49 protein-coding genes and 1 riboswitch (2 of these 50 cut by a window edge) are annotated in these 57,109 nt (G+C 66.4%); of the genes, 13 read left to right on the top strand and 36 right to left on the bottom strand.

Going from position 1 to position 57,109, the window contains the following annotated elements; translation table 11 throughout:
• The 4 genes in view from ABRP17_RS09570 to ABRP17_RS09555 are tightly spaced (at most 16 nt apart) and all read right to left on the bottom strand, a layout consistent with a single transcriptional unit that may run on beyond the window.
• Nucleotides 1-894, bottom strand: partial view of an enoyl-CoA hydratase/isomerase family protein gene (locus tag ABRP17_RS09570; RefSeq protein WP_349985809.1) — the 5' portion only. The gene continues 288 nt to the left of window position 1, outside the view; only the first 894 of its 1,182 coding nucleotides appear in the window; the start codon lies at nt 892-894; its stop codon lies off the left edge, out of view.
• Complete coding sequence (locus tag ABRP17_RS09565) at nt 891-1,688, bottom strand: enoyl-CoA hydratase (protein ID WP_192096335.1); 798 nt, start codon at nt 1,686-1,688, stop codon at nt 891-893. The genes ABRP17_RS09570 and ABRP17_RS09565 overlap by 4 nt, the downstream gene beginning before the upstream one ends.
• Nucleotides 1,685-2,851, bottom strand: coding sequence for an acyl-CoA dehydrogenase family protein (locus ABRP17_RS09560; protein ID WP_349985808.1), 1,167 nt, complete (start codon nt 2,849-2,851; stop codon nt 1,685-1,687). Before ABRP17_RS09560 ends, ABRP17_RS09565 begins: the two co-directional genes overlap by 4 nt.
• A gap of 16 nt (nt 2,852-2,867) precedes the next feature.
• Nucleotides 2,868-4,373 carry a CoA-acylating methylmalonate-semialdehyde dehydrogenase gene (locus ABRP17_RS09555; protein WP_188325756.1) on the bottom strand — a complete coding sequence of 502 codons (1,506 nt, stop codon included), beginning with the start codon at nt 4,371-4,373 and terminating at the stop codon, nt 2,868-2,870.
• A gap of 113 nt (nt 4,374-4,486) precedes the next feature.
• Here ABRP17_RS09555 and ABRP17_RS09550 point away from each other — a divergent pair, with 113 nt between their 5' ends.
• The gene (locus ABRP17_RS09550) at nt 4,487-5,854 is read left to right on the top strand and encodes a short-chain fatty acyl-CoA regulator family protein (protein WP_349985806.1); all 1,368 of its coding nucleotides are present in this window, start codon (nt 4,487-4,489) and stop codon (nt 5,852-5,854) included.
• A 168-nt stretch (nt 5,855-6,022) separates the two neighbouring features.
• On the opposite strand, the gene ABRP17_RS09545 is transcribed toward ABRP17_RS09550, so the two are convergent.
• The 12 genes from ABRP17_RS09545 to ABRP17_RS09490 form a co-directional block, all read right to left on the bottom strand.
• A complete protein-coding gene (locus tag ABRP17_RS09545; RefSeq protein WP_349985804.1) occupies nt 6,023-7,915 on the bottom strand; it encodes an RpoH suppressor in 1,893 nt (630 codons plus the stop codon).
• Between the two features lie 227 nt (nt 7,916-8,142).
• Nucleotides 8,143-8,643, bottom strand: a complete 501-nt coding sequence (locus ABRP17_RS09540) for a lipocalin family protein (RefSeq protein ID WP_372487000.1) — start codon at nt 8,641-8,643, stop codon at nt 8,143-8,145.
• Between the two features lie 44 nt (nt 8,644-8,687).
• Nucleotides 8,688-9,761 carry a class I SAM-dependent methyltransferase gene (locus ABRP17_RS09535; RefSeq protein WP_349985803.1) on the bottom strand — a complete coding sequence of 358 codons (1,074 nt, stop codon included), beginning with the start codon at nt 9,759-9,761 and terminating at the stop codon, nt 8,688-8,690.
• On the bottom strand, nt 9,758-10,552 hold the full coding sequence (locus ABRP17_RS09530) for a DUF1295 domain-containing protein (protein WP_188325751.1): 795 nt from the start codon (nt 10,550-10,552) through the stop codon (nt 9,758-9,760). The genes ABRP17_RS09535 and ABRP17_RS09530 overlap by 4 nt, the downstream gene beginning before the upstream one ends.
• Nucleotides 10,549-11,103, bottom strand: a complete 555-nt coding sequence (locus tag ABRP17_RS09525; RefSeq protein WP_349985802.1) for a DUF2878 domain-containing protein — start codon at nt 11,101-11,103, stop codon at nt 10,549-10,551. Before ABRP17_RS09525 ends, ABRP17_RS09530 begins: the two co-directional genes overlap by 4 nt.
• Nucleotide 11,104: 1 nt before the next feature.
• The gene (locus ABRP17_RS09520) at nt 11,105-12,358 is read right to left on the bottom strand and encodes a cyclopropane-fatty-acyl-phospholipid synthase family protein (protein ID WP_192082135.1); all 1,254 of its coding nucleotides are present in this window, start codon (nt 12,356-12,358) and stop codon (nt 11,105-11,107) included.
• Nucleotides 12,355-13,122 (bottom strand): DUF1365 domain-containing protein, encoded by a 768-nt coding sequence (locus ABRP17_RS09515; protein WP_188325748.1) that lies wholly within the window; start codon nt 13,120-13,122, stop codon nt 12,355-12,357. The genes ABRP17_RS09520 and ABRP17_RS09515 overlap by 4 nt, the downstream gene beginning before the upstream one ends.
• On the bottom strand, nt 13,119-14,399 hold the full coding sequence (locus ABRP17_RS09510) for an NAD(P)/FAD-dependent oxidoreductase (RefSeq protein ID WP_192082137.1): 1,281 nt from the start codon (nt 14,397-14,399) through the stop codon (nt 13,119-13,121). The genes ABRP17_RS09515 and ABRP17_RS09510 overlap by 4 nt, the downstream gene beginning before the upstream one ends.
• Nucleotide 14,400: 1 nt before the next feature.
• Nucleotides 14,401-15,363, bottom strand: a complete 963-nt coding sequence (locus tag ABRP17_RS09505) for an acyl-CoA desaturase (protein WP_188325746.1) — start codon at nt 15,361-15,363, stop codon at nt 14,401-14,403.
• Nucleotides 15,364-15,448: 85 nt separating this feature from the next.
• Nucleotides 15,449-16,222, bottom strand: coding sequence for an anti-sigma factor domain-containing protein (locus ABRP17_RS09500; RefSeq protein ID WP_192082139.1), 774 nt, complete (start codon nt 16,220-16,222; stop codon nt 15,449-15,451).
• On the bottom strand, nt 16,219-16,779 hold the full coding sequence (locus tag ABRP17_RS09495; RefSeq protein ID WP_372486998.1) for a sigma-70 family RNA polymerase sigma factor: 561 nt from the start codon (nt 16,777-16,779) through the stop codon (nt 16,219-16,221). Before ABRP17_RS09495 ends, ABRP17_RS09500 begins: the two co-directional genes overlap by 4 nt.
• A gap of 76 nt (nt 16,780-16,855) precedes the next feature.
• A complete protein-coding gene (locus tag ABRP17_RS09490; RefSeq protein ID WP_349985801.1) occupies nt 16,856-17,653 on the bottom strand; it encodes a hypothetical protein in 798 nt (265 codons plus the stop codon).
• A gap of 75 nt (nt 17,654-17,728) precedes the next feature.
• Nucleotides 17,729-17,960, top strand: a riboswitch (cobalamin riboswitch).
• A gap of 218 nt (nt 17,961-18,178) precedes the next feature.
• Here ABRP17_RS09490 and metE point away from each other — a divergent pair.
• Together metE and pncA are read left to right on the top strand one after the other, a co-directional pair.
• Nucleotides 18,179-20,482, top strand: coding sequence for a 5-methyltetrahydropteroyltriglutamate--homocysteine S-methyltransferase (gene metE, locus ABRP17_RS09485; protein WP_349985800.1), 2,304 nt, complete (start codon nt 18,179-18,181; stop codon nt 20,480-20,482).
• 117 nt (nt 20,483-20,599) lie between these two features.
• Nucleotides 20,600-21,226, top strand: coding sequence for a bifunctional nicotinamidase/pyrazinamidase (pncA, locus tag ABRP17_RS09480; RefSeq protein WP_349985799.1), 627 nt, complete (start codon nt 20,600-20,602; stop codon nt 21,224-21,226).
• A 94-nt stretch (nt 21,227-21,320) separates the two neighbouring features.
• On the opposite strand, the gene purU is transcribed toward pncA, so the two are convergent.
• The 3 genes from purU to ABRP17_RS09465 all read right to left on the bottom strand — a co-directional run bounded on the left by purU (nt 21,321) and on the right by ABRP17_RS09465 (nt 23,465).
• Nucleotides 21,321-22,172 carry a formyltetrahydrofolate deformylase gene (gene purU, locus ABRP17_RS09475; RefSeq protein ID WP_349985798.1) on the bottom strand — a complete coding sequence of 284 codons (852 nt, stop codon included), beginning with the start codon at nt 22,170-22,172 and terminating at the stop codon, nt 21,321-21,323.
• Nucleotides 22,173-22,230: 58 nt separating this feature from the next.
• A complete protein-coding gene (locus ABRP17_RS09470) occupies nt 22,231-23,127 on the bottom strand; it encodes a hypothetical protein (protein WP_349985797.1) in 897 nt (298 codons plus the stop codon).
• Between the two features lie 71 nt (nt 23,128-23,198).
• Entirely contained in the window at nt 23,199-23,465 is a 267-nt protein-coding gene (locus ABRP17_RS09465; RefSeq protein WP_188325739.1) for a DUF2798 domain-containing protein, read from the bottom strand.
• A 121-nt stretch (nt 23,466-23,586) separates the two neighbouring features.
• Between ABRP17_RS09465 and ABRP17_RS09460 the strand changes: the two genes are divergently transcribed.
• Nucleotides 23,587-24,507, top strand: a complete 921-nt coding sequence (locus ABRP17_RS09460) for a LysR family transcriptional regulator (RefSeq protein WP_349985796.1) — start codon at nt 23,587-23,589, stop codon at nt 24,505-24,507.
• A 147-nt stretch (nt 24,508-24,654) separates the two neighbouring features.
• Here the strand turns inward: ABRP17_RS09460 and ABRP17_RS09455 are convergent, their stop codons facing one another.
• The 3 genes from ABRP17_RS09455 to ABRP17_RS09445 form a co-directional block, all read right to left on the bottom strand.
• On the bottom strand, nt 24,655-25,755 hold the full coding sequence (locus tag ABRP17_RS09455; protein WP_188325737.1) for an NADH:flavin oxidoreductase/NADH oxidase: 1,101 nt from the start codon (nt 25,753-25,755) through the stop codon (nt 24,655-24,657).
• A gap of 519 nt (nt 25,756-26,274) precedes the next feature.
• The gene (locus tag ABRP17_RS09450; protein WP_349985795.1) at nt 26,275-27,096 is read right to left on the bottom strand and encodes an NAD-dependent protein deacetylase; all 822 of its coding nucleotides are present in this window, start codon (nt 27,094-27,096) and stop codon (nt 26,275-26,277) included.
• Between the two features lie 44 nt (nt 27,097-27,140).
• On the bottom strand, nt 27,141-27,554 hold the full coding sequence (locus ABRP17_RS09445; protein WP_188325735.1) for an acyl-CoA thioesterase: 414 nt from the start codon (nt 27,552-27,554) through the stop codon (nt 27,141-27,143).
• A gap of 119 nt (nt 27,555-27,673) precedes the next feature.
• Here ABRP17_RS09445 and ABRP17_RS09440 point away from each other — a divergent pair, with 119 nt between their 5' ends.
• A complete protein-coding gene (locus tag ABRP17_RS09440; RefSeq protein WP_349985794.1) occupies nt 27,674-28,909 on the top strand; it encodes an FAD-dependent oxidoreductase in 1,236 nt (411 codons plus the stop codon).
• Between the two features lie 63 nt (nt 28,910-28,972).
• Here ABRP17_RS09440 and ABRP17_RS09435 read toward each other — a convergent pair whose 3' ends face one another.
• The 4 genes from ABRP17_RS09435 to ABRP17_RS09420 form a co-directional block, all read right to left on the bottom strand.
• The gene (locus ABRP17_RS09435; protein WP_188325733.1) at nt 28,973-29,992 is read right to left on the bottom strand and encodes a ribonucleotide-diphosphate reductase subunit beta; all 1,020 of its coding nucleotides are present in this window, start codon (nt 29,990-29,992) and stop codon (nt 28,973-28,975) included.
• Between the two features lie 65 nt (nt 29,993-30,057).
• A complete protein-coding gene (locus ABRP17_RS09430; protein WP_188325732.1) occupies nt 30,058-32,454 on the bottom strand; it encodes a ribonucleoside-diphosphate reductase subunit alpha in 2,397 nt (798 codons plus the stop codon).
• Nucleotides 32,455-33,074: 620 nt separating this feature from the next.
• Nucleotides 33,075-34,175, bottom strand: coding sequence for a cell division protein ZapE (gene zapE / locus ABRP17_RS09425; protein WP_192082483.1), 1,101 nt, complete (start codon nt 34,173-34,175; stop codon nt 33,075-33,077).
• On the bottom strand, nt 34,172-34,846 hold the full coding sequence (locus tag ABRP17_RS09420; RefSeq protein WP_349986599.1) for an alpha/beta fold hydrolase: 675 nt from the start codon (nt 34,844-34,846) through the stop codon (nt 34,172-34,174). Before ABRP17_RS09420 ends, zapE begins: the two co-directional genes overlap by 4 nt.
• 45 nt (nt 34,847-34,891) lie before the next feature.
• On the opposite strand from ABRP17_RS09420, the gene ABRP17_RS09415 reads away from it, so the two are divergent.
• Nucleotides 34,892-35,746, top strand: a complete 855-nt coding sequence (locus tag ABRP17_RS09415; RefSeq protein WP_349986614.1) for an EamA/RhaT family transporter — start codon at nt 34,892-34,894, stop codon at nt 35,744-35,746.
• A gap of 108 nt (nt 35,747-35,854) precedes the next feature.
• On the opposite strand, the gene ABRP17_RS09410 is transcribed toward ABRP17_RS09415, so the two are convergent.
• From ABRP17_RS09410 to ABRP17_RS09400, 3 genes are all read right to left on the bottom strand, one after another.
• Nucleotides 35,855-37,318: an ExeM/NucH family extracellular endonuclease gene (locus ABRP17_RS09410; RefSeq protein WP_349986600.1), complete on the bottom strand. Its 1,464-nt coding sequence runs from the start codon at nt 37,316-37,318 to the stop codon at nt 35,855-35,857.
• Between the two features lie 117 nt (nt 37,319-37,435).
• The gene (locus tag ABRP17_RS09405) at nt 37,436-37,954 is read right to left on the bottom strand and encodes a cytochrome c5 family protein (protein ID WP_188325728.1); all 519 of its coding nucleotides are present in this window, start codon (nt 37,952-37,954) and stop codon (nt 37,436-37,438) included.
• Between the two features lie 251 nt (nt 37,955-38,205).
• Nucleotides 38,206-38,844, bottom strand: coding sequence for a TetR/AcrR family transcriptional regulator (locus tag ABRP17_RS09400; protein ID WP_349986601.1), 639 nt, complete (start codon nt 38,842-38,844; stop codon nt 38,206-38,208).
• A 143-nt stretch (nt 38,845-38,987) separates the two neighbouring features.
• Between ABRP17_RS09400 and ABRP17_RS09395 the strand changes: the two genes are divergently transcribed.
• Genes ABRP17_RS09395 through ABRP17_RS09385 form a run of 3 tightly spaced genes read left to right on the top strand, consistent with a single transcriptional unit; the run spans nt 38,988 to nt 43,780 of the window.
• Entirely contained in the window at nt 38,988-40,151 is a 1,164-nt protein-coding gene (locus ABRP17_RS09395; RefSeq protein WP_188325726.1) for an isovaleryl-CoA dehydrogenase, read from the top strand.
• 9 nt (nt 40,152-40,160) lie between these two features.
• Complete coding sequence (locus ABRP17_RS09390; protein WP_349986603.1) at nt 40,161-41,771, top strand: carboxyl transferase domain-containing protein; 1,611 nt, start codon at nt 40,161-40,163, stop codon at nt 41,769-41,771.
• Between the two features lie 26 nt (nt 41,772-41,797).
• Nucleotides 41,798-43,780 (top strand): acetyl/propionyl/methylcrotonyl-CoA carboxylase subunit alpha, encoded by a 1,983-nt coding sequence (locus ABRP17_RS09385; RefSeq protein WP_349986615.1) that lies wholly within the window; start codon nt 41,798-41,800, stop codon nt 43,778-43,780.
• Nucleotides 43,781-43,783: 3 nt separating this feature from the next.
• On the opposite strand, the gene ABRP17_RS09380 is transcribed toward ABRP17_RS09385, so the two are convergent.
• Entirely contained in the window at nt 43,784-44,941 is a 1,158-nt protein-coding gene (locus tag ABRP17_RS09380; protein ID WP_349986604.1) for a putative peptide maturation dehydrogenase, read from the bottom strand.
• A 131-nt stretch (nt 44,942-45,072) separates the two neighbouring features.
• On the opposite strand from ABRP17_RS09380, the gene ABRP17_RS09375 reads away from it, so the two are divergent.
• A complete protein-coding gene (locus ABRP17_RS09375; protein WP_192082471.1) occupies nt 45,073-45,372 on the top strand; it encodes an NHLP-related RiPP peptide in 300 nt (99 codons plus the stop codon).
• 7 nt (nt 45,373-45,379) lie between these two features.
• Here the strand turns inward: ABRP17_RS09375 and ABRP17_RS09370 are convergent, their stop codons facing one another.
• The 4 genes from ABRP17_RS09370 to aceB form a co-directional block, all read right to left on the bottom strand.
• Nucleotides 45,380-47,875, bottom strand: a complete 2,496-nt coding sequence (locus ABRP17_RS09370) for a putative peptide modification system cyclase (protein ID WP_349986606.1) — start codon at nt 47,873-47,875, stop codon at nt 45,380-45,382.
• A gap of 13 nt (nt 47,876-47,888) precedes the next feature.
• Nucleotides 47,889-48,932: a GGDEF domain-containing protein gene (locus ABRP17_RS09365; protein ID WP_349986607.1), complete on the bottom strand. Its 1,044-nt coding sequence runs from the start codon at nt 48,930-48,932 to the stop codon at nt 47,889-47,891.
• Between the two features lie 182 nt (nt 48,933-49,114).
• Complete coding sequence (gene aceA / locus ABRP17_RS09360) at nt 49,115-50,407, bottom strand: isocitrate lyase (RefSeq protein ID WP_349986608.1); 1,293 nt, start codon at nt 50,405-50,407, stop codon at nt 49,115-49,117.
• A gap of 57 nt (nt 50,408-50,464) precedes the next feature.
• A complete protein-coding gene (gene aceB / locus ABRP17_RS09355; RefSeq protein ID WP_349986609.1) occupies nt 50,465-52,102 on the bottom strand; it encodes a malate synthase A in 1,638 nt (545 codons plus the stop codon).
• A gap of 109 nt (nt 52,103-52,211) precedes the next feature.
• Here aceB and ABRP17_RS09350 point away from each other — a divergent pair, with 109 nt between their 5' ends.
• Both ABRP17_RS09350 and ABRP17_RS09345 read left to right on the top strand, forming a co-directional pair.
• Nucleotides 52,212-53,177 carry a LysR family transcriptional regulator gene (locus ABRP17_RS09350; RefSeq protein WP_192096373.1) on the top strand — a complete coding sequence of 322 codons (966 nt, stop codon included), beginning with the start codon at nt 52,212-52,214 and terminating at the stop codon, nt 53,175-53,177.
• Nucleotides 53,178-53,413: 236 nt separating this feature from the next.
• Nucleotides 53,414-54,328, top strand: coding sequence for a LysR substrate-binding domain-containing protein (locus ABRP17_RS09345; RefSeq protein WP_349986610.1), 915 nt, complete (start codon nt 53,414-53,416; stop codon nt 54,326-54,328).
• Nucleotides 54,329-54,430: 102 nt separating this feature from the next.
• Here the strand turns inward: ABRP17_RS09345 and ABRP17_RS09340 are convergent, their stop codons facing one another.
• Together ABRP17_RS09340 and lepB are read right to left on the bottom strand one after the other, a co-directional pair.
• Entirely contained in the window at nt 54,431-55,684 is a 1,254-nt protein-coding gene (locus tag ABRP17_RS09340; protein WP_349986611.1) for an MFS transporter, read from the bottom strand.
• 324 nt (nt 55,685-56,008) lie between these two features.
• Nucleotides 56,009-56,635, bottom strand: a complete 627-nt coding sequence (gene lepB, locus ABRP17_RS09335) for a signal peptidase I (RefSeq protein WP_349986612.1) — start codon at nt 56,633-56,635, stop codon at nt 56,009-56,011.
• Between the two features lie 264 nt (nt 56,636-56,899).
• On the opposite strand from lepB, the gene ABRP17_RS09330 reads away from it, so the two are divergent.
• Nucleotides 56,900-57,109, top strand: partial view of a 3-dehydroquinate dehydratase gene (locus ABRP17_RS09330; protein ID WP_349986613.1) — the start only. It continues 237 nt past the right edge of the window; 210 of the gene's 447 nt are visible here — the first part of the coding sequence; it begins with the start codon at nt 56,900-56,902; the stop codon falls past the right edge of the window.

The raw sequence follows: 57,109 nt of genomic DNA, 5'->3' as shown, positions 1-57,109 counted from the left end.
ACCGGGTGCACCGGAAGCAAGCGTCTTCTGCGCGTTCTGCAGCCACGCGTCGTCGGTCTGCAGGGCCCGGATGCGTTCGATGATCGCCGGCAGTTCATCGCCGGCGCACAGCGTCTCCAGCAGGTCCGCATGGGCCTGCAGCGGGCCCGTGGGTGCGTCGCTGGCGAAGGCTTGCAGCAGCGTGTCCAAGCGGCCGTGGTTGCCCTCGCTGTCGCGGCGCCAGTCCGCCTGCAGCAACGCGTCGAAGACTTCGGCGCGCTGCGATTCGGCGATGTGCAGATCTGCCAGATCGGCATGGATCGCATCACCCGGGCCAAGCAGCGCGCCGGTCAGCGCCAGGAACAGTCCCCCCTTGCCCGGCACGCGCTGCAGCAGCCAGCTCCCGCCGACGTCCGGGAACAGGCCGACGGTGATCTCCGGGAACGCCAGTTTCGAGCGCTCGCTGACCACGCGATGGCTGGCGCCGGACATCAGGCCGATGCCGCCGCCCATGACGATGCCGTGGCCCCAGCACAGGATCGGCTTGGGGTAGGTATGGATCAGGAAATCTACGCGGTATTCGACATCGAAGAACTCGGCGGCATGCGTGTTCTGGTGGATGTCCACCTGCCCTGCCGCGCGGTAGGCCTGCATGCTCTGGTACAGGCTGTGCAGGTCGCCGCCGGCGCAGAATGCTTTCTCGCCAGCGCCCTGCAGCACGACCATGGCCACGCCGTCATCGTCGGCCCACGCACGCAGCTTTTCCAACAGCAGGTGGGCCATCGGCAGCGAGAAGCCATTCAACGTGCGCGGTGCGTTGAGCGTGGCGATACCGATGCGCGTGCCGTTGGCCGCGGTGCGTTCTTCAAACAGCACCGGCGCTTCGTCAACCACGATGTCGGTTTCCCGGCTCATGCGTTCTTCCACTGCGCGCTGCGCTTTTCCAGGAAGGCGCTGACACCCTCTACCTGGTCGGCAGTATCGAACAGGTCCACGAACGCTTCGCGCTCTGCGACCAGCGCCGATGCATGCGTACCGGTGCGGGTGGACTGCACCAGCGTCTTGCAGGCGGCGATGCTGGTCGGGCTCTGCTTGCCGGCCTTCTTCGCCCACTCCAGCGCCAGCGCTTTACCTTCGCCCTTGCCGGCTTTCTGCTCGGCCAGACCGATCCGCACGGCGGTATCGGCGTCGATGCGCTCACCGAGAAGGATCATCCGCTTGGCCCAGCCTTCGCCGACCAGGCGCGGCAGGTTCTGCGTGCCGCCAGCGCACGGCAACAGGCCGACGGTGGCCTCCGGCAGCGCCACCTGGGCGTGTTCTTCGATGATGCGCAGGTCGCACGCCAACGCACATTCCAGGCCGCCGCCCATGGCATAGCCGTTGATGGCCGCGATGGACACGCCGCGGAACGCGGAGAGCGCCTCGAATGCCTCACCGAAGCGGCGCGCGGCTTCCCGCGCAGCGGCTTTGTCGCCGGACGCAAACTGGTTGAGGTCGGCGCCGGCGGAGAAGAACTTCTCGCCCTCGCCACTGATCACCAGCGCATAGACATCACGGTCCGCGTTCAACGCGCCCACCAGGTCGCGCAGGGCCGACAGGCTGTGCACGGTCCAGGTATGCGCGGGCGGATTGTGCAGGGTGATGACCGCAACGTGGCCATCGGCCTCGACCTTCAGGCCGGCATGTTCATGGGTGCGCCAATCGTTCATCGCAGTTCCTCTTCGGTATTGAGCAGGTGGCGGGCAACGATCACCCGCATGATCTCGTTGGTGCCTTCCAAGATCTGGTGCACACGGCAGTCACGCAGCAGGCGCTCGATCGGGTACTCGCGGATATAACCGTAACCGCCGTGGATCTGCAGCGCTTCGTTGCACACGGTAAAGCCCGCATCGGTAGCGAAGCGCTTGGCCATCGCACACCACACATTGGCATCGCTGGCGCCCGCATCGAGCTTGCGGGCCGCGGTGTGCACCATCTGCCGTGCGGCGACCAGCTCGATGGCCATGTCGGCCAACTTGAACTGCAGCGCCTGGAACTCGGCCAGCGCCTTGCCGAACTGGCGCCGCTCGCCCATGTAGCGTCGTGCCGCATCCAGCGCACCCTGCGCGGCGCCCAGCGAACATGCGGCGATGTTGATGCGCCCGCCGTCCAGGCCTTTCATGGCCAGCTTGAAGCCGCCGCCCTCTTCGCCCAGCAGGTGGCCGACCGGCACGCGTACGTTGTCGAAGGTGATGCCACGGGTCGGCTGGCTGTTCCAGCCCATCTTCTCTTCCTTGCGGCCGTAGCTGATGCCCGGCAGGTCGGCCGGCACCGCGATGGCGCTGACGCCTTTCGCGCCGGGGCCGCCGGTTCGTGCCATCACCACCAGCAGCTCGGTCGCGCCAGCGCCGGAAATGAAGGCCTTCGCGCCATTGAGCACATAGTCGTCGCCATCGCGCACGGCCGTGGTCTTCAACGATGCCGCATCCGAGCCCGCTCCCGGTTCGGTCAGGCAATAGGAGGCCAGCTTGGTGCCGGCCGACAGATCCGCGCCCCACGCGGCGCGCAGGCTTTCCTGGCCCCAGGTGGAGACCATCCACGAGGCCATGTTGTGGATGCTGACATAGGCCGCCGTGGAGGGATCCACGTTGGCGAGTTCCTCGATGACGACGGCGGCGTCCAGACGGCTCAGGCCGCTGCCACCGACCTCGGGATCCATGTACAAGCCACAGAAACCGAGTTCCCCTGCCTTGGCGATTGCCTCGCGCGGGAAGATGCCCTCCGCATCCCACCGCGCTGCGTGTGGCGCCAATTCTGCCTGGGCGAAGTCACGCGCTGCCTCTCGATAGGCTTGCTGCGCTTCGTCGAGTTCCGTCGTCATCGAGTTACTCATGTCTGCAACTCCGTGGTTACTTCAGGCTGATGGTGGTGTTGACGCCGTGGCTCAGCGTCTCGTCATCGAACCAACGTGCCGTGATGGTCTTGGTCTGCGTGTAGAACATCACCACCTGCTTGCCATATGGACCGAGGTCACCCAGCTTGGATGCGCGCGATCCGGTGAAGGAGAACAGCGGCACCGGCACCGGGATCGGCACGTTGATGCCGACCTGGCCGACGTCGATGTCTTCCTGGAAGCGACGCGCGGCGGCGCCGGACTGGGTGAACACCGCCGTGCCGTTGCCATTGGGGTTGCTGTTGACCAGCGCGATGGCGTCTTCCAGCGTTTCCGCTTCCAGGATCACCAGCACCGGCCCGAAGATTTCTTCCTGGTAGATGCGCATGTCGGTGGTGACGCCGGAGAAGATGGTCGGCCCGACGAAGTTGCCCTTCTCGAAGCCGTCGACCTGCGGATTGCGGCCGTCCAGGTCCAGCGTTGCGCCCTGCTCCACGCCCGAAGCGATCAAGCCTTCCACGCGTTCGCGGGCACTGCAGGAAATGACCGGGCCGACATCGGTGCCCGTCACCGAGCCAGCGCTGACCTTGAGCGTCTTCGCCTTCGCCACCAGGTCCGGCACCCAAGCGCGTGCATCACCCACCAGCACCAGCGTGGAGGCGGCCATGCAGCGCTGACCGGCCGCACCAAAGGCGGCGCCAACCATCGCGTTGAGGGTCTGCTCCTTGTTGGCATCAGGCAGCACGACCGCATGGTTCTTCGCGCCCATCATGCACTGCACGCGCTTGCCGGCCAGCGAGGCGCGGTTGTACACGTGGGTGCCGACGCGGGTGGAGCCCACGAACGAGATCGCCTTGATGTCCGGGTGGTCACAGATCGCGTTGACCACTTCTTCGCCGCCGTGGACGACGTTCAGCACACCCTTCGGGATGCCGGCTTCGAGCGCCAGTTCGACCAGGCGCATGGTGACCATCGGATCCTGTTCGGACGGCTTGAGCACGAAGGTGTTGCCGGTGGCGATGGCCATCGGGAACATCCATAGCGGAATCATCGCCGGGAAGTTGAACGGCGTGATGCCCGCGCACACACCCAAGGGCTGCATCAAGGTGTAGGTGTCCACGCCATTGGCCACGTTGTTGGCCAGCTCGCCCAGCTGCAGGTTGCCGATCGCTGCGGCGTGCTCGACCACTTCCAGGCCGCGGAACACATCGCCTTCGGCGTCCGGCACGGTCTTGCCCTGCTCGGCGCTGAGGGTATGCGCCAGCTCGCTCATGTTCTCGCGGATCAGCTGCTGGTACTTCAGGAAAATGCGCGCACGGGTGCCGATGGGCGTCTTGCGCCAGGTCTTGAAGGCTTCCTTGGCGGCAGCGACGGCATCGTCGACTTCGCTGGTGGTGGCGAACGGCACCTGGGCCAGCACGTCCTGCGTGGCCGGATTGACGACGTCCTGCCACTGCGCGGTGGACGACTCGATGAACTGGCCATCGATCAACAGACGGATACGGGGCGCTGCAACAGTCATGGCGGTTCCATCGGAGTGCTGAAGATGCTTGGCATTATTCACAAGCCACTGCTCGATTTCTGGGCTGTCTGCGCTTAATCTGGCCAACCGGCCTGCTGATTATTGTTAATCTTGTGAATGACCTTGTGCCCCAGCGTCATCTCGGTCTGCGCCTGGCCAAGCTGCGGGAGCAGCGTGGCTACACCCAGGCGCAACTGGCGCAGGGGCTGGGCGTTTCCGCCAGCTATCTCAACCAGATCGAGCGCAACAAGCGGCCGCTGACCCCGGCCGTGCAGCAGCGTCTGCGCGCCGTGCTGGGCGAACTGGGCGACCTGTTCGACGCCGGGGGACCGGCGGCGCTGCAGGATGCGCTGGGGCAGACGCTGCGTGACCTCGGCCTGGCCGATGTCAGTGCCACCGAACTGCGGGCCATGGCCGGCAACCTGCCGCAGGTCAGCCAGGCCTTGCTGGACCTGCACCGCCGCCATTTGGCGCTGCGCGAGCATGCAGCAGCACTGGAGTTCCAGCTGGGCGAGCCCGGCGCTGGACTGAGCCTGCCCGCGGGCGACCAGGTGCGCGACTTCTTCAACCGCATGCACAACCACATTCCGGAGCTGGATGAGCTGGCCGAGCAGTTGTTCGCCGAGTGGGGGCTGACTGTCGGCCACATGGCGCCGCGGCTACGCCAGTTGCTGGCCGACCGTCACGGCGTGATGGTGGAAGTGGCACCGCTGCAGGCTGGCCGCGAGAAGCGCCTGCTGGATGCCCAGGCGCGCACGCTGTGGCTGCCGGATTACCTGGAACCGGGCCAGCAGGCCTTCCAGATGGCCGCCGAGCTGGCCCTGCGCGGGCACGGCGAGGCCGTGGATGCGGTCATCGAACGTGCCGGCTTCCGCGATGACGCGCGTATCGCCCAGGCCCGCATCGGCTTGTCCAACTACTTTGCCGGCGCGCTGGTGATGCCCTACGGCCCGTTCCTGCGCGCAGCCGAGCACAGCGGCTACGACATCGAACTGCTGGCGCACCAGTTCGGCGTGGGGTTCGAAGCGGTCTGCCACCGGCTGAGCACGCTGGCGCGGCGCAGTGCACCGGGCCTGCCGTTTTTCTTCATCCGCGTGGACCGTGCCGGCAACGTGTCCAAACGCCACTCGGCCACCGACTTCCACTTTTCGCAGGTAGGCGGTTCGTGCCCGCTGTGGATCGTGTACGAGGCGTTCAACCAGCCCGGACGCATCCTCACCCAGACCGCCCGCATGCCGGATGGGCGGCGCCATTTCTGGCTGGCCCGGCAGGTGAGCAGCGGCCCGGTCGGCCATGGCCAGCCACGCAAGACCTTTGCCGTGGCGCTGGGCTGCGATCTGCAGCATGCAGAGCGGCTGGTCTACACCCGGGGGCTGGATATCCAGAGTCCGGGGAACTCGGTATCCATCGGACCCGGCTGCCGGGTATGCCCGCGCGAGGACTGCATGCAGCGCGCGTTCGCGCAGCTGCCGGGGCGCTGAGGCAGGGGGGCGGCGGCGGCTGGCGGCGGATGACGGGGGATGGCGGGAATGGCGAGGTCGGGGGTAGAGCCGACTTCAGTCGGCTGCATTTCGCCTGATGCAAAGGCAGCCGACTGAAGTCGGCGCTACCCGTCGGCTATACCCGTCGGCTCTACCCTGACCGTCTGCTCAATAGATCGGCGTGACCTTCATCTGCGGCAGGGGGCGTGGTGCGCCCTCGGTGAGGTCCGGGCCGCAGTCTTCCCACGTGGTGCCCTGCTCCACCATGCGCGCATACAGCGCCTGCGACGCGCGCTGCCTTTCCTGCGAGCCCAGTGGATACGACGGTGGCAGAGGCTGCCCGGTCGCCACGCTGGCATACACCGCCCGGTAGGCGACCACCTGCTGGCTGGCATCATCGGTGCGTGAAACTTCCAGCGTGTAACGCTGGTAGGCCGAGGCAAGGTTGCGCCAACGCACCCAGTAGTGGTTTTCAAAAGAGAACGCACAGAAGCGCTCCCCGGCAAGCGTGCCTTTCTCCGCGATTCGGCTCAGCACGTCCTGTGGCATGTCCAGGTTCATGCCGCCCTCGTCCCCCTCCAGCGCCACGTTGACGATGCGGTCGCGGTAGCCGGGTGCCCGCGCCTGCAGCAGGTCGCGCCAGTTCTGCATGGTGGATATCACCGCGAAAAGGAACCGCAGCACTTCGTTGGCGGCGAGCGGCGCACTGATGTCGCGGTAGCTGCGTTGCCAGCCCTCGCGATTGCCGGCGGGCAATACCACGGCGCGTTCCAGCGCGCCCTGCGGATCCTCAGGGTCCACGGTTGACACGGCGCCGCCCGGATACACCAGGTTGATGGCGAAGGTGGGCCAGCGCGGCAGCGCCGCGTCGAACAAGTGGATCGGGAAGTTGCTGCCGATGCCGCCATCGGAGAACCAGCAGCGCCGGAAACGCGGCGCCTCCGCTGCAGCAGGTGCCGTCGACGCCGCCTGCCCGCCTTGGGTCAGCCCTTCCATGCTGTCTGCCACGTTCTTGCCACCCCGACCGGGCTCGACGCGTTGCAGCGGAGGCCGCGCGGCCGACCATGCCGGCTCATGCAGGGGCACCGCGCTGATCAGCAGCGGGAAGCTCAGGCTCATCCGCGTGGCGACCAGCACCGGCAGTTGATCTCCTGCGGGCAGCCGATGGTAGTCCCGCCCGTCGAAGGTCTCGGGTATCCCGGCGTGTTGCACCAGCCAGTCCACCACGCTGGACGGAAACAGGAGATCGAACTCCTCGCGCAGGAACCAGAACGTCGCATCGCTGAATGGCAGCGTGCGCGGCTCGTTGTGCGAGACACAGGTACTGATCATCTGCAGGGTCACGGCATGCGCATCCTGCGGCTCGCCCGCGTAACGTGGCGCCGAATGCAGGTCGGCGAAGGTCAGCGGCTGGTCCAGCGGGCGCCCGGACAACGCCTGCAGGCTGGCATGCAGCCAGTCTGTGAGTGCGGGTCGCTGCGGGTCCTCGCTGCGGCCGTTGCACAGCCCCAGCAGATTGCCGCGCGCCACACGCGCTACGCGCAGCAACGCCGCCGCTACGCCGGCTCCATAAGCGCACAGCAGCGAGGGCAGCAGCGTGGCCAGCACGCCAAGGCCGCCGCCGGCCCACGCGCCGATGCCGAGCAGCAGGGTCAGCGATACCAGCACCTCCACTGGCGCGATGGTGAACACCGCGGCCAACAGGCAGACGATCTTTCGCGGCCAGCCGGCGTGGCTGGCCAGTACCACCAGCAGCCGGTAGGCCGCACGCCCGCCACGCGCAGGCTGGAAGAGGCGGTAGATGAATCCGCGCGTGGACAGCTGCGCGGATACGGCGGACAACCCCTCGAAACCTGCCTGCGCGTCCATCGCCTCGCCGGCGTGGCGGCGGCGGTCACCGAGCGCGGCAGCCGCCGCTACGGCTGCGGCAATGGCGCCTGCGGAGGTGCCACCGATGCTCTTGAACCGATACGCTTTGGCCAGCGACAGCACCGCGTTCGGGTAGACGATCCCGCTGGTGATGCCCCCCTTCATGACCAGATCGCAGTACTTGGCTGCCATGGGCCGACCCTCCGCTGGATACGGCTCCGATTATGGCAAGTGTGCCTCTCACGGCATGAGATGGGTGGCGCAGTTTGTGGGGTGTGATGGGGTGTGGGCGGTTTGGGTATGGTGGGTGGGTTGGGATGGGGTGGTAGAGCCGACTTCAGTCGGCTTCGGGGCAGCCGACTGAAGTCGGCTCTACCTGGGCTTCGAAGACAGCCGACTGAAGTCGGCTCTACCGCCGTTCAGCGGTTTGATTGCGGGACGCGGCGGATCTTGCTGGTGTCGTAGCCCATCGCGGCGATGCGCTCGATCGCTTGCTGGTAGTCGCTGTCGCTGACCTGCGGGGTGCGCGCCATGTACCACACGTAGTCACGCTTGCTGCGCGCCACGATGGTCTGCTGGTAATCCGCGTCCAGCCACGAGATCACATACTCGGCCTGGATCGGCCAGATGAACTGCATGCCCCACACGGCGCCGTTGCCTTCTTTCTCCACCCGGCCGACCGGGTGCATCGTCTTCACCGGGGCCTGGAAACTGCCCTTGCGGTAGGTGAAGGTCGTCTGGATGCGGCCATCCGGACGCAGTGCGTACGTTTCCACCGAATCAAAGGCCTTGCGCTCGATGAAGGTGGGAATCTGCGCGATGACGTACCAGTCGCCCATGAAACGTGGCACATCGACCTGCGGTGCACGCGGCAGCGGCCGCTCGGGGCTGGACGAACAGGCACTGGCGGACAGTGCCATCGCAACGACGGGAAGCAGGCTGTACAGACGCATGGCGTTCTCCTTCAGCGGGGACGGAACAGATAATGGGCGACCTGCCACTGCTGGCCGTTTTCATAGCCGAACAGCTCGGCACACGCCATCCAGAACATCCGCCAGCGCTGGAACCACAGCGCGGCAGCGGCATCGCCGTAGGTCTGCCGCAGCACGGGCATCAGCGCATCGCGCTGGCTGTCCTGGTTGGCAAGCCAATGGTTGGCGGTGCGCTCGTAGTGCGTGCCGTCCAGCAGCCAACGCTGCTGCAGCAGCAGGTCGTGCTGGAAATGCAGCAGGGTATCGGCGGCGGGCATCAGGCCACCGGTGAAGAAATGCCGCCCCATCCAGTTGTCATCCCCCTGGGTCTCGAAGGGATACATCAGCGTGCGGTGCACGAAGATATGCACGAACAGCGCGCCGTCGCTGCGCAGCCAACCGGCGATGCGGCCCAGCAGGCGGTCGTAGTTGCGCATGTGCTCGAACATCTCGATGGAGATCGCGCGATCAAATGCATGCTCCGGCAGCTCCAGGTGGTTCACATCGCGCGTCAGCACCGTGACATTGCCCAACCGGCGCGCCTTGCACTGCGCTTCGATATGCATCCGCTGGCCGTTGGAGTTGGACACGGCGGTGATGCGCGCGTTCGGATAACGTTCGGCCATCCACAACGTCAACGACCCCCAGCCGCAGCCCAGCTCCAGGATGTCCTGACCGTCTGCCAGACCCGCACGCTCGGCATACAGTTCCAGCATGGCTTCCTCGGCCTGGTCGAGCGTTTCATGACCGGTGCGGTAATAGCAGCTGCTGTATTTCAGGCGCTTGCCCAGGCAGGCCTCGAAGAACGCGGCGGGTACCTCGTAGTGCTGGCGGTTGGCGGCGTCCACATGCAGTGCCAGTGGGCTGCCGGCCAGCTCGGCGATACGCTCGGAGAAGCGCGCGGACTGCGCATCGGTACCGCCTTCCTGCTCTTCGCGCAGGCGCTGTGCGCACTGCTGGCGGATGCCCAGGCGCAGCAGCGCATCAGGCAGCAGGCCACGTTCTGCCAGGCCGGTCAGCCCCGGCGCGTAGTCGGCCGTAGGCAGACTCTGGATATCGGTGCTCATGGGCGGAACTCCTTGGATGCAGCAGATTTACGGGGAAACCACGGGAAGATCATCGAGGTGGTGCGCTGGTACTCGCGGTAGTCATCACCGCGGCTGCGCAGCGCCTGTTTTTCAGTGAAGGGCACACCGCTCAACCAGCGCAGGAAGACGTACATGACCAGCGGACCGGACCACGACAACCACCAGAGCGGCGAACCCACCGCAAGCAGCACGTAGGTGAACCAGTGCAGCCACTCGAAGAAATAGTTGGGATGCCGTGAGTAGCGCCACAGGCCATCGCGGCAGGTACGGCCCTTGTTCTCCGGCTTGGCGCGGAAGCGGGCCAGCTGGCGGTCGGCCAAGCCTTCGCCGCCGACGCTCGCCAACCACACCACCGCCGCCGCGATCACCCAACCCACGCCGTCAGTGCGCGGGTTGAGCGCCACGGCGATGAAGGGCAGCGCGAACAGCACCACCAGCAGCGCCTGCGCCTGGAAGAAGCCGAAAATTTTGCCCTGGTGCCCGTTCCAGTGCTCGCGCAGGTAGCGGTAGCGGCCGTCTTCATCCTCGCTGCGCACGCGCTGCCACAGGTGGAGCGCCAAGCGGGCTCCCCACAGCCCGCCCAGCACGCCCAGCGCCATCCGCGGCAGCAACGCGCCTTCCCCCAGCAGCGCCAGCAGCAGCGCGGCGGCCGCCACACTCTTTGCCCACAGCACATCCACGACACCGATATTCTCGTTGCGACGTTGCCACCACCAACCCCAGCTCATCACCACGGCCGCATACAACCATACCCACCACAACAGCTTCATCGACCCTCTCCTGATTGCAGCCGGGCGCTGCGTTGATACGGCCGCTGCCATCGCCGCGCACAGGCGGCCAAGGCAGGCAGTGCCAGCGACCAGCCCATGCCGAGCACGGCGATGCCCCGCCATGGCGGCGCGGCGAAGGCCACTGAAGAAAATCCCCGCGCAGCAGACAGATACGCCAGCGGGGCCAGCAGCAGGCCGACCAAGGCGGCCAGCCTCCACTGTCGCTGCAGGGCAGCGAAAGAGACCGTCAAGGTCATCGCGAACGATGCCCACAACGCGAGAATCCACACAGGGGCGAGCCACACGGCCGGGGTTCCGGCGGCGTACACCACCAGCCCGCTGGCACCGGCCACACCGTCGACCAGCAGCCCGCAGACGATCGCCACCGCCATCAGCTTCAGCTCGATGCTCGGATGTTCCGACAGCAGCAACTGGCTGACGATGTAGGCCGTGGCGGCCAGCACGGCCGGCCAGTACTGGCCGCGGCCGGCCCCGGCCACCGCGCAGAACCAGACCAGCTGGTTGCCGACCACGTTGCCCCAGAAATGCATGTCAGTGCGTTCCGCTCAGCGCAACGGGACGGTAGCCCGGGCGTGCCATCAGAAGATGCGACACGCCGATCGACCGCTCCAGGAAACCGCCTTCGCAATACGCCAGGTAGAACTCCCACATGCGGATGAAGTTCTCGTCGAACCCCTGCGCACGCACTGCCGGCAACTGCGCCATGAAGCGCGTGCGCCATGTGCGCAACGTCAGTGCATAGGAATAGCCGAAGTCGTGCTGGCCGATCAGCTGCAGGTCGCTGCTATGCGTCTTCGCCGCCAGGATGGCGTTGATGGACGGGATAAAGCTGCCGGGAAACACGAAGCGCTTGATGTAGTCCACGCTGCGTCGTGCCTGCTGGTAGCGCTCGTCTTCGATGGTGATCGCCTGCAGCAGGGCCAGGCCCTCTGGTTTCAGCAGGCGGGTCAGCGTAGCGAAGTAGGTCGGCAGGTACTGCGCGCCGATCGCCTCGATCATCTCGATGGACACCAGCTTGTCGTACTGCCCCTCCAGGTCGCGGTAGTCCTTCAGCAGCAGCGTCACGCGATCACTGAGCCCGGCCGCTTCGATCCTCTGGCTGGCCAGTGCGTGCTGTTCCACCGATATGGTGGTGGTGGTGACATGGCAGCCGATATGGCGTGCGGCATACAGCGCGAAGCCACCCCAGCCGGTGCCGATCTCCACCACGCGGTCGGTCGGCTTCAACTGCAGCTGCTCGCAGATGCGGGCCAGCTTGCGTTGCGAGGCCTGCTCCAGGGTATCGCCGTCTTCATACAGCGCCGAGGAATACATCAGGTCGTCGGACAGGAACAACGAAAAGAACGGGTTACCCAGGTCGTAATGCGCCGCGATGTTGCGTCGGCTGCCCTCGCGCGTATTGCGGCGCAGGTACGCCCAGGCTTTCAGCATCCAACCCCCCATCCGCGCCGGACCGCGCTCCACCCCGTCGAGCAGGTCGCGGTTGCGAACCAACAACTGCACCAGCGCGACCAGGTCGTTGCAGCGCCACTGGCCGCGGATGTAACTGTCGCCGGCGCCGACGCTGCCCTGCGTCGCCACGGCGCGGTAGAACGCAGGATCGTCGACCGTCACGGTCACGGTGGGCCCGCTGCCCGCCACGCCGAGCTGCACTTCGCCCAGCGCGTCACGCACCTGCAGGCAGCCGCCCTGCAGCGGTGCCAGCTTGGCCAGCAGCTGCCGGCGCAGGAATGCGTCCAGGCGACCGGGTTGGGGCAGGGCGATGCGGTGGCTCATGTCGTTCATTGGTTTTTGCCTGCAAGCGAAGGGTGGTCATGTACGGGATTGCGTTTGAGCCAGAGCCGCACTGCCTGCCAGTGGATCGCGCCCACCACCTGCAGGGTCATCAGCGGATGCCGGGCCAGCACGCTCGCCAACCCGGGGCCGTCCAGCGCACGCCGCTGCATCGATTGCGTTGCATCGAACTGGCGCTGTCCTTCGCGCCAGACCTGCATGTGCACGCGCAGGTCGTCGCCGGGTACGGTAAAGCGCCAGTCGTAGCGACAGTCCATCTGCATGAAGGGCGAGACATGGAACTGCTTGTCGAAGCGCCAGCGCAGCGCACGGCCACGCGTCTCCGCATCGGCTACCGGCAGCACATAGGCGTGGCGCTCTTTCCAGGGCGTATTGGTGATTTCGGCGACGATGCAGTCCAGGGTCTCGCCATCGGCGGCGTGGCAGTAATAGAAACTCACGGGGTTGAACACATGGCCCGCATGCCGCAGGTGGGCAAGCAGGCGTACCGGGCCGACCGGACGATGGCCCAGCACCGCTTCAGCGCGGTCACGCACCGCCTCGGCCAGTGGCTGATCCGGGTCGCCCAGGTAGTCACTGCGGCGGAACTCGGCCAGGTTGCGGCGACCCACCGACCACAACCAGCGTCGGTCGAATACGGTGTCCACTTCGTCCAGATCCAGCAGAAGCTGCGCGATCGGGTAGCGGAACGCATGCGCATGCGGCAGGTGCCGACGGTGCACGACGTGTCCGCGGTAGATCGCGCTGTTGCTCATACCGTGCTTGCCTCGCGCTGCGGCCAGTGCGTTTCGGCACTGACGGCATGCAGGGCGTCCACCACGCGGCGTGCGCTGCGGATGCCATCCTCGTGGAAACCCCAACCCCAGTAGGCGCCGGCAAACCAGGTGTGGCGGCGCCCCTGCACCTCATGCCAGCGGCGCTGTGCGCGCACCATGGCGTGATCGTGCACCGGATGCGCGTACCGCAGGCGGCGCAGCACCTTCGACGGATCGATGGCCTCACTGCGATTGAGGGTCACCACCAGGGGTGTCGGCGTATCCAGCCCCTGCAGCAGGTTCATGCAGTAGCTCACCGTGCAGGCCTGCGCCGGGTCGCGCGGCACGTGGGCGTTCCAGGCGGCCCACGCCTTCCGGTTGCGCGGCAGCAGGCTGGCATCGGTGTGCAATACGACCTCGTTTTGCTGGTAGCGGATGGCGCCCAGCACACCGCGTTCCACCGCGTCAGGGTCCTGCAGCAGCGCCAGTGCCTGGTCGCTGTGGCAGGCCATCACGACGTGGTCGAAGCCTTCGGCACCGGCCGCACTGTGGATCAGTACGCCATCGGCCAGCCGTTCCACCGCCAGCACGGGGCACTCCAGCCGCTCGCGCACCTGCCAGCGGCGGCGCAGCGCATCCACATACCGTGCCGATCCGCCCTGCACTACGCGCCATTCCGGGCGCGCGCTGATCTGCAGCATCTGGTGATTGGCCATGAACTGCACCAGATAGCGCGCCGGGAAATCGCGCACCGTGCTGGCCGGCGATGACCACAGCGCCGAGGCCATCGGCAGCAGGTGTTCCTCTATGAAGGCCTCGCCATAGTGATGATCGTGCAGGTACTGGCCCAGCGTCGGACCGGCTTCATCGCCTTCGAGCAATGCCGGTGCCTCGCGATAGAAGCGGCGCAGGTCGCCGAGCATCCCCCAGAAACGCGGCGACACCAGGTTGCGGCGCTGGCAGAACAACGTGTTCAACGAGGTCGCGTTGTACTCGACACCGCTGCGTTCGCTGTGGGCGGAAAAGCTCATGGTGGTCGGCTGCGAGGCCACCTGCAGTTCGTCGAACAGGCCGGTCAGCAGCGGATAGTGCTGGGGATTGAAGACGATGAAGCCGGTATCGACCGCCACGGTGCGGCCATCCACCTGCACCGCGTGCGTGTGGGTATGGCCACCCAGATAGTCGTTTGCTTCGAAGAGGGTGACCTCATGCTGGCGGTCCAGCCACCAGGCGCTCGCCAATCCTGCGATGCCCGACCCGATCACGGCGATGCGCATGTCAGCTCCTCGCCTTGGCCAGCACCCAGGCGGGAACCGGCTTCAGGCCGTTCACCAGGCGCAGCGCCTGCATCAGCCGGAGCCCGTACCAGGTGATGTCCACTTCGTACCAGCGGAAGCCTTGGCGGGCCGTGCCGGGGAAGAAGTGATGGTTGTTGTGCCAGCCCTCGCCAAAGGTCAGCAGGGCCAACCACAGGTTGTTGCGGCTGTCATCGCCGGTGTCGTAGCGCTGCTTGCCGAAGCGATGGGCGAGTGAGTTGATCGTCACCGTGGCATGGAACAGCACCACGGTGGACACGAAGAAGCCCCACACCAGCATCTGCGGCCCCGTGGTGCCCAGCGACGGCGCAACGTGCTGCAACAGCGCGCCCAGGCCAAACAGCGCGGCGGCCAAGGCGACCGGTACGAGGGTGTCGAACCGGTCCAGCCAGCGCAGTTCCGGGTATTTGGCCAGGTCGGGGATGCGCGACCAGTCGGTACGGAAGCCCTCACGGGTCAGGAACCAGCCCATGTGGCTCCACCAGAAGCCCTGCTCGCGCGGCGAATGCGGATCCAGCGGCTGGTCGGCGTGGCGGTGGTGGTTGCGATGGTGGGCAGCCCACCACAACGGGCCACGCTGCACGCTGGACGCCCCGATCAGGGCGAACAGGAACTGCACGACACGCGAGGTATGGAAGGTGCGGTGGGAGAAGTAACGATGGTAGAACGCGGTGATGGCGAACATGCGCACCGCGTAAAGCAGGACGGCCACGGCCACGGCTACCCAGGACACCCCTACCCAGATCACGGCCACGCAGGCCAGATGCAGGCCCACGAACGGAATTGCCCGCAGCCAGTCGATGCGATGACCGTCCGGGTCGGCCGATTCTGCAGCCGCAGGCGACCGCGCATCGGTGTCGAACCAGCGCAGCAGGGTGGACCAGCGCCGCGGGCGGCGCGGGGGTGAAGCAGGTGTGGCCGACATCGTGCATCCCTCCTGGAGCTACTGACAGGAGATACGATGACAACGGCCGTGTGGATGCAGTGTCCGGAAAATAAATTCCGGACCCCTACAGGTTGGCGATATCTCCCTTGGCGACCACCGGCCCGGTCGGCGCGGCATGCGGTGCGCCTGCGGTGGGCTCCAGGGTGATGGCCAGCACCGAGCCGTTGACCAGCGCAGCGCGCAGTTCGGTCGGCACGTCCACCGTGTGGGCGCGGTCATTGGACACCAGGCCCAGCGATATCGGCGCGCCGCCGGCCGGGATCACCCACAGCTCTGGTGCACGGCCCTGCGCGTCGGCTGCACTGGGCACCGGCACCATCAGCACCTTGCCCAGTGCGGCGTCCACGGAGGCCAGCCAGCCGGCTCGCCCATCGTCATGCAGCAGCGGGGTAACCGGGCGGGTGGCCTGCTCCGGCTCGCTGGCCGGTACCGGCGTCGGCGTCGTGGCGACCGGAGTCGGCAACGGCTGCTCGGGTGCCGGGCGGGTGAACACCGCGACCAACGCCAACGCCGCCGCCAGGGCCGTCGCGCCCTGCCAGAAGCCGGTGCGTTTCCAGGGACGGGGAGCGGGCGCCGCATCGAAGGCCGCCCAGCCCAGTTCGCGGCGGACGCGCAGCCAGACATGCGCAGGCACCGGCGCGCTGCCGACTTCCTCGAGCAAGGGCGCCAGCCGCTCTTCCCACTGACTCACCAGTCGCGCGAAGCCTGCATCGGCGCTGATCCGCTGCTCGGCGTCGGCACGCTGCCCGGCGTCCAGCACGCCCAGCACGTACTCACCGGCCAACTGATCGGCGCTGGGTGGCTGTTCGTCTTCCTGTTGGAGGTCTCGGATGTTCATGGTTCCAGGCATACCCGCAACTGGGACAGGCCACGGCGGATCCAGCTCTTCACCGTGCCCAGGGGTGTGGCAAGACGGCGCGCCAGTTCATCGTGGCTGGCGCCATCCAGAAAAGCAGCGCGTATCAGACTGCGCCGCCGCGGTTCCAGCGCCTGCAGGCAGGCCGTCAGCCGTGCACTTTCATCGTTGTGCTCGGCCAACTGCGCCGGTTGCAGATCACCGTCCGGCAGTTCCTCGGCGATGGACACATCGTCCAGCGCGCGCGGGGGCGCTGCACGCAGGCGGTCGATGGCCCGGTTGCGCGCCAGCATGGACAGCCAGGTCATCGCCGATGCCTTGCTGCGGTCGAAGCGCGGGGCCTTGTGCCAGACGGTCACGAAGACCTCCTGCAGTACATCCTCGGCTTCACCGCGGTCGCGCAACAGGCGCAGGCAGATAGCGAACAGACGGCCCGCCGACTGCTGGTACAGCGCATCGAAGGCCGGCCGATCCTGCGCCGCCACCTGTTCGAGCAGGGCGTCGAGGCGGCGCGCGTCGGCACCGTCGTGGGCGTCCAGCTGGGGCATCGCAGGCTCCGCATCACACTGGGATAGACCTGCATCCTCGTTGCTCGTGACGCATATCGCAAGCCCGTCAGCCCGTGCATGAGGCCACCAGGGGCTGCGCGCGCGCCTGTGCAAGCACGTTGTCATCGGCGGCTTGCGGCGGATCCTTGAAGCGTACGCGGACCTGCGGCCACGCCCCGTTGGCATCGCGCACGTTGCCGGTGCCTTCGAACTCCAGCAGGCGGCGACCCTCACGGGCATAGACCAGGCTCACGGCGGGCACCGCAAAGCCGAACCAGGCATCGAGCTGCATCTGCAGCTTTTCGGCCGGTTGCCCCTGCCAGTCGATGGCGGCGACGCGGCGCAGCGTTACCGGCACCCAGCGCTGGCGGCTAGTGAGCAGGAACGGCAAGGCCACGGTGTCGCCCCTCAGCAGCGTTGACCAGTGCGCACGCACGGCGGCGTCGAATCCGGCATCAATCACCCCGCCGGCCGGCATCTCAAGCGCCTTGCCCTGTTCGGCCGCGGCGGTAGCGGAGCGGATGCTGACTACCCGCTTGCTCCCTTGGCGCTGCACCGACTCGCGGCGTCCGTCGCGCCCGTCGAGGAACTCGAAATCCGGCGCCTGCGCGTCGGCGGCGGGTGGCATCCATTTGCGCGCGAAGGGCCGCCCGTCGGTGCAGCGATACAGCACCAATCGCGCCTGCCGCCCGTCCACGTCCTGCAGGTAGTGGGTCTCGCGGTAGAGCGGACGGCCCTCTTTGGGCGACACCGCTACGCCCTCCACGCGGGTCAGGGCCGCACCCGCAGCAAGGGGCATGAAGGCGGTCAGCAACAGGAACGGGGAGAAAGAGGCGCGCATGGCGTGGGTCCGCAGGGGGCTCATGGGCATATACGGCGCAGGCGGCACTTTGGATGCAGGGTGACCGAAACGGCGCTTGACCGCGCAGCCGCTTCGGCCTAACGTGTGGTCGCCGAAGGTATCCATCGCTTCATTCGGATGAAGGGATGGATTTAAACGGGAATCCGGTGACCGTGCCCTGTGCACGCATTCCGGAGCTGCCCCGCAGCGGTGAATGGAAACGACCTCCGCCAACAGCACTGGGCCAACGCCTGGGAAGCGGCGGACACTAGGTGGGCGGCAACGCCCGTGTCCAACAGCCCGAATACCGGCCCCGGCCGGGGGACACGTCCGTCCCCCGATCTGACCTGGAATCTCCGCGGGGAGGTTGCCCGGGCCCATGCCGTCCCGCCGCCTGCGGGATGCGTCGGCACGTGCACCTGTCCACGGCATCCGGTTCGCCCGCGGGGGCGAAGGTCGCTGGCAGGATGGGCGTAGGCCGGCAACGGCGCGCGACCTCCCGCGGTTCCTTCGTTCCTCAATGCCGACATGCAATGAGGACACGCTGCAATGACTATCGTTACCAACCTGGGTTTTCCCCGCATCGGCGCCAAGCGCGAATTGAAGCGGGCTCTCGAACGCCACTGGAGTGGCGAGGATGACATCGCCACCCTGCAGGCCAGCGCCGCCGCACTGCGCGCACGCCACTGGCAACTGCAGGTCGACGCAGGTGTCGACGTGCCGCCGAGCAATGACTTCAGCCTGTACGACCAGGTGCTGGATACCGCCTTCCTGTTCGACGCCATACCCACGCGCTACCGCGCGCTTGCAGAGCGTGAGCCGCTGGCCGCGTACTTCGCGATGGCCCGCGGCCTGCAGCGCGATGGAATCGACCTGCACGCGCTGGAGATGACCAAGTGGTTCGACACCAACTACCACTATCTGGTACCGGAACTGCAGGCCGGGCAGGCGTTCGCCCTGCGCGGTGACAAGCCGCTGAGCGAATTCCGCGAGGCCAAGGCACTGGGCATCCACACCCGCCCGGTCGTGCTGGGGCCGGTGAGTTTCCTGCTACTGGCCAAGACGACCGATGGGTCTTCCGCGCTGGACCTGCTGGACGCACTGCTGCCGGCCTATGTGGACCTGCTGGCGCACCTGAAGGCAGCGGGTGCCGATTGGGTGCAGCTGGACGAACCGCTGCTGGTGCAGGACCTGGATGCGGCGGCACAGGGGGCGTTCGAGCGCGCGTATGCGGTGCTGGGTGCGAACGCGGCAGCGCGACCCAAGCTCCTGCTGGCTACCTACTTCGGGGCGCTGGACGACAACCTGGCCCTGGCCACGTCGCTGCCGGTGGAAGGCCTGCACGTGGACCTGGTGCGCGCGCCCGAGCAGTTGGATGCCGTGCTGAACGCCTTGCCGGCCGACCGCGTGCTGTCGGCCGGCCTGGTCAACGGGCGCAACATCTGGCGTACCCAACTGGACAATGCGCTGATCCTGGCGCGCTATGCACAGACCGATCGCGGTCATGATCTGCTGTGGCTGGCACCGTCGTGCTCGCTGCTGCACACCCCGGTGGATCTGTCGCTGGAAAAGAAGCTGGACGATGACCTGCGCAGTTGGTTGGCGTTCTCGCGGCAGAAGCTGCAGGAACTGCGCGTGCTGGCCGACGCACTTGATGGCCAGCCGTCTGCGGACGCCGGGCTGGCCGCCAACCGCGATGCACTGGATGCGCGCCGTCGCTCGCCCCGCGTGCACAACCCCACCGTGGCCGCGCGTCTGGCCGGCTTGGGCAAGGCCGACGCACAGCGCCATGGGACCTATCCGCAGCGACGGTTGGCCCAGCATGCCGCGCTGCAACTTCCGCTGCTGCCGACGACCACGATCGGTTCGTTCCCGCAGACGCTGGACGTGCGCGACGCCCGCGCCCGGCACAAGTCCGGCAGACTTTCGCTGGCCGACTACGAGGCGTTCCTCGAGCAACAGACCGCTGACTGTGTGCGCGTGCAGGAGGAACTGGGACTGGACGTGCTGGTGCATGGCGAGTTCGAGCGCAACGACATGGTGGAGTACTTCGGTGAGCAGCTCGAAGGGTTCGCTTTCACCGGCAACGGCTGGGTGCAGAGTTACGGCTCACGCTGCGTGAAGCCGCCGGTGATCTTCGGCGATGTCAGCCGGCCGCAGCCGATGACGGTGCGCTGGTCTCGCTATGCGCAGTCCCTCACCCGCAAGCCGATGAAGGGCATGCTGACCGGGCCGGTGACGGTGCTGCAGTGGTCGTTCGTGCGCGATGACCAGGAACGCGATGTCACCTGCCGGCAGATCGCGTTGGCGCTGCGCGATGAAGTGAATGACCTGGAGGCGGCCGGCATCGGCGTGATCCAGGTCGACGAGCCGGCCATCCGCGAAGGACTGCCGCTGCGTCGCGCACAGTGGCGCGCCTATCTGGACTGGGCAGTGGAATCGTTCCGCATCAGCACCAGCGGGGTACGCGACGCTACGCAGATCCACACGCATATGTGCTATTCGGAGTTCAACGACATCATCCACTCCGTTGCGGCGATGGATGCGGATGTGATCTCGATCGAGACCTCGCGTTCGCGGATGGAGTTGCTGGATGCCTTCGTGCGCTTCAACTATCCCAACGAGATCGGCCCGGGCGTGTATGACATCCATTCCCCGCGCGTGCCGGACAAGGCGGAGATGGTGGACCTGCTGCGCAAGGCCCTGTCGGTGCTGAAGCCGGAGCAGTTGTGGGTGAATCCGGACTGCGGCCTGAAGACCCGCGGCTGGCCGGAAACCCGCGCCGCGCTGGAAGCGCTGGTGGCCGCTGCGGCGGAACTGCGTGCCGAGCATGCGGAGTCCAGCGTGGCCTGATCCAACGACCCGGGGGGAAGCGCTGCAGCGTAGAGGCGACCAGGTGGAGCCGTCCGGGTGGTCGGCTCTACCCTTCCGCCTCTACCCCGCTGACGGCCCTGCCGTTACCCTGATGCCATGAACACCCTTCCCGCCCACGTGGCTCTGATCGTCGTCGACCTGCAACCGGACTTCATGTCCGGTGGCGCCCTGGCTTGTCTTGAGGGTGATGCGCTGGTCGCGCCCATTGCCGCGCTGTTGGCGCAGAAGCGGTATCGCACAGTGGTGGCCACCCAGGACTGGCACCCGGCCAACCACGCGTCCTTCGCCAGTCACTACCCTGACGGGCAGCCGTTCGCCCAGATCCCGCTGCACGGACATGCGCAGACGTTGTGGCCGGATCACTGCATCCAAGGTTCGGCAGGCGCCGCGCTGCATACGGGCGTTGATTGGAATGCAGCCGACATGGTGCTGCGCAAGGGCAGCAACCCGCAGGTGGATTCGTACAGCGCGTTCCGCGAGAACCATGGCCCCGACGGCACCCGTCCGCCGACCGGCCTGGCCGGCTGGCTGCGCGAGCGCGGCATCAGCGAGGTGCATGTATGTGGGCTGGCGCGTGACTACTGCGTGCTGTGGACCGCACAGGACGCCGTCAGTGCCGGCTTCGCCGTGGGCTTCCACTGGGACCTGACCCGACCGGTCAGTGCCGACAACGACGATGCCACCCGACAGGCATTGGCGACCGCGGGTATCGCGCTGCTGTGACCTGAGGCCCCGCGCGGGAACGCGCAACGCGATGCCCGACGCAGGCCGCGCTTCGCGCTCGCCGAGCGTGGCTCGGCGCTACCCGGGCTCGGCCTCAGCGGAACACCACGGTCCGATGCCCGTTGAGCAGGATGCGGTGCTCTACATGCCGGCGTACCGCGCGGGCCAGCACCTGGGATTCGGTATCGCTGCCCAGCCGCACCAAGTCGCGTGGGGTCATCGCATGGTCAACACGCGCCACATCCTGTTCGATGATCGGCCCTTCATCGAGGTCTTCGGTCACGTAGTGCGCGGTGGCCCCGATGATCTTGACCCCGCGCGCGTGCGCCTGATGGTACGGCTGCGCACCCTTGAAGCTGGGCAGGAAGCTGTGATGGATGTTGATCGCCCGCCCGGCAAACGCGCGGCACAGCGTCGGCGAAAGGATCTGCATGTAGCGCGCCAATACCACCAGATCAATCTGCTCGCGCTCGACCAAATCGATCAGCTGCCGTTCCTGCACGTCGCGCGTATCCGCGTTGACCGGCAGGTGATGGAACGGAATGCCATACGAGGCCGCCATCGGCGCGAAGTCGGCGTGGTTGGAGGCCACCGCCGCGATATCCACCTTCAACTGGCCGCTATGGGCACGGAACAACAGATCGTTGAGGCAGTGGCCCTGCTTGCTGACCAGCACCAGCAGGCGCGCCCGGCGACGGCCGTCATGCAGTTGCCAGTCCATGCCGAAGCCTTCGCCCAACGCGGTCATCGCCGTGTGCACCGTCTCCAGCGGCAAGCCGGCATCGCGGTCGAAATGCACGCGCAGGAAGAATCGGCCACTCTCCTCATCGCCGAACTGCTGAGCATCGAGGATGTTGCAGCCATGCTCGTACAGCAGTCCGGACACGCGGTAGACAATGCCGGTACGGTCAGGGCAGGACAGGGTAAGGATGGAGTCGGGTCGCATCCGGCCAAGTCTAGGCCACCATGCTGCGCTGCGGAATGGATGCTGTCAGATGCAACCGTCAGCGTCCCTCCCCGATCACAGACCGCAGCTTGCGCAGTGCGGCGCCATCGTCTGTCCACCCGCTGGCGCTGGCCCGCAGCTCGCCGTCACGCAGCACGTGGAACGTCGGGGTCGAGCCGGTCAACAACGGGGCCCACGCAGCGCCGGGTTGCATCGGCTGCATCGGCAGATCCGGATGTGCGGCATTCCACTCGAGCATCCGGGTGACCGGCCAGCTATTGTCGCTGGGCACTACGACCTGCAGCTGTGGCCGCAGCCAGGCCAGCGTAGGGTCGTCGGCAATCGCGGCCAGCGCATCCATCGAAAAACCACAGTACGGATGCACCAGTGCGATCACCCGGGTGCCATCGCGTGGCAACTCAGCCAGGCGGGCATGCAGCGCATCCTGCAGCTGCAGCACCTGCAGACCCGCCGTGCGTTCGCCACTGACCACAGGCAGTTCGTCCACCTTCAACGCTTCGCTCTGACGCAGCGCGTTGGCGGCCGCGAACCGACGCTGTGCGACCAGTGCGCCGTACAGGTCCCGCGCCGCCTGTGCGCTGTCAGTTCCGGATTGCTTCACGCGCTGGAACAGGCAGGTCATCCGCTGCAGCAGGGCAGGTTCGCGCGCGTAGAAGTTGAGTTGCCAGGTCGCTGCGAAGAGGTCGTCCAGGTCGCTGGCGGCGACGGTATCGCACAGGTCGGATGATTGCGTGTCCAGCGCTGCAACGCGTGCATCGGACACGTAGACCGCGCGCAGATGCTGGATCCGTTGCGCGAGCGGCTGCCCTCCGCTGCCTTCGTCTAGCGCTTGCATCCGTGCCGCCAGGCCCGTCGCCGGATCCAAAGGCGCAGCCGCCGCCACCGAGGAAGACAGCAGCAGGGACAGCAGCAGGGCGCGTGTCATCGAGTGCATCGGGAATTCCTTTCCAGACGGAACGCCTTGATCCTGCCACGATGCGATGCGCGGAGCCAGCGCCCGCCGCGTCAGCCGGGCGGGTGCACGGTCAAGGCCACCAGCCGCAGCACCAGGGGACGGACCACCAGCACGCAGCAGAACGCGACCGGCATGGCGAGGGCATAGGCCTGCAGCACGCGCGCCAGGTAAGCCCCGTCCACGCCGGCATGCGCCGCTGTGATGACCATGCACATCAGCATCGCCATGATGCCGGCCATGAAGAAGGCAAACACGTAGGGCGTGGTGCGGTGGCTCAGTTTCAGGCCGCGGCGGGCAGAGGCGGTGGAATCGGTCATCAGACGGGCGCTGCGGGAACAGCGGGCCAGCATGCCCGAGACGGCCGGTCGGCACAGCCGTCTGCTGCTTGGGACAGACCGAAGCAGATCTTTGGGTGCGACCGTGGCACGCTGTGCGGTCATGAACCTGCTCCAGCTCATCCGCACTTTCACCCGTACCGCCGAGGCCGGCAGCATCGCTGGCGCAGCCCGTGCCCTGGGCATCAGCGCCACCGCCGTCGGCCAGAACATCGCACGGCTGGAGGCGCACCTGGGCGTGCGCTTGTTCAACCGCAGCACCCGCTCGCTGTCGCTCAGCGAGGCCGGCGCGCTGTACCTGGCCAAAGTGCAGCACATCGAGGCCGACCTGGCCGGCGCGCAGGCCGCCGTGAGCAGCGGCGACATCGAGCCGGTGGGACCCCTGCGGATTGCCTGCAGCCGTGCGTTCGGCCGGCACGTATTGGCCCCCATGCTGCCAGCGCTGCAGCGGCGCCACCCGCAACTGCAGGTGGAACTGCGGCTGTCCGACCGCGCCGTGCGGCATGCCGAAGAGTCGGTGGATGTCAGCATCCGCATCGGCGCCCAGCTGCAGGATGGATTGGTGGCACGGCCCTTGGCGCGCATCCCGTTCGTGTTCTGCGCGGCGCCCTCCTATCTGGAACAGGCCGGCACGCCCACGTCACCAGAGCAGTTGGCCGCTCACCGCGCGCTGTTGTTCCGCTTCCCCGCTGATGGCCGGCCGCTGCGCTGGGGGCTGCTGGGGGAACAGGGACGCGTGGAAGCCACGATGCAGACCGGCATGATCTGCGATGACATCGACGCATTGGCTGAACTGGCAGCCGCAGGCGGCGGCATCACCCGGCTGGCCGCCTTCGTTGCCGAACCCTACCTGCGCGACGGACGCCTGCAGACCGTGCTGGCCGACGACCCGCGCTGGATGCCGGAACCGATGGAGATGTTCTTCTGCCTGAGCGACCGCCGCGACTTCACTGCCCGCATCCGGGTGTTGTTCGAGCATCTGCAGGCGGGCTTGCCGACGGCATGGCAGGTGCAGGCAGGCTGACGCCGCGGCGCGGTATAACCGACGGGGTAGAGCCGACTTCAGCCGGCTGCTCTGCACGGGAATCCGGTTGCGTTCGGGAGAGCAGCCGACTGAAGTCGGCGCTACCTAAGCGGTGCGTGGGCATCCCACGCACCGACGGTTCTCGGATCAGCGCGTCTCGAACACGCCGCGGGCTTCGCGCGGTTCGCAGCGCAGGTACTGCGGCGCGGGGGCCACGCTGTCGCCCAACGCGGCGGCGGCATGCCACGGCCAGCGCGGGTCGTACAGGATGCCGCGGGCCAAGGCGATGGCGTCGGCATGGTTGTGGCGCAGGATCGACTCGGCCTGGTCCGGCTCGGTGATCAGGCCCACGGCGATCACCGGCATGCGGCCCTTGGCCTTGATCGCCGCAGCGAAGGGCACCTGGTAGCCCGGGCCGATTTCGATCTTCTGGCGCTCGTCCAGTCCGCCGCTGGATACGTGCAGGAAGTTGCAGCCGCGCGATTCCAGGATCATCGCCACGGTCTCGGTCTGGGTGATGTCCCAGCCGCCCGGTACCCAGTCGGTGGCGGAGATGCGCACGCCGACCGCAATCTTCGGCGACACCGCCTCACGCACCGCGTCGTACACCTCGATCAGCAGCCGCATGCGGTTGGGCAACGCGCCACCGTAGCCGTCGGTGCGCTGGTTGCTCAGCGGCGACAGGAACTGGTGCAGCAGGTAGCCGTGCGCTGCGTGCAGTTCGATCAGCTGGATGCCCAGACGCTCGGCGCGACGCGCACTTTCAGCGAACGCTTCAACGATCCCGGCGATCTCGGCTTCGGTCAGTTCATGCGGGGCCGGGTTGCCGGCGTGGAACGGACGCGGCGACGGTGCAACCGGGGTCCAGCCATTGTCATCATCGGCGGGAATCTGCTTGCCGCCTTCCCAAGGCCGCGACACCGATGCCTTGCGACCGGCGTGGCCGAGCTGGATGCCGATCGGCATCGGCGACCAGCGCCGCACCGATTCCAGCACCGTGCCCAGCGCCGCCTCGGTGGCGTCGTCCCACAGGCCCAGATCGGCATGGCTGATGCGGCCGCGCGGCTCTACGGCGGTGGCTTCCAGAATCAGCAGGCCGGCGCCGGACTGCGAGAGGTTGCCGAGGTGGATGGTGTGCCAATCCGTGGCCTGGCCGTTTTCGGCGGAGTACTGGCACATCGGCGCGATCACGATGCGGTTGGGCAGGGTCAGGGGCCCGAGAGTGACGGGCGACAGCAGCTGGCTCACGTGGGGGGATTCGCAGGGGGAAAAAGACAGGGGTCTATTGCAGCGCCGATGGGGTTTCAGATCAAGCGCTGTGTTGGATCACAGGATTGCGCGGGGGGTGGCGTGGCCTGCGTCAGGCCCCTCGATGCCGGAAACAATCCGCCGAGCGTGGCTCGGCGAGCGCGAAGGGCGGCCTGCGTCAGGCCCCGCGAGGCCGGAACCAATCCGCCGAGCGTGGCTCGGCGCTACCACGCTGCGGGCAGTCCGGTAGTGCGGAGCCGTGCTCGGCGAGCGCGAAGCGCGGCCTGCGTAAGACCCCGCGAGGCCGGAAACAATCCGCCGAGCGTGGCTCGGCGCTACCCACGCCGCGGGCAGTCCGGTAGCGCCGAGCCGTGCTCGGCGAGCGCGCAGCGCGGCCTGCGTCAGGCCCCGCGAGGCCGGAAACAACCCGCCGAGCGTGGCTCGGCGCTACCACGCTGCGGGCAGTCCGGTAGTGCGGAGCCGTGCTCGGCGAGCGCGAAGCGCGGCCTGCGTCAGGCCTCACGCGGCGGGCGAGCATCCTGCCAGCCACGGTGCCAATGCCTCGGCACAGTCACGTTCATCCTTGAACGCCAGCAACCCGTCCGCGCGGGTGCGGCCGCGATTCAGCGCGGCCACCGGCAGGCCGGCGTTCGCCGCCGCCTGCACGAACCGGAAGCCCGAATAGACCATCAGCGACGAGCCCACCACCAGCACCGCATCGGCGCGCTGCAGATGGTCGTGCACCGCAGCGACACGATCGCGTGGAACGTTTTCACCGAAGAACACCACGTCGGGCTTCAACAAATCACCGCATTGCAGGCAGTCCGGCACGTTGAACCCAGAGAAATCGGTTTCCAGATCCGCATCGCCATCGGGCGCGATGCCGGCGTCCAACGCATCCCAGCCCGGGTTGGCCTGCAGCAGGCGATCCTGCAGGTCTTCGCGCTCAGTGCGTTGTTCGCAGCCCATGCAGCGCACCTGATCCAGCCGGCCATGCAGATCGATGACGTTGCGGCTGCCTGCGCGCTGGTGCAGCACGTCCACATTCTGGGTCAGCAGCACTTGCAACTTGCCGGTGGCCTCCAGCGCCGCCAGCGCATGGTGGGTGCCATTGGGCACGGCGTGGCCAAAACGCGGCCAACCGACCAGGCTGCGCGCCCAATAGCGCTGGCGCGTGGCCGGTTCGGCCATGAAGGCTTGATACGTCACCGGCGGGGACCGCTTCCACTGGCCATCGGCATCCCGGTAATCCGGAATGCCCGACGCGGTGCTGCAGCCGGCGCCGGTCAGGACGAACAGGCGGCGGGCGCGCGTGATGAAATCGGTAAGCGGCTGGCTCATACGCAATCAAATGGGGGCAGCGGCGCCCCCGCGCAAGCGTCGGATCAGACGATCGGGGAGATATCCGGCAGGGCCGGTACCGCCGTGGGATGGCCTTCGTCGTCCAGCGCGATCATCACGAAGTGGCCGCGCGTGCACAGCTGGCGCTCGCCGTTGTGCAGGTCTTCGGCGATGAGTTCCACCTGCACCTTCATCGAGCTGCGGCCCACCTCGACGATGCGGCCAATCGTTTCCACCATCTGTCCGATGCGGATCGGCAGCTTGAAATCGACCTGGTCGCTGCGCGCGGTGACCACGGTGCGGCGCGAATAGCGTGCTGCGGCGAGGAAGGCGGCCTTATCCATCCATGCCAGCGCCTGGCCACCGAACAGCGTGCCCATGTGGTTGGTGTGGTTGGGAAACACGATCTCGGCCATGCGCACTTCAATGGGCGGCAGCTCAGCAGGAAGTGACGTCATAGCGGCAACCATCGGCGAATGAGTGATTTTTTCAATGATACGGCAATGCGTGAGCCCGTTCTCTTGAGAACCAGCCGATCCGTGCAGAAACTCGGACCCCTGGACGAGGAGGGCGAAACATGAAGCGACGTGCGCTACTTGCCGGCACTGCGGCTGCGTTGATCACCAGCGTGCCGTCCTCTTTTCTTCCCCGGGCGGTACAGGCACAGCCCGCTCATCGTCACCGGAATGCGACCTTACCTCCGCAATGCCCGCACGACTGCAGTCTGGTCGCCGCCTTACAGGCGCATGTTGACCTGATAACCCGGGTAAATACCTGCAGGCGGCCGTTCCGTCATGCTGGACCGCGGATCGAAGCAGAAAAGATCGGTGAAAAGCTGATCATCCACAACTATGGTCATGGCGGAAGCGGCTGGTCACTGTGCTGGGGGTCCAGCCGACAGGCGCTGGGCCTGGCGCAGGCAGCCTCCTCGGGGAACGTCGACTCCATGGCAGTTGCCGGATGCGGACCGTTGGGGCTCAGTGCTGCGTTGCTGGCACAGCGTGCGGGTATCTCCGTCTGCATCTACGCCAAGGCATTGCCCCCCACCATCGCCTCCTTGGGTGCCACCGGCCTGTGGTCGCCTGACTCCCGCTTCTGTGCTTCGGACTACGGTGATGGCTGGACCCGCGCCTGGAATGACATGGCGAACTTCTCGTTCCAGGAACATTCCCAAGCGATCGCACACCCGGGCATGTCTGTGGAATGGTTCAACGGCTACAGGCTATCGTACAACTCATTGCGCGATGACGACCGTTCCTTCGAGGCGCTACCGTACGCAATGGACGAACCGCGTTACGCGAAGTTCGCCAGCAACTTTCTCCCCCCATCGGTTGAACTGCCTCCCGGCAGCCATCCTTTTCCATTGCCTCATGCACGCTGCTTCACGGGGATGATGTTCAATCTCCCTCTTTACGCGCAGGCATTGATGGATGAGTTCCTGGCGCGTGGGGGGCGCATCGAGATCCGAGAATTCCGCTCTCTGGGCGAGCTGGCGGCTCTGCCTGAGAACGTGGTCATCAATGCAACAGGCTACGGCGCCAGGGCATTGGTCGGGGATGAGTCCGTCATTCCCGTCAGAGGGCAAACCGTGCGTCTATCGGTACAGCCCGCCGTACGCTATGCGCTGCGTTCCGGCCGCTTTCTGGTCATGCCACGTCGTGACGGGATACTCGTGCAGAACGTCGCGGAGACAGGCGGCTTCAATAATGCAGATGACACCCCGGACCGGGCCGGAGCAGAAGCTATCGTGCGCGAGCTGCAAGCCGTTACCGATGGCATGCGATGTGCATCAACCCATCCAGCCGGACGGTGAAGTCCAGACGCACAAGGCCCCGGTCTGGTGCCGGGGCCTTGAAATCACGCAGAAACGATCAGGTCAGAAGTTCATGTCGAAGGCGACTTCGCCCTTCACGCCGACCTGGTACGCCGAAGAACGGCGCTCGAAGAAGTTGGTCAGCTCCTGCACGTCCTGCAGTTCCATGAAGGACAGCGGGTTGCGCACGTTGTACTTCTTGTCCATGCCCAGGCGATGGAAATGGTTGTCGGCGCAGTGCTGCAGGTACTGGCGCATGTCGCGGGTGGAAATGCCCGCCACGCCGCCGGACAGCACGTCTTCGGCAAACTGCACTTCACATTCGATCGCTTCGGCCAGCATGTCGTACACCTGCTGCTTCATCGCATCGTCGAACAGATCCGGCTCTTCTTCGCGGATGACGTCCACGCACTCGAAGGCGAACTCCATGTGCGCGCTTTCATCGCGGAACACCCAGTTCGTACCCGACGCCAGGCCGTTGAGCAGGCCGCGCGAACGGAAGTAGTACACGTAGGCGAACGCAGCAAAGAAGAACAGACCTTCGATGCAGGCGGCGAAGCAGATCTGGTTGAGCAGGAACTGACGACGCTGGTCGCGCGTTTCAATGCGGCGCAGGTCCTGGATCGAGTCGATCCACTTGAAGCAGAAGTCGGCCTTCTTCTTGATCGAGTCGATGTTCTCCACCGCGGCGAAGGCTTTGACGCGCTCGTCCGGATCCGGCAGGTAGTTGTCGAGCAGGGTCAGGTAGAACTGCACGTGCAGCGCTTCTTCATACAGCTGGCGCGACAGGTACATGCGCGCTTCGGGCGCATTGAGATGCTGGTACAGGTTCAGCACCAGATTGTTGGACACGATCGAATCGCCGGTGGCGAAGAACGCGACCAGGCGGTGGATCAGGTGGCGGTCGGCCGGCGACATCTTGCTGTGCAGGTCGCTGATGTCGATCTGGAAGTTGATCTCTTCCACCGTCCAGGTGTTCTTGATCGCGTTCCGGTACATCTCATAGAACTGCGAGTAGCGCATCGGACGCAGGGTCAGTTCGAAACCTGGGTCGAGCAGCATCTGGGTGGGTTTATCGGCCATGGGTGTTTCCTGGGTTTACGGGTAAAAACGCCGAGCAGGGCTCGGCGTTACATCGGTGCTGCGTATTACTGGCATGCCTCGCAGCTTTCCGGATTCTCCAGCGAGCAGGCCACGGCATCGACCGGATCGACGGCCGCGACGTGCGTGCTGACCGTGGTCTTGGCGATCTTGGTGGCCGGACGCGAACGCAGGTAGTAGGTGGTCTTGATGCCCTGCTTCCAGGCGTACATGTACATGGAGGACATCGCGCCGATGTTCGGGCTTTCCATGAACAGGTTGAGCGAGGCGGACTGGTCGATGAAGGCACCGCGCTCGGCAGCCATGTCGATCAGCGAACGCATCGGCAGTTCCCACGCGGTGCGGTAGACGTGGCGCAGCGTTTCCGGGATCTGCATGATGCCCTGGATGGAGCCTTCGGCCAGCTTGATCGCATCGCGCATTTCCGGCGTCCAGTGGCCCAGCTTCTTCAGCTCGGTCACCAGGTAACGGTTGATCTGCAGGAAGTCGCCGGACAGCGTTTCGCGCTTGAACAGGTTGGACACCTGCGGCTCGACGCACTCGTAGCAACCGGCGATCGAGGCGATGGTGGCGGTCGGTGCGATCGCGATCATCAGCGAGTTGCGCAGGCCGTGCTCCTTGATGCGCTCACGCAGGGCATCCCAGCGTGCGGTGTCTTCCGGCACCACGTTCCATGCATCGAACTGCAGCTCGCCGCTGGCCGCACGGGTGTCGGCGAAGGACGGATGCTTGCCGCGCTCCTGCGCCAGCTCGCACGAGGTTTCCAGGGCATGGAAGTAGATGCTTTCGGCGATCTTCTTCGACAGCGCGCGGGCTTCGACACTGTCGAACGCCAGGCGCTTGCGGAAGAACACGTCCTGCAGGCCCATGCAGCCCAGGCCGACCGGACGCCAGCGCAGGTTGCCGCGGCGTGCCGATTCGATCGGGTAGAAGTTCAGGTCGATCACGCGATCCAGCTGGCGGATGGCCAGGCGCACGGTGTCGGCCAGCTTGTCGAAGTCGAACTCGCCGTGGCTGTCGAAATGGTTGCCCAGGTTGATCGAGCCCAGGTTGCACACCGCGGTCTCTTCGGCCGAGGTGACTTCCAGGATTTCGGTGCACAGGTTGGACAGGTGGATCACGTTGCCCGCACGCAGGGTCTGGTTGCTGGCGCGGTTGCACTTGTCCTTGAAGGTCATCCAGCCGTTGCCGGTCTCGGCCAGGGTGCGCATCATCCGCGAGTACAGCTTGCGCGCGGAGATGGTGCGGTTGGCCTTGCCCTGCGCTTCGGCCTGCACATAGGCGGCTTCGAAGGCTTCGCCGAACAGATCGGTGAACTCCGGCACGACGCGCGGATCGAACAGCGACCATTCCTGGTCGGCCTCGACACGCTTCATGAACAGGTCCGGGATCCAGTTGGCCAGGTTCAGATTGTGCGCACGGCGCGACTCGTCACCGGTGTTGTCACGCAGTTCGAGGAAATCCTCGATGTCGGCGTGCCAGCTTTCCAGGTACACACAGGCCGCGCCCTTGCGCTTGCCGCCCTGGTTCACGGCCGCGACCGACGAATCCATGGTCTTCAGCCACGGCACGATACCGTTGGAGTGGCCGTTGGTGGACTTGATCAGCGAGCCACGCGAACGCACGCGGGTGTAGCTGACGCCGATGCCGCCGCTGAACTTCGACAGCTGGGCGATGTCGCCGTACTTGGAATAGATGGACTCCAGCGAATCCTGCGGCGAGTCCAGCAGGAAGCACGAGGACAGCTGCTCGTGGGTGGTGCCGGAGTTGAACAGCGTCGGGCTGGACGGCAGGTAATCCAGGTTGCCCATGCGCTTGTACAGCGCCAAGGTTTCCAGCACGTCTTCGCTCAGCGCGCTGGCGATGCGCAGGAAGAACTGCTGCGGGGTCTCGATCACCTTGCGGGTGTGCGGGTGGCGCAGCAGGTACCGGTCGTACAGGGTGCGCAGGCCGAAGTAATCGAAGTGCAGGTCCAGGGTCGGATCGATGGCATCGTTGAGCTTGCGCGCGTTGGTCTGCACGAAGCCCAGCAGGCGATCGTTGATCAGGCCCACTTCGTGGCCGCGGCCGACCGACTGCGAGAACGCGTGGATTTCCTGGCCGGACACTTCCTTGGCGATGTAGTTGGCCAGCAGGCGCGCGGCCAAGCGGCCGTACTCCGGCTCTTCGCCGATCAGCAGCGCCGCGGTGCGGATGGACAGCTCGTCCAGTTCCTGGGTGGTCGCGCCGTTGTACAGGCCGGAAATGGTGCGGGTGGCCACGCGCATCGGGTCCACCGAATGCAGGCCCTCGGAAGAACGCTGCACCGCGCGCACGATCTTGTTCAGATCCACCAGCTCGGTCGTGCCATTGCGCTTGGTCACACTCATGGTGTTCGAAGTCGGCGGCGACGTAAGCAGGAACTCGCTTTCCTTGTCGATGGTGGCACTGGTTTCGCTGGTCACGGCGGGTGGTCCTCTGAGCGTGAGATGGGATGCACGGCGCGCCTGGGCAGGCACGTTCCGGTGCGGATCCGACAGAATGGGGTGAGGGTGTCGCAACAGGCGCGACAGTGACGGAAATGACCGCGCACCGCCTCCTGCAAAACCCGTCACACGATCAGAGATCACGCAGCCAGCGCCGCACATGTGCATGAGCGGCTGTCGGTAAAACGGAAATGCTCCCGTAGGTACCGTTGCGGGGCAGTGCCGGGACCTCTGATGACAGGGGTTCCGGGCGTCCCGTCTGCACCGGTGACTTGGGGTCACCGGAACCGACGGCCACAAGATAGTGGGGTCCAAGGGGTGCGTCAACGCCAAATGTAGGGAATTGACCCAATCCCTTGCAGCGCAAGGACCCCTCCATTCTGGCCCCCCGGCGCGGCGGGGACCCCGCCAGAATCGGCTGCGCAGTCAAGGCCGGAAGTCGCCTTTTTGACGCGACAGCGGGGTCCAACCAACGCAACAATCCGCCCTCACGCCACGTGCACAAAGCTGGCTGTGCACCCAAAAAGGGGACGGAGGGGATTAAGTCGCAAACGGCCGCCTTCTGGCCGTTTGCGACTTAATCCCCTCCGTCCCCTTTTTCAGGCTTTGTGCGGGGTGCCGAGGTACTCGGCGCTCTGCATTTCGATCAGGCGCGAGGCGGTGCGCTCGAAGGCGCCCTGCAGGCGGGTGCCGGTGTACAGCTCGATCGGTGAGGTGGTGGCGGTGCAGACCAGGTTGACGTGGCGGTCGTACAGTTCATCGATCAGGTTGACGAAGCGGCGTGCGGCGTCTTCGTTGTTGCGGTCGAACGCCGGGATGCCGCCGAGCAGAAGGGTGTTGAACTCCTGGGCGATCTCGATGTAATCCGACGGCCCGCGCGGGCCTTCGCACAGCGCCGTGAAATCGAACCAGGCGATGCTCTTGCCACGGCCCCGTACCGGGATCTTGCGGCCTTCGATCTCGATGTTGCCGGCCTTTGCCGGCTGGCCCCCGCTGAGGTCGGCCCAGCGCGTGCCCAGCCAGTCGTCGCTGTCGGACGCCAGCGGCGCGCGGTATACCGGCGACCGGGTCAGCGCGCGCATGCGGTAGTCCTCGGTGCCTTCAGCGTACAGCTCCACGCAATAGCGCTGCAGCAGCCCGATGGCCGGCAGGAAGCTGTCCCGCTGCAGGCCATTGAGGTACAGGTTTTCCACCGCGGTATTGGAGGTGGTCACCAGGGTTACGCCCTCGGCGAACATACGCTCCAGCAGCCGGGCCAGCAGCATGGCATCGCCGATGTCGGTGACGAAGAACTCGTCCAGCACCAGCACGCGCAGCTTGCTGCGCCATTCCTGCGCAATCTTCGCCAGCGGGTCGCTCTGCCCCTGATGCTCGCGCAGGCGCTCGTGGATGCCGCGCATGAAACGGTGGAAGTGCGTGCGGTACTTCTGCTGGATCGGCAGCCCGTCGTAGAACAGGTCGACCAGGAAGGTCTTGCCGCGCCCTACCCCACCCCAGAAGTACAGGCCTTTGACCGCCTCGGGCTTCTTGAAGAAGGAGGACAGCCGGTCCAGCCAGCCGTCGTCGGCATCTTCCAGCAGCGCCAGGTGGATGCGATCCAGCTCGGCCAGCGCTGCGTGCTGGGCCACATCGTCCTGCCACTCACCGCGCGCCACGCCGTCGGCGTACCGCTGCGACGGCGTCATCACCGCCTCGCTCATGCCGCCGGATCCGCTTGTACCGGCAGCCAGCGCTTCACCCCATGGGTGATCGCACCGCGCAGGTCGATCAGCTTGCGGTGGAAGAAGTGGCTGGTGTCCGGCATGCGCACCAGCTCGTGCGGTGCGTCCACGGTCTCCAGCCAGTCATACACGGCCTGCGGGTCGACGATTTCGTCCTGCTCGCCCTGGATCACCAGCCACTGGGCAGGCGGCTGGATGCCGCTGAAATCCCAGCGTCCGGCCGGCGGCGCGATGGAGACCAGCGCCTGCGGCTGCACGTCGGCGGTTGCTTTCAACGAAACGAAGGCGCCGAAGCTGAAGCCCACCAGCCACAGCTGGTCTTCCGGGCGCTGCTCGCGCACCCAGGCCACGACGGCTTTCAGGTCGTCCTGTTCGCCATCGCCGTGGTCAAAGCTGCCGGCCGATTCGCCAACGCTGCGGAAGTTGAAGCGCACGGTGGTGACACCAAGATCGCGCAGCGTGTTGGCGGCCATGGTGACCACCTTGTTGTGCATCGTGCCGCCCTCGGTGGACAGCGGATGGCAGACAATGGCGGTCACCGGCTGGACCGGCACCTCCGGCTTGGGCAGATCGACCGCTACGTCCAGCGGACCCACTGGGCCGGCAAGGACAAGGGTGTCTGATTGCGTGGGGAAAGAGGGATTGCGCATGGCAACATGATAGCGTCCCCCACCCGTCCCCTGCGCCTGACCCCCATGCTCTTCCTCGTGTTTGCGGTGATCTGCAGCGTTCTGGTGTCGGTAGTGCTGAAACTCGCACGCCGCCGGCAGCTGGATATCAGCCAGATGGTGACCTGGAACTATCTCGTCGCCGCCAGCCTGAGCGCCCTGCTGCTGCGGCCCTCGCTGGACTCGCTGACCCACGGTCATGCGCCGTGGGGCGCTCTGCTGGCCTTGGCGGTGATCCTGCCGACGATCTTCCTCGTGCTGGGCCGCGCCGTGGCGCAGGCCGGCATCGTGCGCAGTGACGTGGCGCAGCGCCTGTCACTGCTGCTGTCATTGGCGGCCGCGTTCGTCTTCTTCGGTGAACAGGCCGGTCCGTTACGGCTGGGGGGCCTGGCCATCGGCCTGCTGGCCATCGCGGCGATCACCGCGCGCAGCGGCAGCGCCGACCGGCAGTCAGCTGGCAGCTGGCGCTGGTTGTTGGGGGTGTGGGTCGGCTTCGCGGTGGTGGACATTCTGTTGAAGAAGGTCGCGCTGTCCGGCACGCCCTCGATGGCGGCCCTGCTGGTGTGTTTCAGCCTCGCGTTCGTGCTGATGCTGGCGGTGCAGTCGTGGCGCCATGTCACGGGCCGCAGCCGGATGGCATGGCGCAATCTTGCCGGCGGCGCCCTGCTGGGCCTGCTGAACTTCGGCAACATCCTGTTCTATGTCCGCGCGCATCAACATCTGTCGGACAGCCCGGCCACGGTATTCGCTGGCATGAACATCGGCGTGGTGGTGCTGGGCGCGCTGGTCGGTGTGTTCGTGTTCGGCGAGCGCACCAGCGGCTGGAACCGCGCAGGGTTGGCACTGGCGGTGGTGGCGATTGCGATGATCGCGCTGGGCTGAGGTACCGCGCGGCACGGCACGGGCACGCTGGGCACGCTGGGCACGCGCATCGTGCGATCGCCGGGGACGCCGAGTGTGACTCGGCGCTACCGGGCGTTGTGCGAGGAGTCAGCCGTCGAAGCCCAACAGCAGGGGATCGTGATCCGAGCTGCGCCACGCACCGTCCACGTTGCGCTTCTGGTACCCACTGGCATCCATCTCATCGGCATTGATGTGCCATTCCGCCGCACCTTTCAGCCGCTTGGCCATGCCGGCATTCAACAACGCGTGATCCAGGCGCCCGCTGAAGCCGTTGTAGACATAACTGTAAGGGCGCTCCACCCGCGCCACGGCGAAGGCATCCTGCCAACCGGCGCTGCGCAGCGTGCGGATCGGGTCTTCCATCGCATAGGCGTTGAAGTCGCCCAGCAGGACGGCATCGCGCGTGCCGGTGCCGGTCGGGTCGCCCTTCATCCACGCATCCAGCTTCTGCGCCGACATCACCCGCGTGGGGTTCCAGCAGCCCTGGCCATCATCGCGGTCGGCATCCGGTGCCACCGCGTCCCGGCAGCCCTTCGACTTGAAGTGGTTGGCGACCACCATGAAGGGAGCCCCGCCCGCTGTTGCCCGGAAGGCCTGCGCCAGCGGCACCCGGCTGTGCTCGGCGAAGGGCCCGCCTTCCAGCGTGGCCGGCTTGCCCACCGGCGTCACGCGCCCGGCGCGGTAGATGATGCCCACCCGGATCGGATTGTCACCCGGCCCCTTGCCCGCATCCACGAAGCGCCAGTCACCCGGACTGCCCGACGCCGCATTGAGCGCCTCCACCAGTGTGGAGATGGCCGAGCGTGGTCCGTAGCCATCGTTTTCCAGTTCCATCAACGCGGCGACGTCGGCATCCAGCGGGCCGATCGTGGCGATGAGCTTCTTGAGCTGGGCATGGTGTTCTTCCAGCGTGCGCGCACCGCGCAGCGTCGGGAAGCCACCCCCTTCCCCGTCACCGTTGAAGAAGTTTTCCAGGTTGAACGCAGCCACCTTCAAGGCGCCGTCCACCACCGGTACGGCCGGACGCTGCAGCGGCGGCAGCGCCAAGGCACGCCCCAACTGGAGGCTGGGGCGACCCTGTGCATCCACGCGTACCCGACCTTCCACGCCGCGCAGCGACATGCCGGTGCGCAGCACGGCGTCGGTGGCCAGATAGGGCACCTGCTGCGGGTCACGGGCATCGCTGCCGTCATCAAGCAGCAGGCGGCGACGCTGATTGTCCGCCACCACCTGGCTGTAGCCGGCCGTGCCCGCCGCGGCCACTTCCGTGGGCTGCCAGAGACGACCTTCGAAGGCCACGGTGAGCTGGCCGAAACGTTCCAGACCGTCGGTGCCCGCCAAGGTCAGGGGGGCAGCGATGCGCACGTACTTGCCGTCCAGTGCGCGCCAGTCGCTGGGGGCACGGGCAAGGGTGATCGTCGCGCCGTCCGCGCTCGCCAACTGGCCGGGCATCGCCTGCGGCACGGGCTGCGGCTGCGCAGTCTGCTGCGGCTGGGCAAACGCGGGAGAAACGGACAAAGCCACGGCAAGGGCAAGCAGGCAACGACGCATCGACAACGGCTCCAGACAGTTACAGCGGCAACGGAAGGGGTAGGCCGCCACTGTAACCACAAAACATGAAAGCCTGATGCGTCATGGGACCAGCGGCCACAGGCGGCATGGTCGGCCCTATTTCAGGTTGCCGATCATCCAGTCGACCGTGGCATGCATCTGGGCTTCGGTCAGCGCCGGATTGCCGCCCTTCGGCGGCATGATGCCGCCATCCGGGCCGGTGTAGCCCTCGATGGCATGCTTGTAGAGGGTTTCCTTGCCCTGCGCGATGCGCGCATCCCAGTGCGAATGATCCAGCGTGGGGGCCAGTCCGACACCGGTGGTGTGGCAGGCCGTGCACAGGTTGTCGTAGATCACTTTGCCGTCGGTGGTCCCGCCATACGCGACCTGCGAAGCCGCCTTGGCCACGGCGGCTGCCTGCGCGGATGCCTGGGCTGCCGCGCCCGTGCTGCCCGCATACACCGCACCCGCCGGGGCGATGCGTTGCTCGGTGCGTTTGGCCGCCGTGGGCGATACCTCCGCTGGGATCCGGGTATGCAACCACGCGGCCAGCAGGATCAACCCCAGGGTGATCATGACCAACAGGCCGATGATCATGGAAAAGCGTTTCAGGAACTCAAGATCATGATTCCGCACTCTTCGTACCCCTGGCTGATAGTCGGTGGACCATGGCTGAGCGAATGAGCCTGCCGGCCGAGTATAGAACGCTGTTCATCGGCAACAACAGCGCAGTGCAGCAAAGCGTCGCAGGTGGGGTCGCGAGGTAGAGCCGACTTCAGTCGGCTGCACCAGGCGGAACAGCGCCGCTGCGCTCGCCGGGCATGGCTCGGCGCTACCGGCTGCGGTGGGGGAACAGCGCCGCTGCGCTCGCCGAGCATGGCTCGGCGCTACCGGGGGGCAGGCGCGTTACCGACAGGAACGGGGGCACCGGCCGCGCGCAGGCAGAAGGCGGTGATCGAATCGGCCAGGGCGTGTTCGTCGCGCGGCGTCTGGCGGCTGGGGGCGGTGGGGCCGACCAGGGCCTCGGTGAACGCGCCGACGATACAGGCGGCGGTGACGTCCACGTCCTGCGCAGGGAAAGCCCCGGTGGCCATGCCATCCTGCACCAGCCGACGGAACACGTCACCGAAGCGCCGCCGCCCGCGCATGCGCTCGGCCTCGACCTCCGGGTCAACCGGTTCCACGATGAAGGCGTGCGCCAGCCCAGGTCCGGCCAGCGCGCGACGCACGAAGGCGGTGATCGCCAGCCGCAGCCGCTGCGGGGCCGGCTCAGTGCCCGCCGCGATGCCTTCCAGGATCTGGACCTCATGCTCCACCGCCGCGCTGAGCACTTCCACGAACAGTTCGGCCTTGGACGGAAAGTGCCGGTAGATCAGTCCCGTCGACACCCCCGCCTGCGTCGCCACGGCGGTCACCGGCGCATTGCGGTAGCCGCCGGCCGCCACCAGTTCGCGGGCTGCCAGCAGGATCCGCTCGCGCGCTCCCGCCATCCGTTCTTCCATCAGCGAGGAGCGTTTGTAAGCCATGGGATGATTGTAGATTCAATTTTTGAACTTGTGTTCACTTTTTAGCCGATCGGGCGTAGGCTGGATCCATCGCCTGTGCAGGCCACCTGCCTGCTCCCCCGCCAGCGCGCCCCCTTTCCAACCGTTGTCGTGGAGTCGCCCGCATGCACGTTCCATCCCTCAACTTCGACCTTGGCGAAGACATCGACCTGCTGCGCGAGAGCGTGGCCCAGTTCGCCGCCGCCGAGATCGCCCCGTTGGCCGCGCACGCCGATGAAACCAACCAGTTCCCGCTGGCCCTGTGGCGCAAGCTCGGCGAGCAGGGCCTGCTCGGCATGACCGTGGAAGAGGAATACGGCGGCACCGGCATGGGCTACCTGGCCCACGTGGTGGCGATGGAAGAAGTCTCGCGCGCCTCCGGCGGCATCGGCCTGTCCTACGGCGCGCACTCCAACCTGTGCGTCAACCAGCTGCGCAAGAACGGCACCGAAGCGCAGAAGCAGCGCTTCCTGCCGGGCCTGTGCAGCGGCGAACTGGTCGGTGCGCTGGCCATGAGCGAGCCGGGTGCCGGGTCGGACGTGGTGTCGATGAAGCTGCGTGCAGAAAAGCGCGGCGACCACTACGTGCTCAACGGCAACAAGATGTGGATCACCAACGGCCCGGATGCCGACGTGCTGGTGGTCTACGCGAAGACCGACATGAATGCCGGCGCGAAGGGCATCACCGCCTTCCTGGTGGAAAAGGGCATGAAGGGCTTCACCACCGCGCAGAAGCTGGACAAGCTCGGCATGCGCTCCTCGCCGACCAGCGAGCTGGTGTTCCAGGACTGTGAGGTACCGGTGGAGAACGTGCTCGGCCAGGAGGGCAGTGGCGTGCGCGTGCTGATGTCCGGGCTGGATTACGAACGGGTGGTGCTGTCCGGCGGCCCGCTGGGCCTGATGGCCGCGGCGATGGACGTGGTGATGCCTTACGTACACGAGCGCCACCAGTTCGGCGAAGCCATCGGCAGCTTCCAGCTGATCCAGGCCAAGATCGCCGATATGTATGTCGGTCTGGGCGCTTGTCGCGCCTACGTCTATGCGGTGGCACGCGCTTGCGACCAGGGCCGCACCACGCGCCAGGATTCGGCCGGCGCGATCCTGTATGCCGCCGAGAAGGCCACCTGGCTCACCGGCCAGGCGATCCAGATCCTGGGCGGCAACGGCTACATCAACGAATACCCGACCGGGCGCTTGTGGCGCGACGCCAAGCTGTATGAGATCGGCGCGGGCACCTCGGAAATCCGTCGCATGCTGATCGGTCGCGAACTGTTCCAGCGCACGCTGTAAGGGCCTCCCATGAGCATACTGAGCACCCAGCTGCAGGCAGGCAGCGATACCTTCGAAGGCAACCGCAGCGCCATGCAGGCGGTGGTCGATGACCTGCACGCCACCCTGGCGCGCACCGCGCTGGGCGGCAGCGAAGCGGCCCGCAACAAGCACACCGCACGCGGCAAGCTGTTAGTCCGCGATCGCATCGATGCCCTGCTCGACCCGGGCAGTGCCTTCCTGGAAATCGCCCCGCTGGCCGCGCACGGCATGTATGACGATGCGGTGCCCTGTGCTGGCGTGGTGGCCGGCATCGGCCGGGTGAGCGGCGTGGAATGCGTGATCGTGGCCAACGATGCCACGGTCAAGGGCGGCACCTATTACCCGATGACGGTAAAGAAGCACCTGCGCGCGCAGGAGATTGCCGAGCAGAACCGCCTGCCCTGCATTTACCTGGTGGACTCCGGTGGCGCCTTTTTGCCGCTGCAGGATGAGGTCTTCCCGGATCGCGATCATTTCGGCCGCATCTTCTACAACCAGGCCAACCTGTCCGCACAGGGCATTCCGCAGATCGCCTGCGTGATGGGCAGTTGCACCGCCGGCGGCGCCTATGTGCCGGCGATGAGCGATGAAACGGTGATCGTGCGCGAGCAGGGCACCATCTTCCTCGGCGGCCCGCCGCTGGTGAAGGCCGCCACCGGCGAAGTGGTGAGCGCCGAAGACCTGGGCGGTGCGGATGTGCATACCCGCCTGTCCGGCGTGGCCGACCACATGGCCGACAACGACCTGCAGGCCCTGGCGCGGGTGCGGGCGATCATTGCCCAGCTCAACTGGCGCAAGCCCGAGCCGGCCATGGCGCTGCAACCGCCGCAGGAACCGCTGTTGCCGGCACACGAGCTGTACGGGGTGATCCCGGCCGACACGCGCAAGCCGTTCGACGTGCGCGAGGTGATTGCGCGCTTGGTCGACGGCTCGCGCTTCGATGAGTTCAAGCCACGCTATGGCAGCACCCTGGTCACCGGGTTTGCTCATCTGCACGGCTATCCGGTGGGCATCATCGCCAACAACGGCATCCTGTTTTCAGAGTCCGCCCTGAAAGGGGCGCACTTCATCGAGCTGTGCACCCAGCGCAACGTCCCGCTGGTGTTCCTGCAGAACATCACCGGCTTCATGGTGGGACGCAAGTACGAACAAGGCGGCATCGCCAAGGATGGCGCCAAGCTGGTGATGGCCGTCGCCTGCGCCAAGGTGCCGAAGTTCACCGTGGTCATCGGCGGCTCGTTCGGTGCCGGCAACTACGGCATGTGCGGGCGCGCGTACTCGCCCAACTTCCTGTGGATGTGGCCCAACGCACGCATCGGCGTGATGGGCGGCGAGCAGGCCGCCAGCGTGCTGGCCACGGTCAAGCGCGACGGCATCGAAGCCAAGGGCGGCGCGTGGGCAGCCGAGGAAGAGGACGCCTTCAAGGCACCGATCCGCGACCAGTTCGAGCGCCAGGGTCATCCGTATTACGCCAGCGCGCGCCTGTGGGACGACGGCATCATCGATCCGGCCGACACCCGCCGCGTGCTTGCCCTGGCCCTGTCGGCCAGCCTCAACGCCCCGGCCCGCGAGACACGCTTCGGCGTGTTCCGCATGTGACCTGCGCCATGACCGAGCACTCCACCATGTTCAACAAGATCCTCATCGCCAACCGCGGCGAGATCGCTTGCCGCGTCATCGCCACCTGCCGCGCGCTGGGCATCGCCACCGTGGCGGTGTACTCCGACGCGGACCGCAACGCACGTCACGTGCGCCTGGCGGACGAGGCGGTTGCGATCGGCCCGGCGCCCGCTGCAGAAAGCTACCTGCGCGCCGAGGTGATCCTCGACGCAGCGCGGCGCACGGGCGCACAGGCAATCCACCCCGGCTACGGCTTCCTGTCCGAGAACGCCGCCTTTGCCGATGCCTGCGCAGCGGCTGGCATCGTGTTCATCGGTCCACCGGCCAGCGCGATCCGCGCAATGGGTGACAAGAGCGCGGCCAAGGCGCTGATGCAACAGGCCGGCGTACCGCTTACCCCCGGCTACCACGGCGACAACCAGGACCCCCAGTTCCTACGCGGGCAGGCGGATGCCATCGGCTACCCCGTGCTGATCAAGGCCAGCGCTGGCGGCGGCGGCAAGGGCATGCGCCGCGTGGACGACAGCGCAGCCTTCATCGACGCCCTGGCCAGTTGCCAGCGCGAAGCGCGCTCGGCCTTCGGCAACGAGCACGTACTGGTTGAAAAGTACGTACTGCGCCCGCGCCACATCGAAATACAGGTGTTCGGTGACCGCCACGGCAACGTCGTCCATCTGTTCGAGCGCGACTGCTCGGTGCAGCGCCGCCACCAGAAAGTGCTGGAGGAAGCGCCTGCACCCGGTATGACGGCGGAACGTCGCGCCGCGATGGGCAAGGCAGCCGTCGATGCAGCGCGCGCGGTCGGCTACGTTGGTGCGGGCACGGTGGAGTTCATCGCCTCGCCGGACGGCGATTTTTATTTCATGGAGATGAACACCCGCCTGCAGGTGGAGCATCCGGTCACCGAGTTCATCACCGGCACCGACCTGGTGGCATGGCAACTGCAGGTGGCCGCTGGCCAGCCCCTGCCCAAGCGCCAGGACGAGCTGGCCATCCACGGCCATGCACTGGAGGCGCGGCTGTACGCCGAAGACGCCGACAAGGGCTTCCTGCCCTCGATCGGCACGCTGCGCCACCTGCGCCTGCCCGCCCCGACGGCAAACGTGCGGGTGGATACGGGCGTCGAGGAAGGCGACACCATTACCCCGTTCTATGACCCGATGATCGCCAAGCTGATCGTCTGGGACATCGACCGTGACGCGGCGCTGCGCCGCATGCAGCAAGCATTGGCCGACTGCCAGGTGGTGGGCGTGACCACCAACGCCGGCTTCCTGCGACGGCTGGTGGGAACCGCATCCTTCTCGCAGGCGAAGCTGGACACCGCGCTGATCGAACGCGAGCAGGAGGCCTTGGCCGCGCCCGCGGCAGGCGACGAATCGCTCTGGGCGCTGGCTGCCATTGCTGCCGCTGTCACCACACCCACTGCACGTGTGGATGCGCGCGATGCGCAGTCACCGTGGCAGGCGCAGGATGGCTGGCGGATCGGTGCGACCGCCGCCCGCACCTTGCCGCTGCAGCAGGGCGAGCGCGAGCATGTCATGCACGTGACCGTGCAGCCGGGCGGCTGGCAGGTTCAGCGTGACGCAGAGCCCGCCGTGAGGGTCCAGGGTTCGTTCAATGACGGCCACCTGGATGTGGTCGTGCAGGAACAGCGCCTGCGTGTGGGCTTGCAGCGCGCTGGCGTGCAGGTATATCTGTTCACCGCGCAGGGCCAGCAGCGCTTCACCGTGCACGACCCGGTGGGGGAATCCGAACAGGCCAGCGCCGATGCCGGCAGCCTGCTGGCGCCGATGCCCGGCAAGATCGTCGCCACCCTGGTGGAGCCGGGCAGCAAGGTCACCCGCGGCACGCCGCTGGTGGTGCTGGAGGCGATGAAGATGGAGCACACCCTGGCGGCACCGGCCGATGGCACGGTGCACGGGTACCGCGCGAAGGCGGGCGAGCAGGTGGGAGATGGCGCGGTGCTGGTGGATTTCGAGGCGGCGTGATGCTCAACCGGAGCGGTGTCGCGGCGGATCGAACTCCGCCGTGACCTGCTCTGCGGCACGCCAGCCGACGCCACAGATGGCCACCGCCCCCTGACCTGCGCCATCCACCCCCAGCGCGCGGTCTACCTCTTCTTCGTTTATCGCAGCGGTGACAAACGACGCCAAACCGGCGGCGGTAGCGCTTGTATAGATCGCCTGGGAGATGTGGCCGACGTCAAGCAGAACGGCACGATACGCCTTGGCGTGATTGCGGTACTTCCAGAAGCTCCGCTCAAAGCGGGGCGCGAGGATCAGCAGCGCTGGCGCGTCGGCGAACCATTCCTGACCGGACAGCATGCGGCGAGCCAGCTCAGCCAACGCTTCAGGCGCAGGCGATGGGCGTGGCAGCAACGCGTGCTGCACAGGGTGGTAATGATAGAACCCAGGTGCCAACCCTTCGACGCGCAACGCGAGCAGCCATGTTTCGGTAGGGTGCAATCCACCACCGGATGGAACGTTCTTCTTCAGGAAGACAGTCTCCGGATCAATCCGGACCTCCGCGTGCGCCATGACGGTGCGCTGAAGCAACTGCGCCAGAAGCGTCAGTTCCAGCGGCTTGTCCTGATCAAAGTTGCGGCAGGTGGCACGTTTCGCCAGCAGCTGATCAAACGCATCCGCGCCCTGCTGCGGCAGCGGCTGATACAGGCCTGCAAGTGGCAACACACTCGGTGGGGGTGGCCCCAACGTAGCACGCAGCCCCGTGGCAGTATCCAAGCCTTGGGCACGCATGTCCGACACGCTGTCCACGCCTGCCCAGCGCGAATGGCGGTGTGCGATCGCGGTGAGCGACCACCAGTTTGCATCGCGCATGGTTTCGTCACGGTCCCGCATGCCGTCATGTCCGGTGGTATCAGCCAGCAACAACCCACATTCGACCAGTGCTGACACTGTCGCTGCATGGGGGTCAGGCTGCGGTCGTTCCGACCAGCGTCGTGCACTGATCGATCCCAGCAGGTCCCGTGCCGCTTCATCTACCGCAACGGGCCCATCCAGATGGGAGGCGAACGCTACCCATTCAATTCGACTGTATGCCGCAGCACGCCCGCGGAGCAGCGCCGCGATGTCGAAAGACACCGATTCACGCGGCTCAAGCACCACATGGGTACAACGGCGGACACGCATGCCAGTTCCTGTCTGCAAGGCGATGACACTCTAGAGCGGCTGGACGCGTCCATGCTTTAGCGCGGCATTGAACGTCGCTCAATTACCCGAAGCTGCCGCCGATAGAAGAGTTTCCCCTGAAGGATCACACCATGACGCAGCACGCCCAAGCCAACCAGCTCACGCCCGCGCACGCCTCCCTGCTGCTTGATCGCCTGATCGGTGATTCCGCATTCCGCGCTTTGTTCACCAGCGATCCCGGCGCTGCGTTGGCGTCCATCGGCATCGACGCCTCTGGTTGCAAGGATTGCCTTGACGTGGATGTGCTGGCCTCCCCGGAAGAGCTGCAGGCGGTTCGCAGCGAGCTGGAAAGCTACCTGAGCACGTCCACCGCTGCGATGACCGTCATCTTCGCGTTCGAAGCAGGAAAGGTGGGAGAGACGATCGGCTGAGAAGGGATCAGCGGCGCCCGGCCGGATAGGCCGGCGCTGCCCATGTCGCCACGTCGTGTGCATTGAGGGCCTGCCAGACCTGCAGCGCTGCCACTTCCGCAATGGCCTGCCCCCGGTGCTGTGCGAGCCATTGCTGCTGTTGCACGATGCCGCGCTCATCACGCCGTGCGCGGTGGGCCTGCAGAAGTACCACGTGCGCCTGTACCGGCTCGCTGCCATCCAGAAGCGGCGTAAGCAGACTGATCGCCGCGTCCGGCTCACCTGTGCCGAGCATGCCCATGGCCCGCACGATCGTGCGCCATTTCGCCACGACCGGACTCTTCTGCAGATCAATCAGCGCCTGGTTCTTCTGCAGGATCTCTTCGGACAACCGTCCATATCCTTGACGTTGGCCCAGATAGGCCAAGGCAAGCAACTGCAGCGTGCGATCGGTCAGGTTGGGGTTGTCACGCTCAGCGAGCAGGGGCTGCAGCTGGACGGCCAATGCCCTCAAGGGCGCTTCATCGGCAGCGCCGCACAGCGTGGCGACAGTGGCGTGCATCAGATGCTGCTGGATCTGGTAGTCGATCAGTTCCGGCTTGGCACCGTCTGAGTCCTGGGCCACGCGCATCGCATCACAATCGCCCTGATCCGCGGCGACCAGCATGCGCGCGCGCATGAACATCAGGGACTGCAGGGCATCATTGCCCTTGCCCATGCTGCGCAGCAGGGACAGCGCTTCGTCATAGCGCCGCAGCGCCACCAGCGCGTCTACCTGGGTGTCGTCCGGTCCACGACCGCCACGCAGTTCCGCGATCTGCTTGAGCGTATGCAGGGCCCGCTCGGGCTGGTTCTCTGCGATCTGGATCCGGGCGATGTTCAGCATCGGATAGGTCCGTAGATGATCCTGCGGAACGGCGGCGGCACGTGCGAAGGGCTCCGCCTCGCGGAAGCGGTTGTCCATCAACAGGTGCCAGGACGTGTTGGACAGGCCAGCAAAAGAATCGGGGTAGAGCTTGGCCAGCAACCGCCACTGCTCCAGCGGCCACCCCCCCGGTTGCAGCTCCGCCTGCCAGCCTTTCATGTAAAGCTGCTCACGGAAGGGTAGTCGGCCTTGCAGCGCCAACGCCTTCTGCAGCTGCTCGCGTGCTTCGAGCGTGTTCGATGTGCGCGCGTGATACTTCGCTACGCCCATGTAAGCAAGCGCGAACTCCGGATCCAGATCCAGCGCGGCCTGGTACAGGTTTCTCGCTTCGTCGAAACGACGCCGACCCATCGCCACTTCACCCAGCGCATAGGCACGCAGTGCGCGCAGGTTCGAGGTCGTCGCCTGCGGCAGCGGCACTGATTTCTCGAGCGCTGCCAGCGGTTCGCCCAGGCCACGCCTGAGCTGCTCAACGACGTCACCGACCGCTGCCACGGCCTGGTCCGGGCTGGACGCTTGCGCATGGTAGGTCGTGACGACTTTATTGTCGGTCGGATCGACGAGATCCACACTCACGTCGTAGCGGCCTGCGTGCGGCATGACCTTGGGCAGCAGGACAGCGCGTGCACCCTCGCGACTGGCAACGTCCACCGCCCGCCTTCTATCCAGCACGGCGTCGGTCGGCTGCCGCGCCAGCTCGAGGCTGTCGCGCACCTTGCCCTCGGACAACACGTTCACGTAGGGCGACTGCTCCAGGCCAAGCAACATGGCCTGCCGCATCGAAGCGTCGAAGATCGACTCGCCTGTCAGGTTGCTGACGTCGGCCAGCACGACCCAATCGCGTTCCACGAACGCTATGGCAGGCGTAGGACGCGTGGCAAACCATCCTCCCACCAGCAGCACCATCGCAAACGTGGCCTCCGCCGCCATCGCCATCGGCCGGCGCCAGAACGGGATATCGCGCATGGCCTTCGGCGTCGCCCGCGGTCGGCCCACCGACGGCAACTCGGGCGTCGCCACGCCATGGACATCCATGGGCTGCGCCACGCCCTTGAAACGCCACCGGCCGTACGACTTCCACTTCAGCCCCTTGCCGACGTCACCCAAGCGATCGGTCGCGCGCCGCACCATCGACTCGGCGGTGGCCGACAGCAGGACCTGCCCCGGCCGCGCCAGCTGCATCAGGCGTGCGGCCATCGGCTTGGCCAGGCCTTCCACTTCCACCGGCTTGGAACCCAAGGCGATGGCCTCGGCGCTGTTGTCCCACAGGATCACCTCGCCCACGTGCAGGCCGGCCCGCGCGAACAGCGGCACGTGGTTGGCCTGGCCGAGCTGGCGCAGCCCCTGCTGGTAGTCCAGCGCGAATCCCAGCGCATCCACCGGGCGTTCGAACAGCAGGAACAGTCCATCGGAGCGATCGATCTGCTGGCCGTGCCAGCGCTGCTGCATGGCCAGCACCAGGCGATCGTGCTGCTGGAACAACTCTGCAGCGGCAGTGTCGCCGATGCGCTCCACCAGCGATGTGGAGTCCACCAGATCGGTGAACAACAACGCCCGCAGTTGCGGGACGTGGGGGGACGGTTCCTTGTCGCCGCGCATGGTCATTTCCGCCCTAGTCGCTGTCCGTCACATCATGCACCCATCGCAGCCGATCACCACCATCGCGCTTGGCCTGGTACAACGCGCGATCGGCGTTGGCATACCACTCACTCCAGTCGGCGGTGGCATCGACCAGGCTGGCGCCGATGCTGAGATGGCACACATGCGGCGTGCCATGGCTGCGCTCCAGCAGGCCGTGCACCGCGCTGAGCACGAACTCGGCGGCGTGCTGCACGATCTGCGCATTGGCCCGGCGCAGCAGCAGGCAGAACTCATCACCGCCCAGGCGGCAGGCCAGATCGTCGGCACCGGCCATCGAGCACAGGATGTTGGCCACGCTCTGCAGCACGCGGTCGCCCGCCTGATGGCCGAACTGGTCGTTGATCTGCTTGAAGTGGTCGCAGTCGATCAGCAGCAGTCCCTGCGCGGGCCCCTCTTCGTGTCCGCGGCATTCCTGCAGGTACAGCGCCAGTCCACGCCGGTTGTGCAGGCCGGTCAGCTCGTCGGTGCGCACCAGCTCGCGGGTGTGGCTGAGCTGGTGGGTGGTGACGTACAGATTGTCCAGCGCTGTTTCGAGGTCGTGGTTGCGGCGGCGCAGCTGGCTGATCAGTGCCTGCTCGTTGCCCACCACGCGCATGATGGTACGACGCAGGAAATAAGCCACCAGCCCCGGCTCGCTCTCCACCAGCCGATGAAAGTCGACATGACCGAGTTCAAGGACTTCGGTATCGCAGGTCGCGCGTGCATCAGCACTGCGCAGGTGATCGCCGATCAGCAGGCCCAGCTCCCCGAAGAACTCGTTCGGGCCCAGCCGCTTCATCACCAGGTCTTCGCCGAAGTCGAGCTCGATGGCGCCTTCGGCGATGACGAACATGCTGCTGCCCCGGTGACCACGGCGGAACAGGCAATCGCCATCACGCAGGCTGCGCTGGTTGGCGAAGCTGGCAAACAGGGCGAACTCTTCGGGACTCAGGACGGCGTGCACGATCTCAGCCATCGCCGTGGTGGCAATGCTTGTCCGTGCACACGCGTCTGCGACCGCACCCCTGCCGCTCATTCCCTGCCCCAGTGATCAGACTGCCCATTCTGAGGAGCGGAGCATAGCACCGCTTTCAACCGTGCGCTGCGTCTCAGTTTAGAGCGCCGGGCCCAATGATTTCAGCTAGTTGAAAGAAGGCGTCTGGGGCCCTGCCCGGGACGTGCCGGGCTGAGGGCCAGCAGCCGTCACTATCCTGATCGTCAGGCGGCGCGGCCGGCGCTGAACTGTTCTTCTTCGGTGGATCCGGTCAGCGCGGTGGTCGAGGACTGGCCCTGCTGGATCGCTTGGGTGACCGCATCGAAATAGCCCGTGCCCACCTCACGCTGGTGCTTGACCGCTGTGAAGCCACGGTCGGCGGCGGCGAACTCGGCCTCCTGCAGCTCCACGAAGGCGCTCATCTGGCGGCGGGCGTAGCCGTGGGCCAGGTTGAACATCGAGTAGTTGAGCGCGTGGAAGCCGGCCAGGGTGATGAACTGGAACTTGTACCCGTACTTGGCGATCTCGGTCTGGAACTTCGCGATGGTGGCGTCGTCCAGGTTCTTCTTCCAGTTGAAACTGGGTGAGCAGTTGTAGGCCAGCAGCTTGCCCGGGAACCTGGCATGGATGGCTTCAGCGAACTGGCGGGCGAACTCCAGGTCCGGCTTGCCGGTCTCGCACCACACCAGGTCGGCATAGGGCGCGTAGGCCAAGCCGCGGCTGATGGCCTGATCCAGGCCATTGCGGGTCTTGTAGAAGCCTTCGGTGGTGCGCTCGCCGGTAGCGAAGGGCTGGTCATTGGGATCGATGTCGCTGGTCAGCAGGTCGGCTGCCTCGGCATCGGTGCGGGCCACCAGCAGGGTCGGCACGCCCAGCACATCGGCCGCCAGCCGAGCCGCGTTCAATTTTTCAATGGCTTCCCGGGTCGGCACCAGCACCTTGCCGCCCATGTGGCCGCACTTCTTCACCGAGGCCAGCTGGTCTTCGAAATGCACCCCGGCAGCACCGGCTTCGATCATTGCTTTCATCAGCTCGAAGGCGTTGAGTACGCCGCCGAAGCCGGCCTCGGCGTCCGCTACGATGGGCTGCAGGAAGTCGATGTCATCCTTGCCTTCTGCATGGTGCAGCTGGTCGGCGCGCAGCAGCGTGTTGTTGATGCGCTTGACCACCGCCGGCACCGAATCGGCCGGGTACAGGGACTGGTCCGGGTACATCTGGCCAGCGAGGTTGGCGTCGGCGGCGACCTGCCAGCCGGACAGGTAGATGGCGTTCAAACCGGCCTTCACCTGCTGCATCGCCTGGTTACCCGTCAGCGCACCCAGCGCGTTGACGAACTCTTTTTCCTGCAGGTACGTCCACAGCTTCTCCGCCCCCAACCGCGCCAGCGAATGCTCCACGTGGACGGTGCCGCGCAGGCGCACCACGTCGGCGGCGGTGTAGTTGCGTTCAATCCCCTGCCAGCGGGGGTGGGTGTCCCAGTCGTGCTGGATCTGTTCGGCAGTGGGCAGCATGCTCATGTCTATCTCCAGTTCGTCGGTGCTACAGCAGGAAGAAAAAACGGGCAGGCGCAGGCATCAGTCGATGCGTGCGTAGGCCGGCAGGGTCAGGAAATCGTTGAGTTCATCGGCGCGGCTCAGCTCGGACAGCAGCGCGATGGCTTCGTCCACGCGGCCGCCACCGGGCAGTGCCGCGCGGTCACCCAGGCGGGCCGGCAGCTGCGCCAACGCGCTGTCCAGCAGCGGCGGGTCGATGGCCGTGCCGTCGTCCAGTTGCTGCCCGGGCGTGTGCAGCCACTGCCACAGCTGGCTGCGGCTGATCTCGGCGGTGGCGGCGTCTTCCATCAGGTTGTGGATCGGCACGCAGCCGTTGCCATCCAGCCAGGCCGCCAGGTAGCGCACGCACACTTCCACGTTGCCGTCGAAGCCGGCACGCGTGATGGTGCCCGGCGGACGCGCGATCAACTGGTCGCGGTCCACGCGCACGTCCTGGCGCAGCACCTGCTGCTGGTTCGCGCCGGGCATGTGGTCATCGAAGATCGCCATCGCCACCGGGATCAACGCCGGGTGCGCCACCCAGGTGCCGTCGTGGCCGGCCGTGACCTCGCGCAGCTTGTCTGCCCGCACGCGGGCCATCGCCTGTTCGTTGGCGGCCGCATCGTTGCCGATCGGGATCTGCGCAGCCATGCCGCCCATCGCGTGTGCGCCGCGCCGGTGGCAGGTCTGGATCAGCAACTCCGAATAGGCCTTCAGGAACGGCTGGGTCATGGTCACTTGGCCACGATCCGGCAGCACCTTGTCGGCATGCCGGCGGAACGTCTTCAGGTAGGAGAAAATGTAATCCCAGCGGCCGCAGTTCAGGCCGACGATGCGCTCGCGCAGGGCGTGCAGGATCTCGTCCATTTCGAACACCGCCGGCAGTGTTTCGATCAGCACGGTGACCTTGATCTGCCCCTGCGGCAGGCCCAGCATGCCTTCGATGTGCGAGAGCGCGGTTTCCCACAGCGCGGCTTCTTCCATGCTCTGCAGCTTGGGCAGGTAAAAGTACGGGCCGCGGTCGTTGGCCATCAGCGTGCGGGCGTTGTGGTAGGCGAACACCGCCGCATCGAACAGCCCACCGGCCAGCCGCTGGCCATCCACCAGCACGTGCTTTTCGTCCAGGTGCCAGCCGCGCGGGCGCACGATCAGCACCGCGCGCTCTTCATAAGGACGCAGCGTGTAGTGCTTGGCCGGCTTGCTGCCGCTGGCCGGGGCGGTGAACTGCAGGTCGCCGCGCACCGCGCCGATCAGCGACTGCTGGCCAGCCAGCAGGTTGCGCCAGGTCGGTGCCGTGGCGTCCTCGAAGTCGGCCATGAACACCTTGGCCCCGGAGTTCAGCGCGTTGATGACCATCTTCGGGTCGGTCGGCCCGGTGATCTCCACGCGGCGGTCCAGCAGCGCCGTCGGCAGCGGTGCCACCTTCCAATCCTCCGCACGGATCGGCGCGGTATCGGCGCGGAAGTCCGGCAGACCGCCTTGGTCGAAGAACGCCTGACGCTGCACGCGTGCGGCCAAGCGGGCCTGGCGACCCGGCTCGACGGCGCGGTGCAACGACACCAGCAGCGCCAGCAGCGGGGCGGGCAGCAGGGCGGCCTGGCCGGCCACCTGGGTGGTCAGCGAGATCCCGGGCGTCGGCTTGGCGGGCGGCGATGGAAGAGCAGTAGCAACGGCAGACATCGGGACACTCCTGGATCGAGGGACGCCCCTACCGTGACGTGCCGGCAATGTATTTGACAAAGCAGATATTGCAATGCGTTGGATAAGTTTTGCTTATACTCATGACACGATGTCCACGCGACCACCGCCAAGTCCTCGTTTTTCCTACAAATCCGACCGGTTGAAACCGCTGCGGGCGTTCTGCCAGACGGTGCGACTCGGGTCGGTGTCACGCGCCGCGGAGGCGCTTTTCGTCAGCCAGCCGGCGATCAGCCAGCAGTTGCAGGCGCTGGAGCGCGAGCTGGGCGTGGTGCTGTTCGAGCGCAGTGGGCGGCGTCTGGTGCCCAGCCGCGAAGGCCAGTTGCTGTTCGAGATGGCCCAGCCGCTGGTGGAAGACCTGGACGGACTGGAGGCGCGGTTCCGCGACAAGGTCAGCGGCATGGACGCCGGCGAGCTGAACATCGCGGCCAACAGCTCCACCATCCTGTACCTGCTGCCGCGCATCATCGAGCGCTTCCGCCAGCTGCACCCGGACGTGCGCCTGACCCTGCACAACGCCATCAGCGCCGACGGCACCGACCTGCTGCGCGACGATGCCGTGGATCTGGCCGTGGGCTCGATGACCGACGTGCCGGCCGACCTGACCTACGCCCCCGCCTACCGCTTCGAGCAGATGCTGATCACCCCGCACGACCACCCGCTGGCGCGCGGCACGCTGAGCCTGGAGGCGATCTCCCAACACCCGCTGGTACTGCCACCGAAGCGCCAGATCACCTACCGGCTGGTGGACCAGGTGTTCCAGCGCCACCGCCTGCCTTATACCGTGGCGCTGGAAGTCGGCGGCTGGGAAGTGATCAAGCAGTACGTGGCGATGGGGATGGGCATTTCCATCGTCCCGTCGCTGTGCCTGAATGATGCCGACCCCCACAAGCTGGTGGCGCGCTCGATGCGCGAGTGGTTCCCCGAGCGCAGTTATGGCGTCATCGTGCGGCGTGGCAAGGCATTGTCGGCGCAGGCACGCGCATTCGTGGAGATGATCCAGCCGGAGCTGTTCTCACCGCGCGAGTACGACCAGAGTGGGCATTCCGAGCGCTGATGGCGACGACGGCGGCGCTGGTGCCGCTGCGCAAGGTGCTGGCGCTGCGCTTGGTGCTGGCGCTGCGCTACCCCGCGCTCGGTGACGGCGCTGCGCTGCTCTGCACTTGGTGCTGGCCCTGCGCTACTCCGCGCTTGGTAGAGCCGACTTCAGTCGGCTGCTTTCCGGTCAGCCGACTGAGGTCGGCTCTACACTCGGCACCGCCTGACCGGTCTGCGGTTACCTACAATGCCCCCATGTCCATCGAACTGCGCCATCTCCGCTATTTCCTCGCTGTGGCCGACACGCTGCACTTCGGTCAGGCCGCCGAGCGGCTCGGTATGTCTCAGCCGCCGCTCAGCCAGCAGATCCGCCAGCTGGAACAGCTGCTCGGTGCGCCGTTGTTCGTGCGCAGCCATCGGCGCGTACAACTGACCGAAGCCGGCGCACTGCTTCAGGCAAAGGCGCGAGCCATCCTGCAGCAGGTGGACGTCGCAGTCGACGAGGTGCAGCGCGTACAGCGCGGCGAACAAGGCGAACTGCACATCGGCCTGACCCGCGCCACCCCCTTGGTGCCGCAGATCCCCCGCGCGATCTTCGGTTACCGGGAGCGCTTCCCGCAGGTGCGCTTGCAGCTTCGCGAAATGAATACCCTGCAGCAGATCGACGCGTTGCTGGAGAATCGACTGGACGTGGGCATCATCCGCAAGCGCGTGCTTCCGGCGGAACTGGTGGCGCGCAGCCTGTTCACCGACCCACTGGCGCTGGTGCTGCATCGCGACCACCCTGCCCTGCGTGGACGTGACCCCGCGACGACCGTGCTGCCGCTGAAGCAGTTCGCGCACGAGCCCTTCGTAGGTTTCCACCGCAGTGTAGGTGCCGGCATCCACGATCAGATGATTGCCTTGTGTGCGGCAGCCGGGTTCACCCCGCGCATCGTGCAGGAGGCCGGTGAAGCATCAACACTGATCAGCCTGGCCGCCGCCGGACTGGGCGCGGCGATCCTGCCTTCGTCGTGCGACCACATACAGATTGAAGGCGCATGTTTCGTGGCCCTCGGCGACCGCGGTGCCCATTCGGAAGTGCAGTTGGTGTGGCGACGCGAAGGCATCACCCCGTTGATCCGCAATTTCACCGCACTGCTGCAGGCGGAGTTTGGTAAGTCCGGCTGACGACGGCCGGTAGAGCCGACTTCAGTCGGCTTGCAACATCGCGCGATCACCCAAGGGCAGCCGACTGAAGTCGGCTCTACCAAATGCAATGAGGGGCGCCGCTCAGGCCATCGCGGGGCAGCGCCACAGGCGCCAGGCAATGCCGGCCCCGATCAGCGTGAGCGCACCGGTGAAGGCGCATACGCCCACCCAGTCCCACGCTGTGTACGCCAGCCCGCCCACGGCGCCCAGCACGCTGGACCCGAGGTAGTACGAAAACAGATACAACGCAGACGCTTCGGCGCGGATCGATCCGGCGCGGCTGCCGACCCAACTACTGGCTACCGAGTGGCCACCGAAGAAACCGAACGTCACCAGTGCGATGCCGAGCGCCATGGTCCACAGCCACGGCATCACCAGCAACACGATGCCCGCGATGATCAATGCATAGCTGATGGAAAGCACACGGCCGCGGCCATGGCGTATCGCCTGCTGGCCCATCCACGCCGAGCTGAAGGTGCCGACCAGATACACGCTGAAGATCAGGCCGACGACGGTCTGGCTCAATGCGTACGGCGGGGCGAGCAGGTGGTAGCCGAGATAGTTGTAGGTGGTGACGAATACGCCCATCAGCAGGAACGCGGTAGCGAACAGCCAAGGCAGCCCAGGGTCAGCAAACAGTTGCCGCCAGCGCGATGGCAACTGGCGCAGCCCGCCGCGTCGGCTCTGGAAGTGCCGCGACGGCGGCAGTTGCATCCACAGCAGCAGCGTACTGGCGACGGCGATGATCGACACCACCCCGATGCCCCAGCGCCAGCCCCAGTGGTCGGCGATGATGCCGGCGATCAACCGGCCGCTCATGCCGCCAACCGCATTGCCGCCGATGTACAGCCCCATCGCAAATCCCATCGCGCGGCTGTCCATCTCTTCGACCAGATAGGTCATGGCCACGGCAGGCACGCCGCTCAGGGCGACGCCCAACAGCGCGCGCAGGATCAACAGGGTGGTCCAGTCGTCCACCATCGCACTGGCCGCCGACAGCACGGTGGAGGCCAGCAGCGCGGTGATCATGACGTTGCGGCGGCCGATGCGGTCGGAGACAAGGCCGGCGATCAACATCATCACCGCCAGCAGGCCGGTACTGAGCGAAAGCGCCAGCGCACTGTTGGCGGCGGATACACCGAAGTGGCGACTGAACTCCGGCAGCAGCGGCTGCACCGTGTACAGCAACCCGAAGGTCGAGAAGCCAGCCAGGAACAGCGCGACCGCGGTGCGCCGGAACGCCGGGGTGCCTTGCTCGATGTGGGTAGCCGTCGCTGAAGTGGCGTCCGTGTGGGGCGTGCGGTGCGCGATGGCTGCCGCGGTGTCACCGTTCATGGGATCGAGAGGCCACAGAAGCGGCCGGGGTGGGGAGATGACTAGGCTAGACCCCGATCACGAGTCGATCCATAACCTGATCGGTACGGATTGATACGTCTTACGTCTTGATAGGCGGCGGTGCGGGTGCGGTGCGGGTGCGGGTGCGGGTAGAGCCGACTTCAGTCGGCTGCTCTGCACGCGATGGGCAGCAGCCCGCTCAAAGAGCAGCCGACTGAAGTCGGCTCTACCGTTCCTCGTTCCCCGTTCGCCGTTCCCCGGCACCCGACATCGACATCGGCATCGGCATCCGGCCCGGGCCCGGGCCCGGCCGGAGGTTGGTGGTCAAAGACGCAACCACTCCACCCCTTCGCCGCGCCGGTAATACACCGCGACCGCACGCCCATACACCTTGTCGGCGTCGACGAAGCCGAAGAAGCGCCCGTCGAAACTGTTGCCGCGGTGGTCACCCATGACCAGCAGCTTGCCGGCCGGCACCACCACGTCAGCGACATCCGGGCCGCCGCCCATGTCCAGGTCGAGTTGCGCGGTGCGCGTGCCGAACTGCTCGGCGGCCGCCGTGTTTCCGAGCTGCAGCGGCACCCCGTTGATGCTCAGATGGCCGTCGTGTACATCCACCCGATCACCGGCCACGGCGACTACGCGCTTGATCAACCGGGTGCCGTCGGCGGGCGAATCGAATACCGCCACTTCGCCACGCTGCGGGGTGCCGGTGCTCACCAGCGCGTGCGCGGTGAAGGGCAGCCGCAGGCCATAGGCGCGCATGTCCACCACCACGCGGTCACCGGGCTCCAACGTAGGCTGCATGGAACCGCTAGGCACTACGTAGTGGTTGGCCAACGTGTCACGGGCGGCAGCGAGCAGACCGAGCATCACCACCAGTGGCAGGGCCTCCTTCTTCAGCCAGTGCAGGGCGCGTCGGGTAACGGGGGGGCGGGCAGTGGCGTCCATGGCGAGGCTCGGGTGGGTGTGGGGGTAAGACCGCGGAAAGGCGGTTGGGTTCCCTGGCGGGTAGCGCCGACGGGTAGAGCCGACTCCAGTCGGCTGCCCTTGCGTGCGCTGGAAGCAGCCGACTGAAGTCGGCTCTACCGGGGCACTACGAACGCTACGCAGAATTTACGCGGCTGCGCGGTGCGTGCCATGGAGGCGTTACGGGCGGTGCGCGCATCGTGTGTCTACCGCGCCGCAGGCGCACTTGCGAACAAGAGTTGCGTCATGTCGATCTTCATCATCCGGGGGCCAGAAACTGCGGGTGCGCTGATCCGTACCGCCGAGCCGCTGCCGGGGTTGGTACTGAAAACGCTGGTACACCGTGCCGTGGATGCCGGTACCAGCGTGGCGATCCGGGCGTGCGGCTCGGAGCAGGAACTGTTGGATGCGTTGCGTGTGGCCGACCACGCGCGTGGCGAGGTGACGCTGCTGGAT

This window comes from Stenotrophomonas sp. WHRI 8082 (assembly GCF_040223995.2).
Classification (GTDB): domain Bacteria; phylum Pseudomonadota; class Gammaproteobacteria; order Xanthomonadales; family Xanthomonadaceae; genus Stenotrophomonas.
This window is presented reverse-complemented; position numbering and strand designations above follow the sequence as displayed.

Bases quoted from the DNA above. Each gene is read 5' to 3' on its own strand.
- ABRP17_RS09565 (WP_192096335.1), bottom strand. From the start codon at position 1,688: ATGAACGATTGGCGCACCCATGAACATGCCGGCCTGAAGGTCGAGGCC.
- ABRP17_RS09560 (WP_349985808.1), bottom strand. From the start codon at position 2,851: ATGAGTAACTCGATGACGACGGAACTCGACGAAGCGCAGCAAGCCTAT.
- ABRP17_RS09555 (WP_188325756.1), bottom strand. From the start codon at position 4,373: ATGACTGTTGCAGCGCCCCGTATCCGTCTGTTGATCGATGGCCAGTTC.
- ABRP17_RS09545 (WP_349985804.1), bottom strand. From the start codon at position 7,915: ATGGCAGCCAAGTACTGCGATCTGGTCATGAAGGGGGGCATCACCAGC.
- ABRP17_RS09540 (WP_372487000.1), bottom strand. From the start codon at position 8,643: ATGGCACTGTCCGCCAGTGCCTGTTCGTCCAGCCCCGAGCGGCCGCTG.
- ABRP17_RS09535 (WP_349985803.1), bottom strand. From the start codon at position 9,761: ATGAGCACCGATATCCAGAGTCTGCCTACGGCCGACTACGCGCCGGGG.
- ABRP17_RS09530 (WP_188325751.1), bottom strand. From the start codon at position 10,552: ATGAAGCTGTTGTGGTGGGTATGGTTGTATGCGGCCGTGGTGATGAGC.
- ABRP17_RS09525 (WP_349985802.1), bottom strand. From the start codon at position 11,103: ATGCATTTCTGGGGCAACGTGGTCGGCAACCAGCTGGTCTGGTTCTGC.
- ABRP17_RS09520 (WP_192082135.1), bottom strand. From the start codon at position 12,358: ATGAACGACATGAGCCACCGCATCGCCCTGCCCCAACCCGGTCGCCTG.
- ABRP17_RS09515 (WP_188325748.1), bottom strand. From the start codon at position 13,122: ATGAGCAACAGCGCGATCTACCGCGGACACGTCGTGCACCGTCGGCAC.
- ABRP17_RS09510 (WP_192082137.1), bottom strand. From the start codon at position 14,399: ATGCGCATCGCCGTGATCGGGTCGGGCATCGCAGGATTGGCGAGCGCC.
- ABRP17_RS09505 (WP_188325746.1), bottom strand. From the start codon at position 15,363: ATGTCGGCCACACCTGCTTCACCCCCGCGCCGCCCGCGGCGCTGGTCC.
- ABRP17_RS09500 (WP_192082139.1), bottom strand. From the start codon at position 16,222: ATGAACATCCGAGACCTCCAACAGGAAGACGAACAGCCACCCAGCGCC.
- ABRP17_RS09490 (WP_349985801.1), bottom strand. From the start codon at position 17,653: ATGAGCCCCCTGCGGACCCACGCCATGCGCGCCTCTTTCTCCCCGTTC.
- metE (WP_349985800.1), top strand. From the start codon at position 18,179: ATGACTATCGTTACCAACCTGGGTTTTCCCCGCATCGGCGCCAAGCGC.
- pncA (WP_349985799.1), top strand. From the start codon at position 20,600: ATGAACACCCTTCCCGCCCACGTGGCTCTGATCGTCGTCGACCTGCAA.
- purU (WP_349985798.1), bottom strand. From the start codon at position 22,172: ATGCGACCCGACTCCATCCTTACCCTGTCCTGCCCTGACCGTACCGGC.
- ABRP17_RS09470 (WP_349985797.1), bottom strand. From the start codon at position 23,127: ATGCACTCGATGACACGCGCCCTGCTGCTGTCCCTGCTGCTGTCTTCC.
- ABRP17_RS09465 (WP_188325739.1), bottom strand. From the start codon at position 23,465: ATGACCGATTCCACCGCCTCTGCCCGCCGCGGCCTGAAACTGAGCCAC.
- ABRP17_RS09460 (WP_349985796.1), top strand. From the start codon at position 23,587: ATGAACCTGCTCCAGCTCATCCGCACTTTCACCCGTACCGCCGAGGCC.
- ABRP17_RS09450 (WP_349985795.1), bottom strand. From the start codon at position 27,096: ATGAGCCAGCCGCTTACCGATTTCATCACGCGCGCCCGCCGCCTGTTC.
- ABRP17_RS09445 (WP_188325735.1), bottom strand. From the start codon at position 27,554: ATGACGTCACTTCCTGCTGAGCTGCCGCCCATTGAAGTGCGCATGGCC.
- ABRP17_RS09440 (WP_349985794.1), top strand. From the start codon at position 27,674: ATGAAGCGACGTGCGCTACTTGCCGGCACTGCGGCTGCGTTGATCACC.
- ABRP17_RS09435 (WP_188325733.1), bottom strand. From the start codon at position 29,992: ATGGCCGATAAACCCACCCAGATGCTGCTCGACCCAGGTTTCGAACTG.
- zapE (WP_192082483.1), bottom strand. From the start codon at position 34,175: ATGAGCGAGGCGGTGATGACGCCGTCGCAGCGGTACGCCGACGGCGTG.
- ABRP17_RS09420 (WP_349986599.1), bottom strand. From the start codon at position 34,846: ATGCGCAATCCCTCTTTCCCCACGCAATCAGACACCCTTGTCCTTGCC.
- ABRP17_RS09415 (WP_349986614.1), top strand. From the start codon at position 34,892: ATGCTCTTCCTCGTGTTTGCGGTGATCTGCAGCGTTCTGGTGTCGGTA.
- ABRP17_RS09410 (WP_349986600.1), bottom strand. From the start codon at position 37,318: ATGCGTCGTTGCCTGCTTGCCCTTGCCGTGGCTTTGTCCGTTTCTCCC.
- ABRP17_RS09400 (WP_349986601.1), bottom strand. From the start codon at position 38,844: ATGGCTTACAAACGCTCCTCGCTGATGGAAGAACGGATGGCGGGAGCG.
- ABRP17_RS09395 (WP_188325726.1), top strand. From the start codon at position 38,988: ATGCACGTTCCATCCCTCAACTTCGACCTTGGCGAAGACATCGACCTG.
- ABRP17_RS09390 (WP_349986603.1), top strand. From the start codon at position 40,161: ATGAGCATACTGAGCACCCAGCTGCAGGCAGGCAGCGATACCTTCGAA.
- ABRP17_RS09385 (WP_349986615.1), top strand. From the start codon at position 41,798: ATGTTCAACAAGATCCTCATCGCCAACCGCGGCGAGATCGCTTGCCGC.
- ABRP17_RS09380 (WP_349986604.1), bottom strand. From the start codon at position 44,941: ATGCGTGTCCGCCGTTGTACCCATGTGGTGCTTGAGCCGCGTGAATCG.
- ABRP17_RS09375 (WP_192082471.1), top strand. From the start codon at position 45,073: ATGACGCAGCACGCCCAAGCCAACCAGCTCACGCCCGCGCACGCCTCC.
- ABRP17_RS09370 (WP_349986606.1), bottom strand. From the start codon at position 47,875: ATGCGCGGCGACAAGGAACCGTCCCCCCACGTCCCGCAACTGCGGGCG.
- ABRP17_RS09365 (WP_349986607.1), bottom strand. From the start codon at position 48,932: ATGAGCGGCAGGGGTGCGGTCGCAGACGCGTGTGCACGGACAAGCATT.
- aceA (WP_349986608.1), bottom strand. From the start codon at position 50,407: ATGAGCATGCTGCCCACTGCCGAACAGATCCAGCACGACTGGGACACC.
- aceB (WP_349986609.1), bottom strand. From the start codon at position 52,102: ATGTCTGCCGTTGCTACTGCTCTTCCATCGCCGCCCGCCAAGCCGACG.
- ABRP17_RS09350 (WP_192096373.1), top strand. From the start codon at position 52,212: ATGTCCACGCGACCACCGCCAAGTCCTCGTTTTTCCTACAAATCCGAC.
- ABRP17_RS09345 (WP_349986610.1), top strand. From the start codon at position 53,414: ATGTCCATCGAACTGCGCCATCTCCGCTATTTCCTCGCTGTGGCCGAC.
- ABRP17_RS09340 (WP_349986611.1), bottom strand. From the start codon at position 55,684: ATGAACGGTGACACCGCGGCAGCCATCGCGCACCGCACGCCCCACACG.
- lepB (WP_349986612.1), bottom strand. From the start codon at position 56,635: ATGGACGCCACTGCCCGCCCCCCCGTTACCCGACGCGCCCTGCACTGG.